62 protein-coding genes and 1 pseudogene (1 of these 63 running past the window's edge) are annotated in these 54,920 nt (G+C 69.8%); 45 read left to right on the top strand and 18 right to left on the bottom strand.

The window, feature by feature from the left end; all coding sequences use genetic code 11:
* Positions 1-490, top strand: the 3' portion of a protein-coding gene (locus ACWD4U_RS01945; RefSeq protein ID WP_363449475.1) for a carbohydrate ABC transporter permease. Its footprint begins 398 nt before the window's first position; 490 of the gene's 888 nt are visible here — the last part of the coding sequence; the start codon falls outside the window, past its left edge; the stop codon is at positions 488-490.
* 98 nt (positions 491-588) lie between these two features.
* Positions 589-1,977, top strand: coding sequence for an ABC transporter substrate-binding protein (locus ACWD4U_RS01940; protein ID WP_363449473.1), 1,389 nt, complete (start codon positions 589-591; stop codon positions 1,975-1,977).
* Positions 1,978-2,178: 201 nt separating this feature from the next.
* Here the strand turns inward: ACWD4U_RS01940 and ACWD4U_RS01935 are convergent, their stop codons facing one another.
* A complete protein-coding gene (locus ACWD4U_RS01935; protein ID WP_363449471.1) occupies positions 2,179-3,432 on the bottom strand; it encodes a tyrosine-type recombinase/integrase in 1,254 nt (417 codons plus the stop codon).
* A gap of 168 nt (positions 3,433-3,600) precedes the next feature.
* On the bottom strand, positions 3,601-3,882 hold the full coding sequence (locus ACWD4U_RS01930; RefSeq protein WP_363449469.1) for a helix-turn-helix transcriptional regulator: 282 nt from the start codon (positions 3,880-3,882) through the stop codon (positions 3,601-3,603).
* 263 nt (positions 3,883-4,145) lie between these two features.
* Here ACWD4U_RS01930 and ACWD4U_RS01925 point away from each other — a divergent pair, with 263 nt between their 5' ends.
* The gene (locus ACWD4U_RS01925; protein ID WP_363449467.1) at positions 4,146-5,072 is read left to right on the top strand and encodes a DUF5655 domain-containing protein; all 927 of its coding nucleotides are present in this window, start codon (positions 4,146-4,148) and stop codon (positions 5,070-5,072) included.
* 91 nt (positions 5,073-5,163) lie between these two features.
* Here ACWD4U_RS01925 and ACWD4U_RS01920 read toward each other — a convergent pair whose 3' ends face one another.
* Positions 5,164-5,910: a DNA-methyltransferase gene (locus ACWD4U_RS01920; RefSeq protein WP_363449465.1), complete on the bottom strand. Its 747-nt coding sequence runs from the start codon at positions 5,908-5,910 to the stop codon at positions 5,164-5,166.
* A 583-nt stretch (positions 5,911-6,493) separates the two neighbouring features.
* On the opposite strand from ACWD4U_RS01920, the gene ACWD4U_RS01915 reads away from it, so the two are divergent.
* The 30 genes and pseudogenes from ACWD4U_RS01915 (at position 6,494) to ACWD4U_RS01770 (ending at position 32,651) form a co-directional block, all read left to right on the top strand.
* Positions 6,494-7,636 (top strand): C40 family peptidase, encoded by a 1,143-nt coding sequence (locus ACWD4U_RS01915; RefSeq protein WP_363449463.1) that lies wholly within the window; start codon positions 6,494-6,496, stop codon positions 7,634-7,636.
* Between the two features lie 98 nt (positions 7,637-7,734).
* Positions 7,735-8,043 carry a DUF6112 family protein gene (locus ACWD4U_RS01910; protein WP_153463742.1) on the top strand — a complete coding sequence of 103 codons (309 nt, stop codon included), beginning with the start codon at positions 7,735-7,737 and terminating at the stop codon, positions 8,041-8,043.
* On the top strand, positions 8,043-8,753 hold the full coding sequence (locus ACWD4U_RS01905; RefSeq protein WP_363449460.1) for a hypothetical protein: 711 nt from the start codon (positions 8,043-8,045) through the stop codon (positions 8,751-8,753). The genes ACWD4U_RS01910 and ACWD4U_RS01905 overlap by 1 nt, the downstream gene beginning before the upstream one ends.
* Positions 8,754-8,780: 27 nt before the next feature.
* On the top strand, positions 8,781-10,202 hold the full coding sequence (locus ACWD4U_RS01900) for an SCO6881 family protein (RefSeq protein WP_363449458.1): 1,422 nt from the start codon (positions 8,781-8,783) through the stop codon (positions 10,200-10,202).
* 141 nt (positions 10,203-10,343) lie between these two features.
* On the top strand, positions 10,344-11,801 hold the full coding sequence (locus ACWD4U_RS01895; protein WP_363449456.1) for an SCO6880 family protein: 1,458 nt from the start codon (positions 10,344-10,346) through the stop codon (positions 11,799-11,801).
* 35 nt (positions 11,802-11,836) lie between these two features.
* Positions 11,837-12,289 carry a DUF6238 family protein gene (locus ACWD4U_RS01890; RefSeq protein ID WP_363449453.1) on the top strand — a complete coding sequence of 151 codons (453 nt, stop codon included), beginning with the start codon at positions 11,837-11,839 and terminating at the stop codon, positions 12,287-12,289.
* Positions 12,290-12,321: 32 nt separating this feature from the next.
* Entirely contained in the window at positions 12,322-13,821 is a 1,500-nt protein-coding gene (locus tag ACWD4U_RS01885) for an ATP-binding protein (protein ID WP_363449451.1), read from the top strand.
* A gap of 194 nt (positions 13,822-14,015) precedes the next feature.
* A complete protein-coding gene (locus ACWD4U_RS01880) occupies positions 14,016-15,125 on the top strand; it encodes a hypothetical protein (RefSeq protein ID WP_363449449.1) in 1,110 nt (369 codons plus the stop codon).
* Between the two features lie 98 nt (positions 15,126-15,223).
* Complete coding sequence (locus ACWD4U_RS01875) at positions 15,224-15,637, top strand: hypothetical protein (protein ID WP_363449447.1); 414 nt, start codon at positions 15,224-15,226, stop codon at positions 15,635-15,637.
* A gap of 17 nt (positions 15,638-15,654) precedes the next feature.
* Entirely contained in the window at positions 15,655-16,059 is a 405-nt protein-coding gene (locus ACWD4U_RS01870) for a hypothetical protein (protein WP_363449445.1), read from the top strand.
* 27 nt (positions 16,060-16,086) lie between these two features.
* Positions 16,087-16,584 (top strand): hypothetical protein, encoded by a 498-nt coding sequence (locus ACWD4U_RS01865; protein ID WP_363449443.1) that lies wholly within the window; start codon positions 16,087-16,089, stop codon positions 16,582-16,584.
* A gap of 375 nt (positions 16,585-16,959) precedes the next feature.
* Complete coding sequence (locus ACWD4U_RS01860; protein ID WP_363449817.1) at positions 16,960-18,747, top strand: type IV secretory system conjugative DNA transfer family protein; 1,788 nt, start codon at positions 16,960-16,962, stop codon at positions 18,745-18,747.
* Entirely contained in the window at positions 18,744-19,667 is a 924-nt protein-coding gene (locus ACWD4U_RS01855) for a hypothetical protein (protein WP_363449441.1), read from the top strand. Before ACWD4U_RS01860 ends, ACWD4U_RS01855 begins: the two co-directional genes overlap by 4 nt.
* Positions 19,668-19,704: 37 nt before the next feature.
* On the top strand, positions 19,705-19,941 hold the full coding sequence (locus tag ACWD4U_RS01850) for a hypothetical protein (RefSeq protein WP_363449438.1): 237 nt from the start codon (positions 19,705-19,707) through the stop codon (positions 19,939-19,941).
* Positions 19,938-21,101, top strand: coding sequence for a DnaB-like helicase N-terminal domain-containing protein (locus ACWD4U_RS01845; RefSeq protein ID WP_363449436.1), 1,164 nt, complete (start codon positions 19,938-19,940; stop codon positions 21,099-21,101). The genes ACWD4U_RS01850 and ACWD4U_RS01845 overlap by 4 nt, the downstream gene beginning before the upstream one ends.
* A 325-nt stretch (positions 21,102-21,426) precedes the next feature.
* Positions 21,427-21,705 (top strand): hypothetical protein, encoded by a 279-nt coding sequence (locus ACWD4U_RS01840; protein ID WP_449787070.1) that lies wholly within the window; start codon positions 21,427-21,429, stop codon positions 21,703-21,705.
* 1 nt (position 21,706) lies between these two features.
* Positions 21,707-21,892: pseudogene (locus tag ACWD4U_RS01835) on the top strand (hypothetical protein); the annotation flags it as partial.
* A gap of 112 nt (positions 21,893-22,004) precedes the next feature.
* Positions 22,005-22,883 (top strand): DNA cytosine methyltransferase, encoded by an 879-nt coding sequence (locus ACWD4U_RS01830; protein WP_363449815.1) that lies wholly within the window; start codon positions 22,005-22,007, stop codon positions 22,881-22,883.
* Positions 22,884-22,971: 88 nt separating this feature from the next.
* Positions 22,972-24,177, top strand: a complete 1,206-nt coding sequence (locus ACWD4U_RS01825; RefSeq protein WP_363449432.1) for an MFS transporter — start codon at positions 22,972-22,974, stop codon at positions 24,175-24,177.
* 68 nt (positions 24,178-24,245) lie between these two features.
* The gene (locus ACWD4U_RS01820; RefSeq protein ID WP_363449430.1) at positions 24,246-24,908 is read left to right on the top strand and encodes an HAD family hydrolase; all 663 of its coding nucleotides are present in this window, start codon (positions 24,246-24,248) and stop codon (positions 24,906-24,908) included.
* Positions 24,909-25,041: 133 nt separating this feature from the next.
* Positions 25,042-25,632 carry a DUF4913 domain-containing protein gene (locus ACWD4U_RS01815; protein WP_363449428.1) on the top strand — a complete coding sequence of 197 codons (591 nt, stop codon included), beginning with the start codon at positions 25,042-25,044 and terminating at the stop codon, positions 25,630-25,632.
* On the top strand, positions 25,629-26,390 hold the full coding sequence (locus tag ACWD4U_RS01810) for a glycosyl hydrolase (RefSeq protein WP_363449426.1): 762 nt from the start codon (positions 25,629-25,631) through the stop codon (positions 26,388-26,390). Before ACWD4U_RS01815 ends, ACWD4U_RS01810 begins: the two co-directional genes overlap by 4 nt.
* Complete coding sequence (locus ACWD4U_RS01805; RefSeq protein ID WP_363449424.1) at positions 26,387-26,854, top strand: hypothetical protein; 468 nt, start codon at positions 26,387-26,389, stop codon at positions 26,852-26,854. Before ACWD4U_RS01810 ends, ACWD4U_RS01805 begins: the two co-directional genes overlap by 4 nt.
* Positions 26,851-27,501 carry a hypothetical protein gene (locus ACWD4U_RS01800; protein WP_363449422.1) on the top strand — a complete coding sequence of 217 codons (651 nt, stop codon included), beginning with the start codon at positions 26,851-26,853 and terminating at the stop codon, positions 27,499-27,501. The genes ACWD4U_RS01805 and ACWD4U_RS01800 overlap by 4 nt, the downstream gene beginning before the upstream one ends.
* Positions 27,498-28,328, top strand: a complete 831-nt coding sequence (locus ACWD4U_RS01795; RefSeq protein WP_363449420.1) for a hypothetical protein — start codon at positions 27,498-27,500, stop codon at positions 28,326-28,328. Before ACWD4U_RS01800 ends, ACWD4U_RS01795 begins: the two co-directional genes overlap by 4 nt.
* Before the next feature lie 22 nt (positions 28,329-28,350).
* Positions 28,351-28,908 (top strand): hypothetical protein, encoded by a 558-nt coding sequence (locus ACWD4U_RS01790; protein ID WP_363449418.1) that lies wholly within the window; start codon positions 28,351-28,353, stop codon positions 28,906-28,908.
* Between the two features lie 37 nt (positions 28,909-28,945).
* Positions 28,946-29,770 (top strand): winged helix-turn-helix transcriptional regulator, encoded by an 825-nt coding sequence (locus ACWD4U_RS01785; RefSeq protein ID WP_363449416.1) that lies wholly within the window; start codon positions 28,946-28,948, stop codon positions 29,768-29,770.
* Between the two features lie 95 nt (positions 29,771-29,865).
* On the top strand, positions 29,866-31,584 hold the full coding sequence (locus ACWD4U_RS01780; protein ID WP_363449414.1) for a DUF317 domain-containing protein: 1,719 nt from the start codon (positions 29,866-29,868) through the stop codon (positions 31,582-31,584).
* Positions 31,585-31,608: 24 nt separating this feature from the next.
* Positions 31,609-32,133: a hypothetical protein gene (locus ACWD4U_RS01775; protein WP_363449412.1), complete on the top strand. Its 525-nt coding sequence runs from the start codon at positions 31,609-31,611 to the stop codon at positions 32,131-32,133.
* Positions 32,134-32,156: 23 nt separating this feature from the next.
* The gene (locus ACWD4U_RS01770) at positions 32,157-32,651 is read left to right on the top strand and encodes a DNA ligase-like domain-containing protein (RefSeq protein ID WP_363449410.1); all 495 of its coding nucleotides are present in this window, start codon (positions 32,157-32,159) and stop codon (positions 32,649-32,651) included.
* A gap of 4 nt (positions 32,652-32,655) precedes the next feature.
* Here the strand turns inward: ACWD4U_RS01770 and ACWD4U_RS01765 are convergent, their stop codons facing one another.
* Positions 32,656-32,922, bottom strand: a complete 267-nt coding sequence (locus tag ACWD4U_RS01765; RefSeq protein WP_363449408.1) for a hypothetical protein — start codon at positions 32,920-32,922, stop codon at positions 32,656-32,658.
* Between the two features lie 216 nt (positions 32,923-33,138).
* Here ACWD4U_RS01765 and ACWD4U_RS01760 point away from each other — a divergent pair, with 216 nt between their 5' ends.
* The 4 genes from ACWD4U_RS01760 to ACWD4U_RS01745 all read left to right on the top strand — a co-directional run bounded on the left by ACWD4U_RS01760 (position 33,139) and on the right by ACWD4U_RS01745 (position 35,053).
* On the top strand, positions 33,139-33,486 hold the full coding sequence (locus ACWD4U_RS01760; RefSeq protein WP_363449406.1) for a DUF317 domain-containing protein: 348 nt from the start codon (positions 33,139-33,141) through the stop codon (positions 33,484-33,486).
* A gap of 619 nt (positions 33,487-34,105) precedes the next feature.
* Positions 34,106-34,378: a hypothetical protein gene (locus ACWD4U_RS01755; RefSeq protein WP_363449404.1), complete on the top strand. Its 273-nt coding sequence runs from the start codon at positions 34,106-34,108 to the stop codon at positions 34,376-34,378.
* Positions 34,379-34,426: 48 nt separating this feature from the next.
* Entirely contained in the window at positions 34,427-34,639 is a 213-nt protein-coding gene (locus ACWD4U_RS01750; RefSeq protein ID WP_363449402.1) for a hypothetical protein, read from the top strand.
* Positions 34,640-34,723: 84 nt separating this feature from the next.
* On the top strand, positions 34,724-35,053 hold the full coding sequence (locus ACWD4U_RS01745) for an esterase (RefSeq protein WP_363449400.1): 330 nt from the start codon (positions 34,724-34,726) through the stop codon (positions 35,051-35,053).
* A 232-nt stretch (positions 35,054-35,285) separates the two neighbouring features.
* Here ACWD4U_RS01745 and ACWD4U_RS01740 read toward each other — a convergent pair whose 3' ends face one another.
* From ACWD4U_RS01740 to ACWD4U_RS01700, 9 genes are all read right to left on the bottom strand, one after another.
* A complete protein-coding gene (locus ACWD4U_RS01740; RefSeq protein ID WP_363449398.1) occupies positions 35,286-35,810 on the bottom strand; it encodes a hypothetical protein in 525 nt (174 codons plus the stop codon).
* Positions 35,811-35,923: 113 nt separating this feature from the next.
* On the bottom strand, positions 35,924-37,669 hold the full coding sequence (locus ACWD4U_RS01735; protein WP_363449396.1) for a relaxase/mobilization nuclease domain-containing protein: 1,746 nt from the start codon (positions 37,667-37,669) through the stop codon (positions 35,924-35,926).
* Entirely contained in the window at positions 37,666-38,088 is a 423-nt protein-coding gene (locus tag ACWD4U_RS01730) for a MobC family plasmid mobilization relaxosome protein (protein ID WP_363449394.1), read from the bottom strand. The genes ACWD4U_RS01735 and ACWD4U_RS01730 overlap by 4 nt, the downstream gene beginning before the upstream one ends.
* A 179-nt stretch (positions 38,089-38,267) precedes the next feature.
* Entirely contained in the window at positions 38,268-38,492 is a 225-nt protein-coding gene (locus ACWD4U_RS01725) for a hypothetical protein (protein ID WP_363449392.1), read from the bottom strand.
* Between the two features lie 104 nt (positions 38,493-38,596).
* Positions 38,597-39,682 carry a DUF2637 domain-containing protein gene (locus tag ACWD4U_RS01720; RefSeq protein ID WP_363449390.1) on the bottom strand — a complete coding sequence of 362 codons (1,086 nt, stop codon included), beginning with the start codon at positions 39,680-39,682 and terminating at the stop codon, positions 38,597-38,599.
* On the bottom strand, positions 39,679-40,245 hold the full coding sequence (locus ACWD4U_RS01715) for a WhiB family transcriptional regulator (protein ID WP_363449388.1): 567 nt from the start codon (positions 40,243-40,245) through the stop codon (positions 39,679-39,681). The genes ACWD4U_RS01720 and ACWD4U_RS01715 overlap by 4 nt, the downstream gene beginning before the upstream one ends.
* A gap of 115 nt (positions 40,246-40,360) precedes the next feature.
* A complete protein-coding gene (locus ACWD4U_RS01710) occupies positions 40,361-41,059 on the bottom strand; it encodes an ATP-binding protein (RefSeq protein WP_363449386.1) in 699 nt (232 codons plus the stop codon).
* Positions 41,059-42,075, bottom strand: a complete 1,017-nt coding sequence (locus ACWD4U_RS01705) for a hypothetical protein (protein ID WP_363449384.1) — start codon at positions 42,073-42,075, stop codon at positions 41,059-41,061. The genes ACWD4U_RS01710 and ACWD4U_RS01705 overlap by 1 nt, the downstream gene beginning before the upstream one ends.
* A gap of 1 nt (position 42,076) precedes the next feature.
* The gene (locus tag ACWD4U_RS01700) at positions 42,077-42,406 is read right to left on the bottom strand and encodes a transcriptional regulator (protein ID WP_363449382.1); all 330 of its coding nucleotides are present in this window, start codon (positions 42,404-42,406) and stop codon (positions 42,077-42,079) included.
* 428 nt (positions 42,407-42,834) lie between these two features.
* Between ACWD4U_RS01700 and ACWD4U_RS01695 the strand changes: the two genes are divergently transcribed.
* Entirely contained in the window at positions 42,835-43,281 is a 447-nt protein-coding gene (locus ACWD4U_RS01695; RefSeq protein WP_363449380.1) for a Secondary metabolite protein, read from the top strand.
* 85 nt (positions 43,282-43,366) lie between these two features.
* On the opposite strand, the gene ACWD4U_RS01690 is transcribed toward ACWD4U_RS01695, so the two are convergent.
* Positions 43,367-44,188, bottom strand: a complete 822-nt coding sequence (locus tag ACWD4U_RS01690; RefSeq protein WP_363449378.1) for a helix-turn-helix transcriptional regulator — start codon at positions 44,186-44,188, stop codon at positions 43,367-43,369.
* Between the two features lie 454 nt (positions 44,189-44,642).
* Between ACWD4U_RS01690 and ACWD4U_RS01685 the strand changes: the two genes are divergently transcribed.
* The 4 genes from ACWD4U_RS01685 to ACWD4U_RS01670 all read left to right on the top strand — a co-directional run bounded on the left by ACWD4U_RS01685 (position 44,643) and on the right by ACWD4U_RS01670 (position 48,501).
* Positions 44,643-45,353, top strand: a complete 711-nt coding sequence (locus ACWD4U_RS01685) for an SDR family oxidoreductase (protein ID WP_363449376.1) — start codon at positions 44,643-44,645, stop codon at positions 45,351-45,353.
* Between the two features lie 208 nt (positions 45,354-45,561).
* Positions 45,562-46,059 carry a regulator component gene (locus ACWD4U_RS01680; RefSeq protein ID WP_363449374.1) on the top strand — a complete coding sequence of 166 codons (498 nt, stop codon included), beginning with the start codon at positions 45,562-45,564 and terminating at the stop codon, positions 46,057-46,059.
* 16 nt (positions 46,060-46,075) lie between these two features.
* Positions 46,076-47,323: an MAB_1171c family putative transporter gene (locus tag ACWD4U_RS01675; RefSeq protein ID WP_363449372.1), complete on the top strand. Its 1,248-nt coding sequence runs from the start codon at positions 46,076-46,078 to the stop codon at positions 47,321-47,323.
* 2 nt (positions 47,324-47,325) lie between these two features.
* Positions 47,326-48,501, top strand: a complete 1,176-nt coding sequence (locus ACWD4U_RS01670; RefSeq protein WP_363449370.1) for a cytochrome P450 family protein — start codon at positions 47,326-47,328, stop codon at positions 48,499-48,501.
* A 74-nt stretch (positions 48,502-48,575) separates the two neighbouring features.
* Here ACWD4U_RS01670 and ACWD4U_RS01665 read toward each other — a convergent pair whose 3' ends face one another.
* From ACWD4U_RS01665 to ACWD4U_RS01650, 4 genes are all read right to left on the bottom strand, one after another.
* Positions 48,576-49,061, bottom strand: a complete 486-nt coding sequence (locus ACWD4U_RS01665; RefSeq protein WP_363449368.1) for an NUDIX hydrolase — start codon at positions 49,059-49,061, stop codon at positions 48,576-48,578.
* Between the two features lie 29 nt (positions 49,062-49,090).
* Positions 49,091-50,308: a helix-turn-helix domain-containing protein gene (locus ACWD4U_RS01660; protein WP_363449366.1), complete on the bottom strand. Its 1,218-nt coding sequence runs from the start codon at positions 50,306-50,308 to the stop codon at positions 49,091-49,093.
* Positions 50,309-50,668: 360 nt separating this feature from the next.
* Positions 50,669-51,778 carry a UDP-N-acetylmuramate dehydrogenase gene (locus ACWD4U_RS01655; RefSeq protein WP_363449364.1) on the bottom strand — a complete coding sequence of 370 codons (1,110 nt, stop codon included), beginning with the start codon at positions 51,776-51,778 and terminating at the stop codon, positions 50,669-50,671.
* Between the two features lie 30 nt (positions 51,779-51,808).
* Entirely contained in the window at positions 51,809-53,158 is a 1,350-nt protein-coding gene (locus ACWD4U_RS01650; protein WP_363449362.1) for a hypothetical protein, read from the bottom strand.
* A 315-nt stretch (positions 53,159-53,473) separates the two neighbouring features.
* Between ACWD4U_RS01650 and ACWD4U_RS01645 the strand changes: the two genes are divergently transcribed.
* The 3 genes from ACWD4U_RS01645 to ACWD4U_RS01635 form a co-directional block, all read left to right on the top strand.
* Positions 53,474-53,962: an ATP-binding protein gene (locus tag ACWD4U_RS01645; protein WP_363449360.1), complete on the top strand. Its 489-nt coding sequence runs from the start codon at positions 53,474-53,476 to the stop codon at positions 53,960-53,962.
* Positions 53,956-54,288, top strand: coding sequence for a hypothetical protein (locus ACWD4U_RS01640; protein WP_363449358.1), 333 nt, complete (start codon positions 53,956-53,958; stop codon positions 54,286-54,288). Before ACWD4U_RS01645 ends, ACWD4U_RS01640 begins: the two co-directional genes overlap by 7 nt.
* 335 nt (positions 54,289-54,623) lie before the next feature.
* The coding region (locus ACWD4U_RS01635; RefSeq protein WP_363449356.1) for a transposase at positions 54,624-54,920 on the top strand (297 nt) is incomplete at its 3' end.

Below are 54,920 nucleotides of genomic sequence, written 5' to 3'. Positions count from 1 at the left end.
CGCCACCCTGATGGTGCCGTGGGAAGCCATCATCATCCCCAACTACCTGACGCTGTCGGACTGGGGACTCGGCAACACCTACTTCGGACTGGTGCTGCCCTTCCTGGCGTCCGGTTTCGGCACCTTTCTGCTGCGGCAGTCCTTCCGCCAGTTCCCGGCCGAGCTGCGGGACGCCGCCCGGATCGACGGGGCGGGCCACTGGCGCTTCCTGTGGCGGATCCTCGTCCCGCTCAACAAGCCCGCCCTCGCCGCGCTCGCCATCTACGTGTTCCTGTCCGCGTGGAACCAGTACTTCTGGCCGCTGATCATCACCCGCACCTCAGAGATGCAGACCCTGCAGATCGGTCTCTCCTCGCTGCGCGACTCCGAGATGGCCGACCCCGGCCTGATCCTGGCGGGCGTGGTGCTCTCACTGCTGCCCACCCTCGTGCTGGTGGTGTTCGGCCAGCGCTTCATCGTCCGCGGACTCACCGCCGGGGCGGTCCGCTGACGGCGCCTCGGCTCCACCCGACCCGCCCCGCACGACCCGCCCCGCACGCCCGGCTCCGACTCGCCCGGTACCTCACCCTCGCAGAAGAGAGAAGAACCGTGAAGAAGAGTGCCCGCGCGCTCGCCGCCCTGCTGGTCTCCGGTCTCGCCCTGACCGGTTGTTCGTCCAGCAGCTCCGGCAACGCGTCGACCGACTCCGCCGCTCCCGGCGCCTCCGCCCTCGACCAGGCGTCGGGGGTGACCACCGTCGAGTTCTGGCACTCGATGACCGGCAAGAACGCCGATGCGCTGACCGCCCTGGTCAACCAGTTCAACGCCGCCCACCAGGGCAAGATCGAGGTCAAGCCGCTGTTCCAGGGCAGCTACGACGACCTGATCGCCAAGTACAAGGCCTCCGTGCAGCAGAAGGCCACGCCGGCGCTGGTGCAGGTGTACGACATCGGCACCCGGTTCATGATCGACTCCAAGCAGACCGTCGCGGCCCAGGCCTTCGCCGACAAGGACGGCTACTCGCTCGACGACCTGCAGCCGAACATCCGCAACTACTACTCGGTGGGCGGCAAGCTCCAGTCGATGCCGTTCAACTCCTCGATGCCGCTGCTCTACCTCAACGCCGACGCCTTCAAGGAGGCCGGCCTGGACCCGGCCAAGGCGCCCACCGACCTGGCCGAACTGGGCGACCTCGCCAAGAAGCTGACCAAGAAGGACGGCAGCGGGCAGACCGTCCGCTACGGCTTCGGCGCGGCGATCTACGGCTGGTTCGTCGAGCAGCTGCTCGCCGAGTCCGGCGCACTGTACTGCGACGGCGACAACGGCCGTACCGGCAAGGCCACCAAGGCCACCTTCGACACCGCGAAGGGTGCCGAGATCGTCCAGTGGTGGGCCGACCTGGTCAAGGGCGGCTACGCGGCCAACACCGGCCGGCAGACCGCGGACGCCCAGGCCGCGTTCAAGGCCGGCACGGTGGCGATGCACCTGGAGTCCACGGGTGTGCTGCGCGGCTACACCGAGGCCGCCAAGTTCACCGTCGGCACCGCGGCCTTCCCGAAGACCGCCGCCTCCGACCAGGGCGGCCCGGTGATCGGCGGCGCCTCGCTGTGGATCTCCGGCCCCGGCCACTCCACCGCCCAGCAGCGCGCGGCCTGGGAGTTCGAGAAGTTCGCCACCGCCCCCTCCCAGCAGGCCGCCTGGCACACCGGCACCGGCTACTTCCCGGTCAACACCAAGGCGCTCGACGTCGCCGCGGACAAGGAGTGGGTCGGCAAGTTCCCGCAGTTCCAGACCGCGATCGACCAGCTGAAGGCCACCAAGCCCACCCCGGCCACCGCCGGTTGCCTGCTCGGCGTCATGCCGCAGGCCCGCAAGGGCGTCGAGACCGCCATCGAGCAGACCATCAGCGGCTCCAAGACCGCCCAGCAGGCCCTCACCGACGCCGGCAAGGAACTCCAGCCCGCCATCGACAGCTACAACGCCTCGGTCACCGGTTGACCCGCCTGACTCCCCGTCAACCCGTCGAGGGCCCGACCGCACGATCGCGGTCGGGCCCTCGACGCAAACACCTGGCTGAGCAGCGGACGAGTCGGCCTATACGCCGGGTAAAGGCCAGCGTTGGCGATGATCATGCCCTGACCAGGCACGTTGGGCGATCCGCGGGCCTCGTCCGGCCCGTCAGGGACTTCTCAGGGACTTTCAGCCGAGATCCGCAAGCCGGCTGTCGACAGCAGCAAGACCGCGCGCTCCCGCCTCCGGCATGAAGTGAGTGTAGGTCCGAAGGGTGAAGGCCGGATCCGAGTGCCCGAGCCACTGCGCCAGCGAGACGATCGACTCGCCAGCTTCCAGCATGACCGAGGCGTACGTGTGTCGCAGGACATGGAACCCGTGCTCTCGGCTGGGCTCCCAGACCCTGGTCGGCTTCGCCCCCTCCGTCGGCTCAGGGAGCGGCGGAATCACACCGGCGACAGCGAGTGCCGGCTTCCAGTTGCGAGTGTTCCAGGTCGCCCGGTTGATTGCCGTGTCCTGCCTCGTCGTGGACAGCAGCGATACGGTCACCTTGCGGCACTCGTCCCGTGGCAGATCCGGCAGCTCAGGGTCAAGCCACGGCAAGGTGACCTCGATCGTGGGGAACCTCGTCCGGTACTCCTCCAGCCGCTTCCGGAGGGCGCGCGGCAACGGCACGTCGCGCTCCTTCCGCCCCTTCGGCGGGCCGAAGTACAGCTGCGACTTGTAGCGCAGGATCTGGCGGGAGACGTGGATGGACTCCCCGTTCACATCGTCCAGGCTGAACGCGAACGCCTCACCCTGGCGTAGCCCGCATCCAATGCCGAGATCAAACGTCGCGTGATACCGGTCGGGGAGCGCCGTTCGGACACCACTCACGCGCTCTTGTGCCCAGGCACGCGCTTTCCGCTCGGGCTTCCTCGGCGGCTTGATCGAGCTGTTCCCCTTGCAGGGGTTGCGGAACAGCCGCTTGTCCTCAACTGCGGCCTGCATGATCGCCTTCAGGTACACCCAGGTGACGTATGCCGTGCCGGAGCCGATCTTCCGCTGGATCTCGGCAGACCACGTCCGCAGCTCCGGGACGCCGATCTCGCGCAGCGCGAGATCCCCAAGGTAGGGAAGAATGTGGCCCCAGATGCGGTAGCGCATGCTCTCCAGCGTCTGCGCAGGGTGCGTCTGCGCCGGCCACCAGTGCTTCTCGACGTAGTCGCGCATCGAGATCTGTCCGTCCCGGGTGTCGACGAAGTCCCCGCGCCGCGTATCGGTCTGCGCTTCCGCCAGCCACGCCTTGGCGTCTGCAACGGTGTCGAACGAGCGGTCTCGGACGCCAGGTATTCCCTTGACGCGGTAGCGAGCGCCCTTTCCCCAAAGGTTGGTTCGTTCGCGCTTTCCCGTCTCCTTGTTGGGGCGCTTCTTGAGCCACCTGTCCTCTATGTACCCCGCCACTTGCGAACTCCTTCAGTTATTGCAATGCGCGCCGAGGGAACGTCCCTGCGGCATGTCCAACACACAGACGACCTCGGCGTGCACGAAATTCCTGATGCAGCCGAGAACTTCAAACGTCTAATCAGTGGTGCCGCAGGGGCGTATGGCCAGCTCAGGCAAGTACCGGCTTTATCGTCCGGACTTGCGCGAAGAGCGCCGCTGAGCTGACGCCTTCAGCGGGTCGAGTGCTGGGTTCGATCGCGAGTCCGCCTTCTCCTGCTCAGCCAACCAGGCATCGAGGAGCTCACGGCGGTACACCACTCGACCGCCAGGCCCCATACGAAAGCTCGGCGGCCCCTGCCGCCGGTGGCGCCAGATGTACAAGGTGTTGACCGATACCCCCATGTACTTCGCTGCGGCCTGAAGATTCAAGAACGCAGGCTCGACGGCGACCTCTGACTTATTTCGCATCTTCTCTCCGGAGTCAACGCCGCCTGAGCGCGGCCATGCGATTGCTCGGCCCGCCGCACGACGGAGTCGCGCGAACCACAGCTGGCGGGCAGGGCCATAATCCGGAGAATCGCCAATTTGGTCCGGCCGCCACATTGTGGTAGTTGACCCAGCCGCCCCTTTCACGCAGGTCTGGCGCGACCTGGCCGGAAACCCGACCCATCGGGAATACGACCTTCCATTCTTCGCTTGGTGTTCCTGTACTGGGCACGGAGGGGACACGGATGACCGACCTAAAGCTGTTCCGGCTCGACGCCGACGGCCGCGATGCCGAGGTGCAAGGTTCGACGGTGGCGCTGGAGGTGGACCTACAGCGCCGGGTCGAAGCGAGCACGGAGGCGATGCTCGGGATCCGCTTCGTGGCGTCGGAGTACCCCACCGGGCCGTGGCATCGGGGGCGGATCGACTCGCTCGGGCTCGACGAGAACGGCACCCCGGTGATCATCGAGTACAAGAAGGGCAGCGACCACGGGGTGGTAACGCAGGCGGTCTCGTACCTGTCCTGGCTCAAGAGCAGCCGCCACGAGTTCCAGGGTCTCGTGCAGGAGAAGCTGGGCGCCGAGGCAGCCGAGAGCATCGACTGGCGCAACCCGCGGGTGGTCTGCATCGCCGCCGACTTCTTCCGGCACGACCGGACCGCGATCCACCTCATGGGTCAGCGCATTGACCTGGTGCGATACCGGGTCTTCGAGGGTGGCCTGCTGAGCCTGCTCCTGGTGGAGTCGGCCCCGGGCAACGCCGCGCCGGCTGCACCACGGACGGCGGTCGACCGTGCTGGCGAAGGTCCGGCGGGGGCCCCGAACTCGACGGAGACGATCATGGCTGAGCCGCCGACGCCGCTGCGTGCTCTCTACGAGGAGTTGAGCGAGGCTCTGACCCGGTCGGGAGATGTCGAGGTGGAGGCGAAGCTCCATTACATCGCGTTCCGGCGGATGAGGAACCTGGCGTGTGTGCTGTTCCGCCCGTCCAGCCAGACGATCATGGTCTATCTGCGTGTCGACCCGGGGACCGTCGCACTGGAGGAGGGCTTCACGCGCGACGTACGCGGGATCGGTCACTTGGGGACGGGTGACCTGGAGGTGCGGATCAGATCGGCGGCCGACTTGGAGCGGGCGACGCCGCTGATCCAGCAGGCGTTCGACGCGGCATGACCAACGGCGAAGGGCGACTGCCGCATCGGTAACTCGATGCGACAGCCGCCCTTTCGTGTCTGCTCTCTGTCGGCCCCGGCCGCCCTTGTTCTCACGCCTCGGGCCCGGCCAGGACGAAGTCGTCCTGGGTTAGTTCGGCTCGCAGCCGCTGTTCGGCGACCTCGGCGTAATGCGGGGAGAGTTCGACGCCGACGAACTTCCTGCCTTCCTTGAGCGCGGCGACGCCGGTCGAGCCGGAGCCGGTGAACGGGTCGAGGATGGTTCCGCCTTCGGGGCAGATCTGGACGAGCTGCTGCATGACCTCCACCGGCTTCTGGGTGATGTGGACTCGGTCCTTGCGCGGCTGCGAGGCGATGAAGTGGCCCGGGAGGTAGATCTCCCTGTTCTTGTTGAGGCTTCCCTTGACGCCCCAGGTGATGAACTCGGCGGACTGCTTGAATCCGCCCTTGCGCGGGCGGCTGGCGGGCTTGATCCACGGGATCGTGCCAGCCCAGGTCCACCCGGCCATCTGCAGGGCGTCCGAGGTGGTGGGTTCCTGCCTCCAGTCGGAGAAGACCATCGCGACGGAGTGCTCCTTCGAGGCTCGGTACGCCTCGGTCAGCAGGGCGGTCAGCCAGGCGCGGTACGAGCGCTGGTCGCGGTTCTCGCCGGGGAAGGTCTGAAGGTCGTGAGCGGAACCGCTCGTGACGTACTTGGCGCGAGCGTCGCGGGCGGTGCGCTCGGAGCTGGTGCGTCCACCGGAGTTGTACGGCGGATCGGTGATCACCGCGTCAACGCTCTCGTCGGGCAGGGACGTCAGCACGGTGAGGGCGTCGCCTCGGTGCAGGGTGTAGCTCATGTGCGGGGCCTCTTTCAGGGCGTGACAGGACTGGGCCCACTTCGAACGACGCCGAGGGGGCAGCCGCTCGGAGTGGGGATGCGCCGGAGGTTAGCCGTGATGTCCGGCCGCACCTAATGAGGCATCCGCCCGCTTCCTGGGCCTGTTCCGGGGGCGTTTGGTGCGGCCGGAATCCGCGTCTAATGTCTGGCCATGTCGCCGAGGCGGAGCCCAGCTCCACCCCTGCTGGCCTGTGCTGATTCATGTCGTTCCGTCCAATTTCGGTGCACCCTCGGCACATTCGACACCCGATTCCGCGATCCGAGGAGAACCCCCGTGCACCGCCTGAGATTACGAGCGCGGCTGGCTGCCGCGCACGACCCGAGACCGGCGTCCGGAGCTACCAACTCCCCTGACCCGGGCCCGCCTCCGAGAGGCGGATTCACAACAGCGTGGTGCCGGCGGCTTTGCACGAGAAGCCGGCACCGCGCTCCTACCACCAGCGAGGAGCCGCTGCGATGCAGCATGCCCTGATACACCCGCCGCCGTGCCCGACCCTTCGTCCGGTCAAGGCCGTTCACGCCGGCGACTGTTGGCGGCGGCGATGAAGAAGACCGCCGGAGCCATTGTCGGTCTTGCCGCTGCCGGCCCGCTGCTGCTGGCCGTTCCGATCCTCGTCGCGGCAGCCGGATCCGCCGCCGCCGCCACGTCCTGCTCCAATAGCGGTGCACAGGCTGTGGATACCTCGGCGGTGGCCGCCCAGGTGAAGGCGATTCTGGACGGCAGCGACAAGACCACCGTTGCCGTGCCGGGGCTGGACAACCCGGCCGAGCAGGTGCCCAACGCCAAGACGATCCAGGCCACCGGCGTCGCGATGCACATTCCGGTCCGGGGGCAGATCGTGGCGCTGGCGACCACGATGCAGGAGAGCGGCCTGCGGAACCTCACCTACGGGGACCGCGACAGTCTGGGCTTGTTCCAGCAGCGGCCTTCCCAGGGCTGGGGCACCGCGGAGCAGATCCTCGACCCGGTGCACGCGAGCACCGAGTTCTACTCGGCACTCCAGCAGGTGTCGGGCTGGGAGTCGATGACGGTTACCCAGGCCGCCCAGGCGGTGCAGGGTTCGGGCTATCCGGACGCCTACGCCAAGTGGGAGCCGCTGGCCACCGCCCTGCAGAAGTCGATCGAGCCGCTGCTCGCCAAGACCGGCGCCACGCCGAGTCCCAGTCCCGGCGGTGGAGGTAGTCCGCCGCTGGCCCCAAGCGGCGGCGGCTGTACGAGCGGTGGGGACGGTTCCGGCTTCGGCGCCATCCCACCGGGCACCCTGCCGGCCGGGTACGCCATCCCGGCCGATGCCCCGCCGCAGGTGCGCACCGCGATCCGCTGGGCGCTCGGCCAGCTGGGGACGCCGTATCAGTGGGGCGGTGACTGCAACGATCCGCACGGGCCCGACCCGATGGGGCGGTGCGACTGCTCCTCGTTGATGCAGGCGTCGTACAAGGCCGCCGGGGTCACGCTGACCCGGACGACGTACACGCAGGTCACCGAGGGTCAGCCGGTGTCGGTCGACTCCCTCAAGCCCGGCGACTTGCTGTTCATCGAGGGCACCGCCGAACACCCCGAGCACGTGGGCATGTTCATCGGCTCGGGCCTTGTGGTTCAGGCCCCGCACACGGGCGACGTGGTCAAGATCTCGACCCTCGCCGATTGGAAGCCGCAGGTTCTCGCGGCCCGCCGAGTCGTCTGACCGGCGCTTTTCTCCCCTCCCCCCTTTCTCGCTCCGCCGCACTGTCCCCTTCCCCGATTCCGGGCTGCTGCGCGCAATGAATCGAACTGGAGTTCGCAATGTTCCTCGCCGACAAGGCCATCCAGCTCGCCTACGACCCGGGCATCCAGCCGAACGAGGGCGGCCTCCCCGGTCTCGCGGTCCTCAAGCAGGTGATGGGCTCGATCAACCTGTTCGGCATCATCGCCGTCGTGGGCGCGCTCGCGGTGAGCGCCGGCGTCTGGGCCTGGGGCCACCACTCGGGCGGTCACCAGGCCGAGGCCAACGGCAAGAAGGGCGTCCTCGTCAGTGCCGGCGCGGCCCTGCTGCTCGGCGCCGCGAACGGCGTCGTGGCCTTCTTCTCGACGCTCGGTGGCCAGGTCCACTGATGCAGAAGCGTTCCTTTGCCGCTGACCGTAGCGGCAACCCCGGCGGCGCATCTCGCGTGCGCCGCCGGGCGCTGCTCGGCACCGCTGCACTGGCGGCGCTCGTCGCCCTCGCTGGCCTGCTCGCCTACCTCACCCGAGACGGAAGGACCCCCGCCAAGGTTCCGCCCAGTTCGGTGAGTTCCGCGCCCGCTTCCTCATCGGCCCAGCCGTCCGCCCCGGCGGCTTCGTCCTCGCCCGGTGGCCGCGCGGCCCTGCCGGTTCCGCCCGCCACCCACGATCCGATCGCCTTCGGCAAGGCGGCGGCTTCGGCGCTGTGGTCGTACGAAACCCGCTCCTACTCTCAGCCCGAGCTGCTGGCCGCGCTGCACAAGTGGATGTCGCCAGAGGCCAAGTACGCGGACACCGCATCAGTGGACGCCCTGGTCCCCTCACCCGTGCTATGGGGCCGGATGGCCGACAACGGCCAGTACGCGACCGCAACCGCGAACGAGGCGCACTTCCCGGCCTCCTTCACCCAGGTCCTGCAGTCCGACCCGGGGGCGATCACGCAGGCGTACGTCTACGCCGTCACCGTCTCGGGTCGGCAGTCGATCGGCTGGAACGGCTCGCCCGCAGGCGGCGCCGAGGCCCGCTCGACCACGCTCGCCGTGCAGTGCCGCCCGTCCCAGAACTGCGCTCTCGCCGGCGTCTTCCCGACCGTCGCCCCCTGACCACCGCTCCCGAAAGGAGGTACCCCCATGGGTGTCTGTGACATCCCCCTGATGAGCCAGGTCTGCGACGTGGTCGACGGCATCAACTTCGTCTCCGACCCCGGCAAGTCGATCACCGACGGCATCGGCGCGTGGATCGCCAAGTCCGCGGGTGAGCTTGCCTCCAGCGCGGCCGACCTCGCCGCCGAGGCCGTCAACGCCACCACCGGCATCGACCTCAATGCCCCCTGGTTCCGCGACAACTACGCTCTGCTGCTGCCCATCGGGCTGTCGATCATCGTCGGTACGTTCTGCATCCAGCTGATGTTCGCCGCCTGGCGCCGGGACGAGCGCGCCCTCGCCCAGGCCGCCATCGGGACCATGACCGGCGTCCTGTTCTCGTTCTGCGCGATCTCGTTCACCAGCGTGGCGATCACCGTAGTGGATGCCCTGAGCGACGGCCTGTTCCAAGCAGCCAACACGTCCGTGGACGACGCGATCCGCCGCGTCGTCAAGGTGAACGAACTCGGCGCGATGTACGGACTCGGCTGGGGTGTACCGGCGTTGGTCGCCCTGGGCTGTGCGATCGGCGCCTTCCTCTACTGGTGCACGATGGTGGCCCGCAAGGTCGGCGTCCTGATCCTGGTCGCCCTCGCAGTCTTCGCGGGAAGCGGCGGCGGCTGGGAGGTCGCCAAGCGCTGGCGGCGCGGCTGGATCGAGGCCACCGCCACGCTGGTGGTCAGCAAGCTGCTGATGACGGTGGTGTTCCTGATCGGCGTCTCCGCGATGGGCAAGTCGGATGCCAAGGACGGCATGTCGGCCCTCTCGGACGCGATGGCGGGCATCGTCGTGATGGTCCTCGTCCTCCTCTGCCCGTACGCGACGTACAAGTTCGTGCATTGGGCGACGGACAACGGCGGACACGACGACCTGCACCGCTCCGGCGTCGCCGGGATGGCGGTCGCCGCAGGCGCAGCCAAGACCGCGGCGAGCCTGGTGATGCAGGTGGGCACCGGCACGCCTGCACCGCAGGGCCCTGCCCAGGTTGCTGGCATGGGCCAGGATGGTGTCGCCTCCGGGATCGACCCATCTGGGCGGTTCAGCAAGGAAGGCATCGATGCCGGGCCGCCGAGCATGCCCACCAAGTTCCGCTTCGGCGAGGACCCGTCAGCCCCTGGCGACCGGGGCCGTGCACTCGTCCAGCGTCCGGGCATCCCCGCACTCATCACCCGGGCACCCGCCGCTGGTGGCGATGCCGGCTCGGAATCGGGTGAGGCCACGGCATCAGGCGGCTCCGCCGGCCAGAGCGCACCGGTCAGCCGGCGTTCGGATGCCACCGCCCGCGTTCCGGGCTCCTCAGGTTCCGCACCGAGCGGACCTGCGGTTCCGCCGGTCGGCGGGCCGTCGCCGCAGGGCTCGCCGGCCCCGCAGCGCTGGGTTTTCCCCCAGCAGCCGCCCTCCGGGTCCTGACCGCCCACCTCCTCGGGGCGGGCTGCTGACCGCACGGCCACAGCCCGCCCCTCCTACCCCGAACTGGAGTTCCGCCATGGCTTCCAGAAGAGCGCCGCGCCCGCCGCCCCCATCCGCCCGCTCGCACCTCCTGGATCCCCGATGTCTGATACCTCCCCGGCCACCGTGAAGTTCCCGCACCGCTCCAAGCGCGGCGTCCTGCTCGGCCTGACCGCCGCTCAGCTGATCGTCGCCTCCCTCGCCGGTCTTCTCCTGCTCGTTGTCGTCCTCACGCGCGGCGTGGTCGGCGCACTCGAACTCATCCCGTTCTGGGCCGCCGTCGCCCTGTTCGTCCTCGTTCGCCACCGTGGCCGCTCCCTGGCCGACTGGGCGCCCATCGTCACCCGTTACGCGCTGCGACGGATGCGCGGCCAGCTGATCTGGCTCGCCCGACCCTCCCGGCGGCCCGTGCGCGAGGGCCTGCTGCACCTGCCCGGCACCGCCGCCAGCCTTCGGGTCGTCACCGCACCCGACCGCCGGTACGGCGCGGTCCACGACCCGCGCGCCGGAACTCTGACCGCAATCGTCAAGGTCAGCAGCCGCGCCTACGCACTTCTCGACCCCGCCGCGCAGAACGCCAACGTCAGCGGGTGGGGCCGGGCACTGGCGGCGCTCGCCCGCACCGGGCACATCGCCCGTATCCAGGTGATCGAGCGCACGATGCCGGCCTCGGGCGATGCGCTTCGGCGCTACTGGGAGAAGACGGGCAACCCCGACGCGCCGGTCGCGGGTGAGATCTACGGCGACCTAGTCAAGAACGCCGGACCGGCCGCCGCACCGCACGAGGCATACGTCGCCATCTCGCTGGACTTCAAGGCAGCCCGGCGGCTGATCAACCAGGCCGGCGGCGGCCTGGCCGGGGGATTCTCGGTGCTGGCCCAGCTGACCGCCACCTTCGACCAGGCCGCCCGCACCGCTGGTCTCAATCCGGCAGGCTGGCTGTCCGCCACCGAGATCGCCGCCGTGGTGCGGACCGCGTACGACCCCAAGTCCCTGACCGGGCTGGATCGCTGGTCCTCCTCCGGCCACCCGGAGGCCGCCCCTGCCGCCGCCGGCCCCGTGGTTGTGATCGAGAAGGCCGGCCACATCGCCACCGACTCCGCCGTCCACGCCACCTACTGGGTCGAGAACTGGCCCCGCACCGAAACCAGCCCCGGGTTCCTGCACCAGCTGCTCTTCAGCGGCGGGGTCCAGCGCACCCTGTCCCTGGCGTACGAGCCCAAGGGCCTGGACGCGGCGATGCGCGACGTCCAGCGCAAGAAGGCCAGCATCATCGCGGACTCGGCCGAGCGCGCCCGCCGGGGCCAGGTCGACAGCGAAGCCGACACGGTCGAGTACCAGGACGTCAAGCAGCGCGAACGCCAGCTCATCGCCGGCCACGCCGATGTCGCCCTGACCGGCCTGCTGACGGTGAGCGCCGATACCGAGGACGAACTGCGCTCGGCCTGCGCCGTCGTGGAGACCGCCGCCGTCGCCGCCCAGCTCGACCTGCGCCCGCTCACCTGGCAGCAGGCCGAGGCGTTCACCGCCGCCGCGCTCCCCCTCGCGCTCGCCGCCTGAACCACCACCCCTACCCCCTTGGAAAGAGCACCGCCATGCCCCGCACCACCACTCCCCTCGCGGAGGACTTCCTTCCCTTCGCGACCGCGGCGGTCGACTTCCACCGCACGCTCAATATCCCCGCAGGCCCCCTCGTCACCTCACGCACCGAGCTGGACAGCCTGCACGCCCACCTCGTCTCCCTCCACGCCCTGCTCGACGCCCACGCCAGCCGCACCGGAGCGCTCGTGTCGATCGAGGGCGAGCAGCTGCGGGCCGCCCGCACCCGGATCTGGCAGGCGGCCGACCACGTGCACGCCGCCTACCACGCCTCCCCCCGGCCCGGCACCGGCGAGGTGCCCGACCGCGAGGCGTGCCAGGTCGGCCTTCCCGAAGGCGCGCCCGAGCTGACGATCTGCCAGCGCCACCAGCGCACCGCGCACCTCGTGCGTCGGCAGACCACCCCGGCCGACCTGCACGCCCCGTTCACCGGCCTCGTCCGCCGCTAACCCTCTCCCGCCACCCACCGGAGCCCATCGCCATGTCCAAGACCCGCGCCAGTGCCAGCCCCTTGTTCGTTCCCCGCAAGTCCTCCCGTACCGAACTTCGTTCCGCCCGCCGCGACTTCGACCGGGCCCGCCGCAAGGCCCGCCTCGCCGAGGCTCCGCCCGAGCGGGGGGAGGAGGGGCTCGATCCGGAGCTTCGGGCGACCTATCCGCCGTCAGGACGACCGGGCCCTGCCTCCGCCCGCGGCGGGAAGGTCCGCCTGCCCGCCCACCGGATGACCACCGCCGTGGCGAGCGGGGCCTATCCGTTCCTGGCGGAGGGAGGCCTGGGCTCGGAGGGGATCTTCATCGGCCGGGACGTCCATTCGGAAGGCTCGTTCTGCTACGACCCGTTCAGCCTTTACAACAGTGGCAAGGTCGAGGGCTTCACGAACCCCAACGCCGTGCTGGCCGGGATCATCGGCATGGGCAAGTCCGCGTTGGCCAAGTCCATAGCGACCCGGGCCATCGCGCACAACTACCGCGTGTACGTGCCATCCGACCCGAAGGGTGAGTGGACCGCGGTCGCCCAGGCCCTCGGCGGGCAGACCATCGCGCTGGGGCCCGGGTTGAAGGGCAGGCTCAACCCGCTCGACGCCCCGGCGCGGCCGGACGGCATGAACGAGGAGGACTGGGCGGGCGAGGTCCGCAAGCGCCGCCTCATGCTGCTGGCCGGCCTCGCCCGCACGGTTCTGGGGCGCGACTTGCTGCCGATGGAGCACACCGCCCTGGACCTCTCGCTGGACCTGGTGGTCGCCGACGCCCAGGCGCGCGGCACGGTGCCGCTGCTCGGCGAGGTCGCGCACACCCTCGGGTCACCCGAGCGCCTCGATGCCGCGCTCGGCGAGCAGGGCGGGCGGATGGGCCCGGCAGCCGAGGACCTCGCCCACGCCCTGCGGCGCCTGGTCCACGGTGACCTGTCCGGGATGTTCGACGCCCCGAGCACCTTCGTCTTCGACGCGAGCGTCCCGATGCTGACGATCGACCTCTCACGCCTAGGCGGCAGCGGCGACGACGCCGCGCTCGTCCTCGCGATGACGTGCGCGAGTGCCTGGATGGAGTCCGCGCTGGCCGACCCACAGGGCGGTCGGAGGTGGGTGATCTACGACGAGGCATGGCGGGTTATGCGCCATGTCGGCCTGCTGGAGCGGATGCAGAGCCAGTGGAAACTCTCGCGCGGGCTGGGCATCGCCAACCTCATGGTGATCCACCGGCTGTCCGACCTGCTGTCCGCCGGTGATGCCGGCTCGCGCGGCCGGGTGCTGGCCGAGGGCCTGCTCGCCGACTGCAGCACGCGCATCATCTACCGCCAGGAGAGCGACCAACTCGCCACCGCCGCCTCCCTACTGGGGCTGACCGGCGTCGAGACCCAAGCCGTCGCCGCGCTCACGCGGGGACGCGGCCTATGGAAGGTCGCCGGGCGGAGCTTCATCACCCAGCACATCCTCCATCCCGCCGAGAAGGCGCTCTTCGATACCGACGCCCGCATGCACTGAAACCCCCGTGAGTTCACGAAAGCTGAAGGGCCCGGCTGTCCGTCAGATTCGCCGCCTCCCGGCGCGCCGCACTCTGACCAGCCCCTCTACCACCAGCCCCCGGCCGCGCCAAGCCGCCAACTGCCCGCATCCTCGAACCGCCCTGGCCGCCCGGGGCTCGCTGGCACCGGCCCACTCGCTCCAGGAGAAGAACCATGCAACCCGACCAGGTGACCGTCGTGTTCACCGACACCAGCACGGGCGTCAGCGCCCAAATCCTCGGGCCCACCGCACCCGAGCGCGACACCTCTGCTCCCGCACGGCGCTACGCGCACATCACCGGCCCGCTCGCCCAGCGCGGGCTCGACACCGGGGTCGATTTCGGGGCGTACGACTACATCGTCGTCGCGGAGCTGCCCGACGAGACCTGGCTGACGATCTCGCCCCCGCCGGAGAGCGGCTCCGCGCACGCTCCCGGATTCCCGGACGAGTGGCTGGTGACCCGCACCCACCCGGACGACCCCGAGCTCTTCGAACTCGTCTACGACAGCAGGCCGGACGGGCCGCACGCCCGCAACAGGGGAAGTGTCCCCGCGCTACTGACCGCCATCGACGAGCACCTGGACCGCCTCGGCGTACCGTCCCGCCAGCAGGTCCAGGCTCTCCACGCAGGGGCCGAGTCCGCCCTCCACCGCGCCGGGTTCGTCCCCGTCGTCCGCGTGCACGAGACCTACCACCGGCTGCCCGCCGCCGTGGTCGAGCCCACGGAGCGCCGGGCCGCCGTGACGCGGGCCGTCGACTTCCTACAAGCCGACGGGTACGGCTTCGCCGGCCCAGCGGACCTGCTCGACCCCGGTCTCCCGCTGGCACTGCCCCCGTCGCGGTCGCTGGCCCAGGTCACCGAGGCCATCTCCCAGGCCAGCCACACCCGCGAGGTCGTCGACGCGCTGAGCGAGCTGACCGCACCGGGCGACGGCGTCCTCGACCAGGCCGTCAGTGCCCTCCACGAGACGGCCTCCTGGTGGGAGGGCCTGGGCGGCGCGGCCGATCCGCACTACGCCGCGCGCCTGCGCTACATCGCGACCATGGCCGATGGCTACGTGCGGGAGGTCCGGGCAATGCGCGGCGACCTCGCCGACCGCCACACAGCCCACCCCGGCCGCGCCCGGCCCGCTCCGCAGCTCGCGGCAAGCAGCGTCGATGCCCGGGTCGTCGCCGCGCTCGCGACCTCGCCCACCTCCGGCCGTACCCTCACCGGCCACCCGGCCGAAGCCGTTCTCGCCGCACCGGCCGCAGCCGTCCGCCCGGCCGGCCTGCGCCGCTGAACCACCGTCCAGGAAGGACCCCGCCATGCCCCGGCCGAACAGATTGCACCCCGCCCACCGCATTCCCGCCCGTTCGTGCCCCGAAGCGGAGTTCCACCGTGTCTGTCCCCGATCCCACTCAGCTGCCCGAGGTCGCCATCGGGCACCACCCCGACCACGGCATCGTCGCCGCTCTCCCCACCCAGTCGCCCGCTGCCCAGTGGATGCTGGAGCGCCTCGACTTCCAGCGCGTCCCCGGCCACCCGAGCCTGTACGCGCTCACCGACCAGCAGCGCGAGGCCTTCGAGCGCACTGCCTGGGCCATCAAGCTCCTCACCGGCGCCGGCTACCGGGTCGACACCGATATGTCCCTGGCCCCCGAGAGCCCGAGCGAGCAGGCACAGGCGCATCCGCGACTGGACGCCGCCGGTCCGAGCCTCCAAGCCGCGGAGCCGGATCCCGATCCAGGCGTGCAGCCCCAACACGCCGACCCGGATTTCGCGTTCGCCGAGCACCCAGGCTCGGCGTCGTAGCCGCCACCGCCTCCACCGTGAACGCGGTGGAGCGCGGCGGGCCGATCCTCGAAACGCACGGTTGGCGATTCGACTACGACCTGGACGTCTACACCCTGCCCGCCGCCACCAGCCGCAGTGAGGCCCTCGGCAAGCTCGCCCGAGCCACAGCGGCGATGCACAGGAAGGGTGACCTGCAGGTAGCCGTCCAGCCCCCGCTCGCCGTGGCCGCCATTCGGAGCGCGCCAGCTCCGGCAGCAGCAGTCCGCCACGAGAGCGGCCGGGGCTTCACCACCCACCGGTTCCCGCTCACCGCCGCCGCGCTCGCCGCGAGCCCTGCCCGCACCGGTCTGCCTGGGAAGGGGCCGGTCGCCGAGCCCAGCTCCCCCGCGTCCGCCTCGCGTCCCGTAGACCCGCGCATCGCTTTCTCCCGCAACCGTTGACCCCAACTCCCGTAAGGAGCAGTTCCCATGGCCGTGAAGAAGATCTGGACGATCACCCACTCCTGCGGGCACGAAGCCGAACGCGACCTCTCTGCCCGACCGGCCGACCGCCGCGCCGGTTACGCCGCGTGGCTCGCCAAGCAGGAGTGCACCGACTGTTGGCGGGCCGCCAAGGAAGGCGACGAGCAATACAAGGCCGCCTGGCTGGAGGCCAAGCGTGCGGAAGAGCAGGCCGCGTCCGAAGCCTGGTCCGAGCAGTACCGCATGCCGCCGCTGGACGGCACCGAGCGTGCCGTCGCCTGGGGCGTGCGCTGCCGGCACCAGATCCTGTCCGCCGCCTACGCCGCACTCGTCCTCGAAGGCGAAACGAGCGAGGCCGAGTGGGAGGGGATCGAGGACTCTGCCCGCACCATCACCCGCGCCGGCTGGTGGATCGACCAGCGCGCCTCCGAGCCCGGCGACCTGACCGAGCTGCTGGACGCGGCAACCGAGCGGGACCGACCCGTCGAGAACCCCCACTTCTGACCGATCTGGTGCCCCGCCCCGGCGGGGCACCAGCCCCTGCCACCAGCTGAGACGACCGAAGCGGAAGCGCCCTGACCGCCGACGGCTTCAACAACGAGCAGGCCGCTCGCCAGCGCGCCGCCCGCTCACTCTCGCCTCGCACAGGCGCCCAGGCCACCGGTGCCACCACCAGCTCTCAGCCTCCGCCCAGCGCCGCACCCGGCCGCCCCCTCGGACCCGCTGACGCCTCTGCTGCCGCCCGGCGAACGGACCGGCGCCATCAGGCTGGTAGGCCCAACTCACCTCACGCACAAGCAAAGGATCTTCCGCATGACCTCCAGAAGAGCACCGCGCGCCCCGCCTCCCTTCCCGTCCTCTCACCTCCCTGGACCTTCCATGCCTGCCCCTCGTTCCAGCGCGCCCTCGACCACAACCGGGACCGACGCGCTCCTCTACCTCCTCTTCGGCCTCGTCGGCGCCGCCCTCGCCTTCGGATCGCTCGCCTACCTGACGGGCAACCTCACCAACGCCCTCGTCGGAAGCGGCCCGTGGTCGGCGTTCAAGCCGACCGACGCGCTGCTGCACCCGCAGGCGCTGTGGCCACACCTGAGTCCCACCGCTGTGCCGATCGGTGCGCGGATCGTGCCCGGCGTGCTCACCGTGGCCCTGCTGACGGCCAGCCTGATCGTCTGGATGCGGATTCGCGGCGGTGCGAAGAACGGGCTTGCCCGCAAGGCCGACCTCGCTCCGCTGCTGGACAAGGAGATCACCGCCAAGGCGAAGAGTCTGCGGCCGAGCCTGTCCGACCTGAAGCCGAAGGAGATCGCGCCGGCCGAGCGGGGCATCCTCGTCGGCACCCTCTCGCCCGGTCGCGCGGAAGTCCGCGGCTCCTGGGAGGACGTGTTCGTCGCGATCATGGCCCCGCGAAGCGGCAAGACGTCGGGGCTCGCGATTCCCGCGATTCTCTCTGCCCCCGGGCCCGTGCTGCTGACGAGTAACAAGGCGGCCAACGACGCCTTCACCGCGACGGTCGACGCTCGTGCGAAGGTCGGCACGATCTGGACGCTCGATCCGCAGCAGATCGCCCACCGCCCGCGCGAGATGTGGTGGGACATTCTGGCCGATGCCCGCGATCTCGCCGGTGCCAAGCGGCTGGCCGGGCACTTCGTCGCCGCGAGCGTGGACGAGTCCAACGGCGGTGACTTCTGGAGCACTGCCGCGAGCAACACCCTCGGCGCGCTTTTCCTGGCCGCCGCCTCGTCTCGGCGCCCGATCACCGACGTGCTCGCCTGGCTGGCCTCCCCGGCGGACCGGACCCCGGTGGACCTGCTGACCGATGCCGGCCACCACGCGGTCGCCGCCCAGCTCCAGGGCACCGTGTCCGGCGCGACGGAAACCCGTGACGGCATCTACGAGACCGCGCGGCAGTACGCGAGTTGCTTGCTGGATCCGGAGATCGCCGCCTGGGTCACGCCCACCCAGGGCCTGCCCGAGTTCAAGCCCGCCGACTTCGCGACCTCCCGCGACACCCTGTACCTGCTCAGCAAGGACGGCGGAGGAAACGCCGGGGCGATCATCGCGGCTGCGGCCGACGCGGTGATGCGTGCGGCGGTGATCGTGGCCGAGTGCTCCGGCGGGCGGCTCGACCCGCCCGCGCTGTGCGTCCTCGACGAGGCCGCCAACGTCTGCCGGATCAGCGATCTCCCTGACCTGTACTCGCACTTGGGAAGTCGGGGTGTCATCCCGATGACGATCCTGCAGTCCTACCGGCAGGGCCAGAAGTGCTGGGGCGAGGCCGGCATGGACTCGCTGTGGAGCGCCGCGACCGTCAAGATCATCGGCAGTGGTATCGACGACAGCGACTTCGCGGACCGTCTGTCCCGCCTGATCGGCGACCACGACGTGCAGACCACCTCCGTCTCCACCAGCGATGGCGGCAAGTCCACCTCCGTGTCGATGCGCACCGAGCGGATCCTGCCCCCGGACGCCATCCGCGCGCTACCCAAGGGCAAGGCGCTCCTGTTCGCCACCGGCATCCGAGCGGCGATGCTCGAGCTTCGGCCCTGGTACAAGGAGCCCTCTGCGAAGGAGATCGGCCCGGCTTCCGCTCGCGCAACGAAGGCGATCACCGAGCGAGCCATCGCCAAGACCGTCAGCCGCGACGACTTCGGGCTGTCGGCATGAGCGCCCCGCAGCTTCGCTCGCTGTCGCTCGGCGCGGGGGTTCAGTCGACCTGTCTTCTGCTGCTGGCCGCCGAAGGCCATCTCCCCGGCCTGGATGTGGCGATCTTCGCAGACACGGGCTGGGAGCCTCGCTCCGTCTATGCCCACCTGGACCGGATCGAGCGGGAGATCGCCGAGCCCGCCGGCATCCCGGTCCTGCGGGTGTCCTCCGGCAACATCCGCGACGACGCCCTCGACCCGTCCAAGCGGTTCGCGTCGATGCCGCTGCACATCCTCAACCCCCAAGGGACCGAAGGGATGTCACGTAGGCAGTGCACGGGTCAGTACAAAATCCGCCCGATTAAGGAGCGGGTCCGCCAGTTGCTCGGCTACCCGTACCCGCAGCGGATTCCGGCCGGGATGTTCGCCGAGCAGTGGATCGGCATCTCGGTGGATGAGGTCCACCGGGCCAAGGACGCGGACGTCGCCTACATGAAGAACCGGTTCCCCCTTCTTGAGCTGGGCTTCTCCCGCGCCGACTGCCTGCGGCTCCTGCGCTCGCGGGGCTTCGGCGAGACCCCGAAGAGTGCATGTCTCGGGTGCCCGTACCACGGCAACTCCCAGTGGCAGCAGCTGCGCGACGGCTCGCCCGAGGAGTGGCGCGACGTCGTCGAGTTCAACTCCGCGATCAGGTCGGGCAACGCCAGGGCGACCGCCGAGGGCACTCCGCTGCTCGGCCAGGCGTACCTGCACCGCTCGCGCCGCCCGCTCGACCAGGCGCCGATCGACCGGGTCACGGCCCATGAGTGGTCCGGCCGTCAAGGCGACATCTTCGATGCCATCGCGGACGCCGAGCTGGAGAACGGTGACGCGGACGGCTGCTCGCCCTGGTCGTGCCGGTCCGGCGCCCCGGTGACCGCCTGTTTCGATCTCACGGCGTGAACCCCCCCTCCCGTTCCTCTTCCTTCAGGAGCCTTCTGTGTCCCCGAACACCCCGTCCTCGTCAGCTCCCCGTTCCGAGCGCCTCGCCGCCTCGCCCGTCGTCCGTCGTGGCGGCCAGTGGTGGCTGGTCGTCGGCAGCGGTTCCATCCTTTCCACGGACCCGACCTTCACCGGCGAGCTGGACCGGTTCGCCGCCGCGATGGCCGCCGCCGACCAGGCCGTTGCCGAACTGCGCGCCCAGAGCCGCGAATCCGGCCACCGGGGCGGGCGGTGAAGCCCCTCCTGCGGGCCGAGCAGGCAGTTCTCGGCGCCGTCCTCCTGGACCCGGGCCAGCTCACCGCGCTCTCCTGGCTCGCCCCGGACCACTTTTGCCGTCCAGTGCACCGAGCGCTGTTCGCCGCGATGTGCAAGCTCCACGCCGAGGGTCGCCCCACGCCTACGGACAAGGGGGAGGTGCCGCTGGAGTGGGTCACCGACACCATCGCCGAGGCCAGCCTCAACGTCCGTGGGCTCAGTGCGAGTTACGCCCACACGCTGATCGCGGGCTGCCCGCGACCCGGACACGCCCCGGTGTACGGGCGGATGGTTCTGGAGGGCGCGATCCACCGCACCGTGACCCAGCACGCCGTCCGCCTGCACCAGGCAGCCCGCGCGGACTCACTTCAGGGCGAGGTCGACAGCGCGCTGCACCAGGCCGAGGTCCTGGCCGACGTCTTGGCCGATCTTGCCCTCCGCTGGGGAACCGAGCCGCGCCCTGTCGCGCCCGCCCAGTCGCGGACGGCAATGGCCGAACCTCCACCGGCCGCCACGGAAGAGGCGCTTCAGGACGAGCAGATCCTGCTTTCCGTGCTGGTAAACCAGCCAGCCGCGATGGACGAGGTGGTTCGCTGGCTGCGGCCCGGCGACTTCGCCGAGCCCGGCGACGGCCAGCTCTACCGGTGCCTGGGCGCGCTGCACCACCGCGGCGAGCCGATCGACGAGCTCACCCTGCTGTGGGAGGCCCAACGGCGCGGCCTGCTCACGGACGGCGTCCTCACCGACGAGCAGATAGGCGGCATCTGCGAAGGGTACGGCGTCGGCTCGGCCGAGTTCCTCGGCGAGCAGATCATGCGCTTCTCACTGACACGGACAGCCGCCACCTCCGCTGACGCGATCAGGGCCCTGGCCGAGGACGAGGCCTTGGCACCCGGTCGGCTCATCAGCCACGCCCTGCACGCCCTCGGCTCCCTCGACGAGGTCAGGGCCCGCTGGCAGAGCGCCACTGCCGAGCCCGCCGCCACGACCATCCCTGCTTCGGCAGATCCTCCGCCCCCGGCGCGGATCGACGCTGCCCTGGCCCGAAGCCAACCGCGGCGCCGGACCCGACCCGACCCCGCAACGCAAACCGCCCACGCCCGTCCCGCTGGCCGCGCCCCCACCCGCACCCACTCCTGACCGCCGGCGCACAGCACCGGCGCCGCCTGCCCCCACCCCCACCTACCGAACTTGGAGTCCCCATGGAAACCTTCATCGCCGGGCAGCGAGAGCAGCTGCAGGAGCTGGCCGACCAACTCACCGACTTCGCCCGCAGGCTCTCCGTCTCAGCCCGCGCACCGGCCTGCCCAAGCTGACGGCCCTGTCTGACACCCTCGCCGGACTCACGGCCCTGCAGCAGCGAACGCTGGGCTGCGCCGGAGAGATCGAGGAGATAGTCGACCTGTCCGCCGAGGCGACCCTCGCGTACCAGCGAGCCGCCCTGTCCGACGCCTACGTCGCTCCCATGATCGGCATGGCGGTCGTGTTCGGTTCCGCCGTCCTGCTCACTGCCGCCCAGGCGGCTACCCCGATTGCGAAGGGCTCCGGGCCCGACGAGAGCGCGCTCGCCTACCTCAACCTCCTCGAAGCGCAGAACCTGCTGATCAGCGCAGCGGGGGGCCTACGAGAGCTGGCCAGGCACCTCACGTGCGAGGAGTCCACTGCTCTTGACGAGCTTGACGCCGCCCTGGGCACGTTCTCGCGCCTTCGTGAATGGGCGATTCCCGTCGCGCAGGAGCGGTGACATGGGGACCAGCACCTCGCCCTTTCCGCTGATCGGCAGTTTGTGGTCGGGGTACGGCGGTCTCGACCTGGGCGTTCAGGCTGCCCTCGGTGGCCGCGTGGCCTGGCACTCGGAGGTGAACCCCGACGCCTCGCGCATCCTGACCCGGCACTGGCCCGGAGTCCCGAACCTGGGCGACATCACCGCCATCAACTGGGCCGATGTGCCGAGGGTTTGCGTCTTGACGGCGGGCTTCCCCTGTCAAGGACGTCTCGGTTGCAGGCCGCCGCGCCGGACTCAACGAGCACACCCGTTCCGGGCTGTGGCTGCACGTCGCGCGTGCGGTCGAGGCCCTCTGCCCCTGCCTCCTGGTGGTCGAGAATGTCCGAGGTCTCCTCACCTCCCCCGCCGGTTCCCCTGGCGACGTGGAACCCTGCCCGTGGTGTCTGGGAGACCAGCCAACCCAACCTCCTCTGCGAGCACTTGGTGCCGTTCTGGGCAGCCTGGCCGACCTCCGGTACGACGCTCGGTGGCTCGTGCTTCGCGCTTCCGACGTCGGAGCGCCACACCGAAGGGAGCGGGCATTCCTCGCCGCCTGGCCCGCCGAACACCCTGCTCAAGACCCCAACCAGCAACATCGGCAAGAACAGCGGCAGCCAGCACCCGGCGAAGAGGAAGAGCGACGGCCATGGCCCGTCCCTGGTCGACGAGGTGAAGTGGCTGCTGCCGACCCCGCGGGCCAGCGACACGGGCACACCTGGGCGGCGGCCGGGCAAGGGCTGGCGCCCGCCGCTGTCGGCGGTGGTCCTGCCGCTGTGGTCGGAGCCGGGCCCAGCGGCCGAGGAACCGACGGACGGTGGGGACCGTATGCCTCCGCCGTCGCCCGATGGGAGACGCTCACCCGCCCAGCGCCGCCGCCTACTGACGCGGGCGGGCGGCTCCGCGCGGAGTTCGTCGAGTGGATGCAAGGGCTCGCGCCGGGCTGGGTGACCGCCACTCCGGGGCTCGGGCACCCGGCCCAGCTCACCGCCCTCGGCAACGGCGTCGTGCCCCAGCAGGCCGAGCGAGCACTGGAGTTGCTCGCTCCTCCGTTCCCCCGGTGCCCGCGCTGCGCGGGTTCGCAAGGGGCTTCTACCGGGATATTCCGGCCGTACCAAATCGCGGATTCTCCGGACTCTTCTCTCCGGCAGCCGCACTGACCAAGGGGGCTGTCATGCCAGCGCACGTCCCGGACCAGCGGGCACCTGCCCGCGCGCCACCGGCTCTACCCGCACCGAGAGGTCCTCCTTGAGCACGTCCACCACCGTCACCGGCCCCGCCCAGGGCAGCGGCTACCGCGCTGTCCTGGGCAGGCGGCACGTCGCCCGCCTGCTGGGCGGCACGCTAATCGGCCGCCTGCCCACCGGCATGGCGCCGATCGCGATCCTGCTGCTCGTCCGGGCAGAGAACGGCTCGCTCGCCCTGGCCGGCCTTCTGTCCGCCCTGTTCGGCCTGGCCGCCGCTGCGGGCCAGCCACTGCTGGGCCGGATGGTGGACCGACAAGGCCAGACCCGGATCCTCGTCGGGTCCACCGGCGCCGCTACGGCCGCATTCCTCCTGTTGCCGTGCGTCAGCCCGCACCGCCACCCGGTGCTGGCCGCGCTCGCGGTGATCGTCGCCGGACTGAGCACACCGTCGCTGGAGGCCGGCCTTCGGGCGCTGTGGCCGGTGCTGGTGCCCGATCCCGACCAGCAGCGCGCCGCGCTCTCCCTGGACTCTGCCACGCAGGGCCTGGTGTTCGTCGCCGGCCCGGTGCTGGCCACCGCCTTCTCGGCCGGAGCCGGTCCGCATGCCGCCATCGCGGCGACCGCAGCGCTCGGCCTGCTCGGGGCCGGGCTGGTCGTCTCGGCCGAACCGTCCCGCAACTGGTCGCCGACCGACCGCCAGCAGCACTGGCTCGGCCCGCTGCGGGTGCCCGGACTTCGCGTTCTCTTCGCCACTCTCACCGGCATCGGTGTCGCGCTGGGAGCGGTCAACGTGCTGGCGCTGAGCGCGGCCGAGCGCCACCACGCGGGCTGGCTGGCCGGCCTCGTGCCCGCCGCTCTGTCCGTCGGCAGCACCGTCGGCGGCCTCGTCTACGGCCGCCGCACCTGGCCCGCCTCCGCCCTCGCGCACCTCGTGACCGCCACCGCTGGTTTCGCCATCGGGTGGCTGCCCCTGCTGCCTGACCCCGCTCCGGCCGTCGCCGTGGTCTGCGCGGTTCTGCCGGGCCTGTTCCTCGCTCCGCTGCTGACCGCGTCCTTCGTGACAGTGAACGCTCTCGCGCCGCGCGGCGAGACGACCGAGGCGTTCGCCTGGCTCATCGCCGTCGTCGGCACCGGCCAGGCCGCCGGAACCGTCCTGGCCTCCCTCGCCGCCACCGCCGGCCCCCTCGCCTGCGCGGCGGTCCCGCTCGCCGCAGCCACCACAGCCCTTGGACTGCTGCACCGCTCCCGCCACCAGCTCACCTTCTGACTCGCCCCCGCCAACCCGAATGCAGCACCACCGTGAACGCCATCGCCACCGCAACGCCCTCTTCCCGTATGCACGTTGTCTGGGACTGGAACGGAACGATCAAGGCCGACCTCGATGACCACGTCTCCGCGCTGAACGCGACATTGCCCGCGCTCGGCGGCGAGCCTGTCGACCGGGACACCTACCGCGCCAAGCACACCGTGCCGATCCCGAACTTCTACGCACGCCTCCTCGGCCGCACGATCACCGACACCGAATGGGCCTCCAGCGACGCGGCGTTCCTCACCCACCTGAAAGCTCAGCCCGTGAGGCTGCGCGCCGGAGCTGAGCAGCTGCTGGCCGCGCTGAGCGAGGCCGGACACACCCAGTCGCTCCTGTCGCTGTGCCCGCACGAGACCCTGCTGCGCGAGGTCGAACAGGTCGGCATCGGGCACTACTTCGCCCGGATCGACGGTCGCACTGGCCCATCCGGCGGTACGAAGGCCGGCGCGCTGGCCGACCACCTCGGCTCCTTGGGCCTGACCGGTCAGCCGGAGCGCGTGCTGCTGATCGGCGACGCGATCGACGACGCGGACGCCGCCCACTCCAATGGCGCCCACGCGGTGCTCCACACCGGAGGACTGCACCACCCCGCCAAGCTCGCCGCCTCCGGCCACCCGCTCGCCGACACCCTTGACGAGGCCGTCGCCCTCGGCCTTCGCCTGCCCGCCGACCTCACCCTCTCGCGGTGAGAGCGGATGTCCGCAGGGCCCAACGGCCGTGCCGCAGGGCGCTACTAGCGCGGATTCCCGGCCGCGCCAAATCGCCGATTCCCCGGATCCTCATCCCCATGCCGTCCTCCCACAGACACAGGAGCAACCCGCCATGTCCAACTCCAGCGAGGGCACCCCCGAAAAGTCCTTCCGCGTGCCCGACGACGACCTCGACGACCTCGCCAGCACCCTCGCCAAGACCATGGCCGAGGTTCGCCAACACGGCGTCCTCCTCGACCGCCTCAGCTCCGAGGGCGACGCCCTGCTCGCCACTCGCCACGCCGACCTTCCGACCGCCGACCCGGCTGGCGAGGAGTCGGAGGCGATGTCCGTGTTCATCCTCGCCCTGGGCGGCGCGGAGTACGACGCAGAGATAGCCGCGCTCCGCGACTGGGTGAACTACCTCTTCCTGCCCGTCTACGGCCGCGAGATCAGCACCACCCGCCCCTGGTGCGCCCAGTGGGAGCAGCACCCCGAAGCCGTCGCCCGCCTCCATGCCCTGTGGCTGGCGTGGCAGCAGTTGACTGATTTCGAGGCCGGGTTGTCGGGACCGAGTACGTGGCATCGCGACCACCTCGACCAGGCCCTCGTCCATCTGCGCGCACCCGATGGGCCGTTCGCCGCCTGCACCACCTCGGCGAACCGACCCAACCACCGGCTGCTGGCCACCCCAGCGCCCGAGCAGCTGGAGCTGGCCGCGTGATCACCGTCGACTTCCGCCTGGACGACATGTTGGAGGTCGCCGACGAAGCCTCCTGGGTTGCGTCGGATGCCTTCTTCGCTGGGGACTTGGCCCTTATCGCCGAGTACCACACCACCCCCAACGAGTCGCACAGCTACTTCCTCACCCACGACCGCTCGGCGATCTGGGGTGTGCCTGGTGAGCCGCAGCTCGCCGCTATCAAGATCACCCGCGACCTGGGCGAGCGGACGTTCACCTTCGAGGCCGCCCGCCACGCCGGGCTGGCATTCGCCCAGAACTGGCTGGCCGAGCGGGGCTGTCCGCCAGAGAAGATCATCCCCGGCGACGACTTCCTGAAGCCCGCCGACGACCTGACCGCCCGCGCCGAGCAGCAGGTGCGGGAATCCGGCGAGCGCTACCGGGTCATCGACACGTACACCCGCGACTCCGAGCCCTGCGAGACGTGGACCTTGGTCCACGACTCGCGCGCCGCCGAGCTCCCCATTCGGGTCTTCCTCGAAGAGGCCGACCTCGATGCCGGCACCTACACCGTGCGCGAAGGCGCGTTCGCCGACGAGTGGGCGGCCGTCGCCTGGCTCTCCGAGCGCCCAGGCCCCCTGCCCGAGCCGCCCGAGCACCGAGCCACAGCAGAACGACGTACCCGCGCGGCCCGGTCCCGCTCCACCGGCACCCCGCTGAGCCCGAAGGCCGGGGCGCAGGACAGCGCCGCCAAGCCCTCGCCCGCCAGCCAGCTGCCGACCCGAGGGAGGACGCTGTGACCACCGCTCGAATGGCTTTCGCCGCCCACCCCGACGCCATCGCCGACCTTCGCGCACTGCCCGACGGAATCCGCGACCAGGCCCTGCTGCACTTGCAGGACCTCGTCCACGGTGAGCGCGTCGCCACGCGCCTGGACGGCCGCCTCGAAGGTTTCCACAAGGTCGTTCTCGGCGTCGGCGGCACCTGGGCCACACACCGGCTGGTGGTGCAGTTCCGCGACGCGCCCGCCAACTCCAAGCACAAGCGCGAGGTGTTCCTCGTCGCCGCCGGGCCTCGCGCGGACTACGCCGTCTACCGCACCGCCCAGCAGCGGACGAACCGCGCGCCGCGTACCGCCGCCGACCTGCGCACCCGGGCGGCCCTGGCCCGCTCGCCGCTCAGCCAGGACAGCACGTCCCCGGCCCCGGCCGCCCCACCGCCCGCTCCGACGACCGTGCCGACCACCCGAAGGGCCCTGTCATGATCTCCGAGCACTCCCCCGCCTCGCGCGCCGAACTCGCCACCCTGCTCACCGAAACCGCGAAGAGCGTCTCGGCGATCCTCGACGCCGAGTACCCCACCCCCACCTCCCGCTCCTACCTGCATCCGGTCCTCGGCGCGCTATCCGCTGGGCCGGGCGTGATCACCGAGCTGAACGAGCGCTTCGAGACCCTGGTCTCGCGACCGCTACCGGCCACCCCCGCCGGCCTGTTCACCGTCGCGTCCGTCGCCGCGGCGCTCGGCTGGCTGACCGAGTCCCTCGCCGAACTGACCACCGCCGTAGACCAGATCTGCACCAAGGCCGGCATCTCCGACGCCCAGCCCGCCGACCCGCTCAGCGTCGGCACCGAGGAACTCGGCTTCCCCTTCAGCACAACGGAGTTGGCCGCCATCCGCACAGCCGCGCAGGAAGCAGGGCTCAGCGCCGGGCAGTACGTCGAGCTGCTGTCGCTGGCCCTGCTCGCCGACTCGCGCATCGCGGATGCCTGCACCGAGATCTGCGACGGCCTGCTGGATGACGCACGCTACGTCCGAGGCGAGGCGAGCGACCACCTGCGGACTACCGCGGGCTCCGACAGCCTGCCCACCCTGGTGCGCACCCTCCTGGCCCGGATGGAGGCGGGAGAGTGAACCCGCACGACGCCACCAAACGGCCCGACGCCCACCTGGTCTTCGAGGTCCTCGCAATCGAAGACCCCGAATCCCTGGTCACCCTTCACCCCTCTCGCAGTCCCCTCAGCATGTTGGCCACGCTGGTCGCCGACTCAAGCCGGGACACCGACCGGCTGCACTCCGCCCTGCTGGAGCGGGCCGAGACGGCGATCAAGACCCTCGAACGGCTCACCCGCGCCCCCGGCGGCGACCTGCGGGACTCGAGCGGCGTGCTGCGGTCCACCGGCGGCGAGATCGAAGTCCTCGCCGCCAGGCGCGGACAGGCGTTCGAGCACCTGACCCGCGCCGTCCACTCCTACGAGCGCTGCCGGCCCGGACCCGTCAACACGCCGACGGCCACCACACCCGAGCAGACACTGGTCCATCAGCAGGACGGCGCGCGGCAATCGAGCACCGCCTGGACGCCCCCAGAGGACCAGCAGTTGAAGGTCCTCCTGGCCACCGGGCAGGGCAGCCTGCGTCTGCATCAGAGCGCGCTGCACCCAGCAGACCGGTACTTCTCCGACGGCACCGGCGACTACGTGTTCATCTGGCCAGCGACCGTCGATTGGATGCAGGCCGAGGGCCTCATCAGCATCGACACCAGTACCACCGTGTACGAGGGGCAGTTGCTTTTCCTCACGCCTCGCGGCGCCGATGCGCTACACGCCAAGGCCGATGCCACCGCTCTGGTAGCCGCCGCGCTCAGCCGCAGTCGTCACGCACCGGCCCCGGCCGCCATGACCGCGCCGGCTGCCGTTCCTGCCCCAGCCGCCACTCCGGGCAAGCCCGCCCGCTCCCACTGAATCCCCCAGGAGAGGAATCACCGTGTCCACCGAGATCTATACCCGCAGGCTGGTCGAGCACCGGTACGGCCGCACCGTGGCTGAACTCCAGCTGAGTGCCACTCGACGCGCGCCGAGCGACCCTGTCCTTCCGATCGTCCTGCGGCGCCTGACCGCACTTGCCGTCACAGAGGAGCAGGAACGCGACGCCCGGCGTCGCCTCGACCTCGTGGGACAGTGCCCGGCGGGCGACGGCGAACTCCTGCTGCTCTACGCCACCGAGGCCCTGGACCTCGACCGGCAGAAGCAGGCAGAGGCCGAGGCCATCTGGGACCTCCTCGACATCCGGCTTCTACTTGACCAGCCCTCCGCCCGCAGTTCCACAGCAACGCCGCCGAGTCACGCGGTGCTCGACATCGAGCACCTGATGCCCGCCGCACGCGAGATCGCCGCCGGCCTGCGGCATCTCACCCGCGACAGCCTGCGCGAGGGCCTGCGCACTCTGGGAATCCAGGTCAGCAACAAGCGGCTCGGTGTGGTCCTGCGGCGACTGCGCGAGGAGCGCACCGCACCGGACGGCGTCGTACGTCACTGCCTCTGACTGTCAGAACCGACCACCCACTCAATGGAGTTCAGCCATGTTCACCTCCAACGCACCCAACTCCCAGGCCACCACTCTCGATGAGGTGCGCGTTGAGGAGGTGCTTCGGGTCATCGCACCGAAGTGGACCACCTGGGTGGTGCAGACCCTCGCTCACCACGGTCCGATGCGAGTCAGCGAGATCTCTGCCGGCCTGCCCTTCGTCCACAACACGCTCCTGTCCAAGCGCCTGGCCGAGATGGAATCCCGCGGACTCCTCACCCGCGCGAACGCGACGCGAGCACCCTACAAGCTGAGCGAAGCCGGTCGAGCCCTCGCCCCGATTCAGCGTTCCCTCGCCGACTGGTCCCAGACCCACCTTCCCCGCCTCGGGCAGCTCGCCGGAGCCGAGCGCGTCGAAGACGCGCTTCGGCGCCTCGCTCCCCGCAACACCACGGCCGTCATCCGGGCCCTCGAAGCCCACGGCCCCCTCCGGCTCACTCACGCAGCGGAGGCATCGGGCCTAGATTCCCCGTCGATCCAGTTCCGCCTGAACCGGCTTCAGCGCGACGAGTTGGTCACCCGCATCGGACCGCGCCACGGCGACCCGTACACGCTCACCGACGCCGGGCTGGCCACGCTTCCGATCCTCGAAACCGTCGAGCACTGGGGCCAGTCGCTGACTGTGGCACCCCCAGCAGCCGCCCTGGTGGCACCCCGCGCCCGCTCCGTCCCCAAGATCACTGTAGGAACCGCCCGCACGGCCACAGCCCTGCGCCGCACCGCCGCGTCATCGAGCGGTCTGTTCAGCCACGCCCCGGCTCCGCAGCCGAGGGTGCCGGCGGCTATCACCGCACGGTCAGCCCCAGGCCGAACGCGATGAACACCGGCAGACCCGCACCCGCCGCGCGCCCGCCCTCTCGCCTCCGCCATCGCCCGCTGGCGCGCGGCCCACCTGTCTCCAGGAGCACCTTCACCATGAACCTCGCACCGTCCGACCCGCAGATGCTGGTCAGCCCCGTCTACCTCGCCGGCCACGGCAACCCCGAGCTGATCACCGGCCCCCTCGACTCCGCCCCGGGCTGGGGCAAGGCCGTCACCAACACCGGTACCCACTACGTCAGTCCATGCCAGACCGTGCACATCGCGCACGTGCCGGGCAGCCGGTACGGCGGCCGGAAAGTCCTCGCCCACCGCGAGCCCCTCGGCCCGCCGATCTGGGCTGCCTCCTTCTCCCGAAACACCCCGGCCGAGATCACCTCCGCTTTCACCACCACCCTCGTCGACGGCCTGCGCAGCAACCACCGCGACTACCTCAATGGCGGACCCAAGTTCCAACCTCCGAGCCCTACCGGCGCTCTCGCCGACCGCGGCTGGATCACCGACAACGAGGCCCAGCAGTACCTGTACCAGCGCGCCCCCGAAGGCCACGCCGCCTTTCGGATGCGCAAGTTACACCTCGACGAGGAGGCCGAACTCCTGGAGCAGGGCCCACCGCAATGGACGATTCACGCCTGCGTGGAGCGCGAGAACGGCGAGCGCTGGCACGCCGACTTCACCGGCTGCACCCCGCTGTACCTGGTGCGCGAGGCCGTGGTGGCGTTCAGCAGCACCACCCCTGTCACCCGGGCGCTCTCGACCGTTCCCAAACGCAACCTCTCCTACGTCCAGATGCGGCGCGCGCCCCAGACATCCGCACCGCGCCAGTCGGCTGCCCTCGCCCGCACCACCGGGCCCCGCCTGCCGGGGCTTGGCACTGGCCGCCCCGCCGACGACGGCCGGCTCCGTCGCGACCGCAACCCAACATCGCTGACCCGTACCCCGATCGGAGGAGCTGTGCCGTACAACCCGAACGACGAGCGGTGGCGCGAGTACCACGTCAGCCCGCGCTACCTGGCCGGATCGACGTTCACCGGCGATCCCGCCCTTCGTCCCCTACTCAACGCGGGCTGGCACCTTAACCACGACGATCTGGGCAACGTCTATGTCAACTCACCAGACCAGAAGCTCCGCCTGGGCTACCTGCCAGAAGGCGAGGACGACGCCCTGTGGCAGATCACGGCGTACTCCAATGCCTTCGCAGCACCTCGGTGGCTGGTCACCTACCAGGACAGCGCTCCCACTGAGATCGTCGCCGGGTTCACCACAGCGCTCGCGCGGGCACACGCCGAGGGCCCCGACTCCTATCTCGCCGATCGCGGCCGCGACTTGGCGGAACTCAACGTGGGCACGCCTCTGGTAGCGGCAGGCTGGAGCCACCGCTACACCGCGGCCGACGTCATCTTCGAGTCTCCCGACGGCCTGGCCGAGGTCCACCTGCGCCGCAAGCACCTCGATAACGCTGCCGAGATGGCCGGCAACCAGGAGCGCTGGCTCACCCTGGCCGGGCCGCCTGGCCACCAGTGGTACGCCACCGCCTCCTCCCACACGCCGCCGGCGCTCGTGACGGCGATGAACTGGGCGCTCACCGACCCGGCCCCCGTCATCCGCTACGGCGACGATCTGCGCCTCCTGCCGCCACACGCCACGGCAACACCGGTCACACCGCCCGCACCAACGCCGCTCGATGTCCGCCGTGCCCATGCCGCCCGCGCCCGCTCCCCCATCACGCGCCCCGGTGCCGCGCGGCACACTGCTGCACCGACCCAGCGCCAGCACTCGCTGCCCAAGATCCCGGCCCAGCTCCGCAGCCGCTGATCCCGTCCTGTTCGGAGGAGAACCGTGAGCAACGCACCCAACCCCGCCCACAGCCAGCAGGCTGCCGCTCCACCAACCCTGGACTCGTCCTGGAACACCGACATAGACGTCATGGCCCGGCTCAGCACCGCGACGCTCACCCTGCTGGACGTCCTCGTCCACCGACTCGACGATGAGCTGGTGTTCTCCGAAGCCCTTTGCGGCGGCGGCGAGTTCATGTGCGAGCTGGAGGGCCTCGACGACTCCTTCGGACCGCTGATCGAGGCCGAGGCCGCCCGTGTAGTCGCAGAAGCGGCCGGGCTCCGGCCTGCCGGCCTGTTCTCCCCATGGATGCCGGCCTACCTCGCCGCCATCGACGCTCTCTCACGGCAGCGCCAGGCGAACCTCGTGCTCGAAGCCGCAGACCGCTATGCAGGGGCCACCTCGCCACCGAACCCGCGCATCGCCGCCTTCCACGCGCGTTCCACAGTCCGCCCCCACACCGTGACCGCCTCCGCGTCCGCCGCCCTCACTGCCGCTCCTCGGCCCTCGACCGCACCCCGACGCTGACCGCTACATTTCTAGGACGCACCGTGCCCGACACCGGTACCCCGCCCCTGGACCAGGCCGACGCGCTGATCGCCGCTGCCTGGGGACGCCCCATCGAGGAACTGGAATCCCTCGCACCCCGCCGTCCGGTGGACGACCCGCTCCTGCGCTCGGCGATGCACATCCGCTCTTCCCTGGTCGTGTGGAGCAACGCCATCGCGGTCCACCAGGACCGTCTGCACGCGCTCACCCGGCCAGGACACACCCCGGGCTTCTACGATCTGGAGCGGATCACCGACTCCGCGTCCGCTCTGCGGGTCGCACACTCCGAGAGCCGCGCCGCTCTGCAGGCCATCAGCCACGTGATCGATGCCCGCGAAGCCGCCATGGCCGCAGGACAGACGCCGGCGGTCCGCCTTGCGCAAGCCGCTGTCGCCCGGTCAGCGCACGCCCCGCGCCCCCTTGGCCAACCACCCGGCGAGCTGGCGCCGTCGGCTGCTGGCGGCCCCGCTGCGGCCGTGGCCGGTCCCAGGCGATAGCAGCTCAGTCCTCGTGCTGTCCGCGATCGGCACCTCGCCACGAGGAGCCGACCGCGCGGGCCAGCTCATCCAGCGTCAGCTCGATCAGACCGCCGTCTGCGGCACGCTCCCACACAATCGGGTCCTGCGCCGCCCGCTCCCCGCGCGTGCGCACCGCCCACTGCCCGTCGGCGACCATCGCGATGTCACCCACCGTCCAGGGCCGACCGGTCGACCGGATCTTGCGCTCGAGCGCCGCCCCGTCCTGGTGGCTGCTTCCCGGCTCGGTCACTGCGTCCCCCTTCGTCCTGCTCCGGCCTTTCACCGCAACCTAGTTACGACACCAGTGACGGCCGTTTTCATTCCCGTCCGCGTCTGCAGCGCCGTACCTCCGGCAGTTCGCCCACGGCAGACGCCCACTGCCGGGAAACGACTACGTACTTCGGCATGTCACATGCCAACGTACGGATGTCGGGAAACCGCAGGTCAACGAAGGGATCATCCTCCCGTGAACACCTCCACCACCCTCCTCCCCGCCGCTGTCCAGCCCACCGTGGAGGACCGCGACTGGCTCGCCAGCGACCACTGCGCGGGCCCCGTCCTCGCTCTGCTCGACGGACTCGGCTGGGCCATTGTCGACACCCCCGAGGCCAACGTGCACTGCACCAGCCCGGACGGTCGCGTCTACGTCGGCTGGCTCCCCGAGGACCGGGCGGCATGGACGCGCAGCATCGTCTGGCAGATCCGGGTCTCGCCCCGTAAGGGGGATCCCTGGGTGCAGGAGTCCGGCCTCTACACCCCTTCGGAGGCGGTCGCCGGGTTCCTCGCCGCGCTCATCACCGCCTCTGCCAACTGACAGCACCCCCGCATTGGCGGGGCTTTCCCTGCTCTCCAGTCCGATCGACACCAACCAGTGCGAGGAGCAACCACCGTGACATAGCTGCGAAGCATCGAGTCCGCGCTGACCGACGAGTTGGCCGACGGCGAGTCCCCGATCGCCGGACGCCTTCTCTACCACGCGCGACGCGCCAGCGATCTCGCCTTCGAGCCCATGCACACCTGCGGCGGCGACTTCGCCCTGCACCTGCCAGTCCCGTGCGGCGAGGTCCTGATCACGGACGACGACGCCCAGATCGCCCGCCCGCCGAGCACCACAGCGCCTGGCTCGCCTGTTTCTACGCCGCCGACGACGGCAGCAACGAGGCGCCACACGAGGTCTACTTCGGCCCAACGGTGGCCTCCACCACCCAGACGACACCCACGCGTATGTCTCGGCCGTCGCGGACTGGCTCATCTCTCACCGGCCGGCCCCCGGCTCACGAGAGCGGCACCGGTCTCGAACAGCGCGACGCCACGGCCGCCCGCTCGGCGAGCGACACCAACTCCATCCAGGCGTTCACTCTCGCTACCTGATCCCCGACCAACTCACGGTCCGTCCGCTTCACATAGCTGCCACCACCGCGAAAGGCATCCGCATGACCTACAAGGCCCCCTTGGTCAACCACCACGCAGACCACAGCATCTGCCCCAAGGAGCACAAGCACACCGTCACCGGCAAGCCTCTCCACCCCGCCTGCCCCGGCCGGGCCTACAGCAGCGCAACCTGCTCCTGCGGTGAGTGGGAGTTCGAGTGTTCCGGCAAGGGCTACGTCAACGAGGAGCGCAAGCGACACCTCGCCAGGCACTCGAAGCAGACGCCCGCCGGCCCCAAGGTCCTGCGCGACCGGCTCCGCCTCGACACCGCGTAACTGCCGATCCCCGCCATCGCCCCGATCTCGCCCACAAAGGAGGCTCCCATGCCCCAGCACGTGACCGTCGGCCACCTGCTCCGCCAGCTCCAGGATGTCGACCCCGGCCTGCCGATCCGTCTCGCCGTCAACCCGGACTGGCCCTTCGCGCACTACATCGGCGCCGACATCGTCGTACGGGACTGTGTCGCCTTCATCGCCGACGACGGCCAGGAGGGATACCTCCCGCCCACCGTCCGCGACGCCCTCACGTGGGGGTGACCCACCATCAGCGTCCGCCCCGCCAACCGCCAGGAGGCCACGATCACCCGCCACACCGCCCTTACCGATCTGGCCCTGCGGCCGATGCCGCCCGGTACGCGCGGCGCACTCGTCCACCGCGTCACCATCCGCCCCGACGGCCCGCTGGACGTCAGGTGGCTGGCCGCCGACTCCGCACCGCTCGGCCTCGGCCAGATCCTGCTCACCTGGGAGCCCGCCTCCCACAGTGGAATGGACGTCACCGCCCGTCTCGGGCTGGCCACCACCGAGGTGCTCCTGGCCACCTGGCCTGCTGCTCCCGACGACTGGCCGCACCTCGTGCGCCCCACCCTCGCGGAGGTCACCGGCCTGTGCGCCGCCCTCAAGGTGGCCACCGCTGCGATCGAGTACGCCAACCGCCTCGCGCACCCCTGATCACCGAGTCCACCAGGCCGCCCCGCGCCCGCTGGCAGGGGCGGCCTCGCCATGTACCTGGTCCACTCTCGGGGGACCAACGGTTGCGTCGACGTCGGAGACGGCCTCATTGGCTCTACGAGCTCGCCGACGCGGTTCGCCGCACGGACAACTCAACGGCGGCCCGATCTGGTCCGCGTCGCCGCCGCAGCAGCGGGCTTGTGTCGGCTGGTAAATGCCGAAAGCGCCTTCGCTACGCGGCGACGTCTTTAGCGATCGTTTCCAGCGCGCTGATGTCCTCGTCGGAGATCGATTCGCGCAGGCGGCCGACAAGCTTCCACTGCTTAGTCAGGTTGCCAAAGCGTCCGGCAACCATCGGGACGCCGATGCCGAGCCGCGCGGCGATGATAATCATCTCGCGATGGCTGGTCGCCCTGGCGATCGAGTCGCTGCTGTCGCCGGGGAACAGCATCTCAACCGCGAAATCGTTGTCGGCCCGGGTGATCTCCGGCTCGAGCCACTCGTTCGCGCAGCGGCAGCGGATGTAGACGTTACGGCCCTGGTTGATCAGCAGCCAGTCACGGCGGGCCTTGCATGCCGAGCAGATGACCGGGATGCCGCCGAGGGCGAGTTCGTCTGCATGGTCGAGGCAGCGGTTGACTCCTGGACCGCTCGGTGGCTCGGTCTCGTTCTGCAGTTGGAGCAGCGGATCGCTGGGCGCCGTGGCCGTCAGGGGCGTCGATGCTGGCATCGTGCGATGATTGGTGGTTCTGGTCACGAGCGTGTTCTCCCCGTCGAGTGCCTTCGGTTCATCCGTAACAGCTGGTGAAACTGGTTGTCCAGGGCTTTGCCCGGTCCGGCAGGCCAGTGGTCGGCCTGCCGGACCTGGGGTCAGCGGCGAGGTGCGCGGCCGCGCGGCTCGGTCGCGACGGGCGTGGCCGGGATGGTGGCGGCCCGGTTGGTTGCGGGCTTGGCGAGGCCGGTCCCGGCTGTGGGGTTGCGGGGCGCCTCCGGGTGGGCTGGGAGTTTGGCCAAGCGGCGCAGTCGCCACACGAGGACATCGTTGACGTCCTGGGCAGTGTTCAACTCCCTCTGTGCAATGGCCTCCTGGAGCAGGGTCTCCGGGTCGTAGCCCGCCTGTTCGGCCTGGGCGAGCGTGCCGGCCAGCGCGCCCCAGCGTTCTTCTCGGGGAGGCCGGCCATCAGTCGTGGGGAGAGCGGCGCGGATAGTGGCGTCGAGACGGCGGCGCTCGGGATCGGGCAGTGCTCGCCCTTGCTCACGCATGGCCTTCATCGGCGTGGTGGCGGCCTGCCGGTACGCGGTGCGCAGGTGTTCGGCGGCCTTGCGGGAGGCGGCGGCCTGCTGGGCATGTCCGCGGGCGGAGTGCCAGCGGGCTGTGGCCATCGCCACCAAGACCAAGGTGGACAGCAACATCGCTGTGGTGCCCCCGTCCTCGCCTCGGCCGAGCGCGCCGCCAGCATGGATGATGCCTCGGGCTGCTGAGCGCAGGGCACGGTTGTCGGCCCGCTCGGCACTGACGTGGCTTCGGGTGGCGCGCTCGTAGGCGCGGGCGGCAGCGCGCAGTTCGTCTCGGGTGGCGGCCGGTGCGGTCTGGACGACAGCGTCGAGGAGTTCACCGACGCCGACGAGCTGGGCGGCTCCGTCGTCTCCACCGGTGTCGAGGTCGACAGCGGCGCGCTCGGCGAGCTGGGTCGCGTGGCGGCGGGCCTTGGCCGGTGCTGACCAGCGGGTGTTCGTGCCGGTTTTGTCGGCTTCGGTTGCCAGGGCGGCCTGGTCGACGGGGCCGGAGGCCAGGCGCTGGCGGATCTTGGGTAGGGAGAGGTCGGGAGCAAGCGTGGAGCCGGAGAACCAGATGGGCTGGTCTTCGCGGTTGCGGTCGCCGGGCAGCGCGACCGAGTAGCCGAGGGTGTCGCCGGAGGGGGCGAGGCGGGGCTTGACGCGAAGGCCGGCCGAGCTCAGGCGGGCGAAGAACTCGGCTTCGGTGGCGGCTCCGGTGACGGCCTGGCGGACCGCGCCGCGCAGGGTCTCGCGCGGGGTCTCGGCGTGGCCGGTGCGCTCGGCCTTGAAGCGTTCCTGGCTGGTGGGGAGTTTGGCTGCGGTGCCGTCGCCGGGGTTGAGCTGTCGGAGGCCGTACTCCTTCTCCATAAGGCGGGCCTCGGCCTGAGCCTTGCGCTTGTCGAACTTGAGGTCGGCGTGGCGGCCGTCCTGGCGTACGAGGGTGGCGGCGATGTGGATGTGGTCGTCGGCGTGGCGCACGGCGACCCACCGGCAGGCGGCCGTGTCGCCTTCGGGGGCGATGCCGGTGGCGTGGACGATGCGGCAGGCGATCTTCGCCCAGTCGGCATCTTCGAGGTAGCGGTCGCCGGGGTCGGTGCGTACCGAGCAGTGCCAGATCGTGGTGGTGGGTGCCGTGTCGCCGAGGGCCTTGACCGGCTGGTCGAGTTGGGCGGCGAGTTGGGCGACGCTGTGGTGGGCGTTTCGTCCGGGGTCAGGCGCAAAGCTGTTCCAGGAAGCGACGAGGTGCTGGTCGGTGTGCTCGTCGCGTTTGCCGGGGCCGAAGAGGTAGCGCACCAGGCCGTAGGTGCCGCCCGTACCGGTGCGGATCTTGGGGATCATCGGCGGACCAGCCAGGCCACGGCCTCGTCCACCGTGCCGATGGCGTCTTCGACGCGGTGCAGGAGCTGGCGCAGGTCGGCTCCGGGCTGGCCGCCGGCGTTGACGTAGTGGGCCAGCTGGTTGAGGTTATTGCCGACTGCGCCGAGCTGCCGGTTGGACTCCATGAGTTCCTGGATGCCGCGCCGGTAGTCGGCGACGGCTGCGGTGGGGTTGGCGCTGGTTGCGGCGGCGAGGGTGGCCGCCGCTGCGAAGCCGCCGGGGGCGAGGTCTGCGGCGTCGGCGGCGTGTTGGACGGCGGTCCACTCGGCTTCGCTGAAGCGCAGGCTGGTGCACGTGCGGCGCTGTGCGCTGTGGCGCGGGCGGCGGCGGCGCGAGGCGGTGCGGGCTGCGACGGTCGGCTTCTTCCCCTTTGTCGGCACCCTTGGGCCGACCTCCCGTTCGGCAGCCGGCCCCCCTGGGTCGACTGCCGAACGGGATGCCTCCGTCCCCTTCGGGGCGGGGGTGGGGTAAGCATCGCTTACCCCACAACTTGCTCCGCCAGGAGCCTGATCAAGGTCACGTTCACCGCCGTGGGTGGTGCCCTCCGGAGTCCGGGCGGTCATCGCCCCGTCTCCGCGCTCTGCTGCTGGATGTCGCGCAGGATGTCCTCGATGAAGTCCATGGCCAGGACGGGGTGGTGGAGGGTCCAGGGGCGGCTGTGTCGGCGACGTTGCACGGTCCAGGTGCCGTCGGGGCCTGCTTCGGCCTGGTGCAGGTGGCCGTTCTCGTGCAGGACGGCGATCCAGGTGTCCACCTCGACGGTCGTGGCGGGGGTCGTGCGCATCGTGGTGCTCTCCGGTTCGGTGGAGGAGGTCGTGGGGTGGCTGACCTGGGGCGGGTGACCGGCTGGAGTGACCGGCCCGGTCACCCGCCCCAGGTGCTTCCCGGTCAGTTCCGGGTGGCGGTCGCCGACTGTGCGGTCTGCTCGCGCAGCTGGGCCATCAGGGCGGTGAGCGTGTCAGAGGACAGCGGGATCTGCTGACCGCGGATCGCCTGGGCGACCACCTTCCGGGTCAGCTTGTCCTCGTCCCTGACCGCCATCCGGGCGATCTCCAGCAGCCGCTCGGTGTCGGGGTCACCGCGCCGGTCACCGGTTGTCCGGTCGTCCCGGTGACTGACCGGCGGAGCGGTCACCGGCCGGTCAGTGACCGGCGGGGCGCTGACCGCCGACGCGGTCAGCGGCTCGGGGTTGACCGACCGGGTGCTGTCCGCCGGGGTGCTGACCGGCTGTCCGCCCAGGTCAGCGGCGCAGATCAGCGGGTCACCGTGACCGGTGTCGGCGGGGCGCCGGCCGGTGCTGACCGTCCGACCGCCGTCGCCGGTCACCGCGTGGCTGTCCGGTCGATGCTTGTCCAGGGACACCTTGGGCGCCTCGGTCAGTGCGGTGACCGGCTGCCCGGAGCTGACCTGACCGGGCTGCGGCTGGTGCTGTCCGAGGCGGGCGGTCGGGGTGACCGGGATGCGCTCGACCTGAGTGACCTGACCGGCCTGGCCGGAGAGACCGGGCTGTCCGAGGTCACCTCGGTCACTTCCGCTGACCGGCCGCCGGGCGATCAGGATGTAGAGGTGGACTGCTCCGGCCAGGGCGAGCGGGGCGAGGGTGGACAAGACCGCGACCACCGAGTCACCGAGCCGCAGGCCGGTGACCAAGGTGTCCTGCTCGTTCATCCTGATCGCGTGCAGGGCGTTGGCCCAGAGACTGGCACCGGTCGCCGTGCCGAACAGGGTCCAGACGTAGGCGCGGGCTCGCCACGGTGCATCCCGCAGGACCAGCAGGGCCCGGACGCCGTAAGCGATGAAGCCGTCGATGACCAGGGGGAAGAGGTAGGTGAGGAATCCGCGGACGTGGATGGCGACGGCCATCTGCTGGAGGGCGTCGTACGACAGGGCGCATCCCGCGCCGCCGAGGGCGATGATGACCGCACGGTCCCAGGCGGTGACGAGCGCCGTGGTCGGTGCTGCTGCCGTGGTCACGCCGCCGTCCCGAAGTCGTCGCGGCCGAGGCGCTCGCCGGTCGGCCTGGGTGGCTGAGTGGTCTTCGTGCTCTGCTCCAGGTCTCGGTTCCGGATGGCACGGCGGGTCTCGCGGTACAGCTTCTGGGCGTGCTCCTCGGTGATCTTCAGAAGCCGGGCGAGGCGCTCAACGCTGACGCCATGTCGGTATCCGGCGATGACCACCGCACGGCGCTCGGTCTTGGTGAGGTGGATGTCGCGCCCGGCCAGGGTGGCGTTGACCCGGGAGTAGTCGAGGCGGGAGGCGATCTTCTCGTGGAGCGGCTCGCGCTCCTCCTCGGTCGTCGCGCCCCGGATGCCGTGGGTGTCGTTGGCCTCCAGCGCGGCGTCCAGGCAGGCGCGGCGGACCGGGCACTGGCTGCACAGCGCCTTGGCGGCGGCAATCTTGTCGGTCTCGTCGGGCTCGGGGAAGAAGATCTCGGGGTCGACCGGGTTGTACTCGGTCGGCTGGCAGACGGCCTGGTCCTGCCAGGTGTGGTCGCCGAGTGAGCGGTGGCGGGCAGGGCTGATCGTCGTGGTGCTCATGCGGGGTTGCTCCGATCGCTCTCCGCGCGCGGTGGGCGTCGGCGGAGGGGTGCGCTGGGTCGGGAGGTGCATCGGGCGGTGCTCGGGCGCGGCCCGGCGGCGGCCTGGTGTCGGTTCAGGCGGCGCGCTGGAGTCGTCTGCGGTCGACCGGCTCGAACTGGACCCGGGTGGTCATCTGCGCGAGTCGGGAGGTGACGCGGTCCCCGAGGTAGGCGCGCAGGTCGCCGATCGCGAGGTTGGTGGTGATCAGCGTCGGGAGCAGGTGGTTGTACCGGCGGTTGATCAGCCGGTACGTGACCTCCTCGGTCCACTCGGTGGCCTTCGCCGCGCCGAGGTCGTCGATGATCAGCAGCGGTACCCGGCTGACGGCGGCCAGCTCCCTCTCGCTGTCCACCCCCTGGCGGGGCCGCAGGTCGGCATACAGGTCTGCGGCGGTGGTCGCGCGCCAGCGCACGCCGATGCCGGCCTGCACCAGCGCGGTGACCGCGCCGTACGACTCGTGCGTCTTGCCTGCCCCGACCACCCCGGCCATCAGCAGGCTCGGGCCGGTCGCGACCTGCCGCCGAGCCCCGATGCTCGGGGCGACAGCCTGCCGAGCGACCTCGCGGACCCACGCCAGGACCTGCGGGTGCTCGGCCGCCGCGCCCCGGTAGCGGGGCGGCATCCCGGCGGACAGGGCCTCCGTCGCCGAGTACGGCGCTGGCTCATCGCTCAGTGCGGCGACGGCAGCCGGGTCGATGCGGCGGGCGGCCAGGATCCGGGCCACCCGGTCGAGGGTTCCCTCGCCGAGGGTCTGAGGTTCGCGGGTGCGCATCACAGCTCCTCGGCGTAGGCGGCCACAGCGTCGACCGGGTTGGTCCACGGCTGGTGAGCGGGCACGTTAGGCCGGAATCCCGGCCGCGCCAAACCGGAGCCTCGTGAGTTCATGGAGTCGTTCACCAGGCTCGGCAGGCGACTCGGGTGGCCCTGGATCTCGGCGAACCGCTGGAGCCCGGCGCGGATGTGCTCCACCGCGATGCCCTCGTCCAGGAGCTTCTTGGTGATCCGGCCCAGGTGCCCGAGCACGTCGCCCGGTGGGCGCTCGGCGCAGGCGGTGACGTACTCGGCGAGGAGGTCCTTGGCCGAGGCGGTGGCGTCGGGCGCTGTGCGCCCCGTAGGGAAAGAAGATCCAGGATCCAAGATCCTAGATCCAGGCGCCGAGCCCTCGCCGAGGCTTCGGGGAGTCTTCGGGGGATCCTCGGCGAAGGCCCCCTGACCTGCGATTCTCTGTGCGGCATTGGCGGGCGCGTCCTCGAGGCCGAGGAGGGCGTCCTGCATCGAGGCGGATCCGTCGTCGGTGAGCGCGGGAGGGTTCGGTACGGGCTGCGCGGGCAGGTCGAGGGCTCGGGGCGAGGCCAGCGAAGCCTCGTCGAACTCTCGGGGAGGCTTCGGCGAAGCCTCGGGCCGGTGAGCGCAGGGACCCTTGCAGAGTCCGCATCGCTCGGGTGCGTGGTGAGGGCACGCGGGCAGCCTGGACAGACTCGGCTTGTCGATCTTCTGGTGCCTGTCCCAGGTCACGTAGTGGAGGTAGCGCTTGCCGTCGCACCCGACGTACCGGCAGATCAGGCCGGACCTCTCCATCTGCAGGAGGTGGTTCTCAACGTCCACCGGGCTCTGGTCGCCGCGCACGACCCACAGCTTTCCGTAGATGATCGCCGCGTTGTCCTTGTGGCGCCCTCGGTCGTCGCACTCGGTCGTGAGGCCGAAGAAGGTGCGCTCGGCGGCGAGAGTCAGCTCGGCGAGCGTCTCGGAGACGAACGCCTCCGGCTTGACCGGTCGGATCCGCGACATGTCAACGGCCCCGACCTGCGAGCATGCGGTCGCTGCTGCCAGCGAGCGTTGCGGTGCCGAGGTGAAGCGTGTGGGTCAGACTCCAGTCCGCCTGCGGCCAGACCCGGAGGATCCAGCGCGCTGCGGTCCTGGACGTGGTCCGGCTCAGCTCGATCGGCCTACCGGCCGCGTCCTTGGCGATGGCGTGCGGATGAGGCCACTGCCTCGTCGGGTCGGTGAGGCTGACGCGGATGGTGACTGCGCCGGGGATCATGTCGGTGAGCTGTGCGGCGAGGCGCTGCGGACGGTCGGCGTCCGGACATGCCAAGGTTCCGCTCACGGTCGTGAGCATGCGATACTCCGTTGCTTGTAGGAGCGCAGGTGGCGGTTCTCGTGCAAAAGCCCCGCCGCCTGCGTGGTTGTGAATCGGTGCCCTTCGGGGTGCCAGCCCCGGCGTCCAGGAGTTGGTAGCTCCCGGGCGCCGGTCTCGTTTTTCACCCCGGCTCACCGGTCACGGTGGTCCGCGCATCAACTGTCCTCTCCCCTTCGCTGGCCCCGTCCTGAGCGGCGGGAGCAGCACCATACGAGGCACGTTCGCGATCAGTCCAGGGTGGTTTCCACCCGGCCTCACCAGCGCGTATCAACTGCTGAGCGATCTCTGGTGGGATCAACGTACACTGCAGTTGCGTCATTTCGTCAACTGCAGTGTTGCGCGGAGGGCCCTGGGTTCTGGTCGACACACTGCAGTGGCTAGACTCGCCAGGACGACAGGAGGTGGACATGACCGAGAGAGCAGGGCGGACCTTCGCCGAGCGGCTGGACCACTTGTTCAAGGAGGTCCACCCCGACGACCGCGGCCCGTATACGTACGCCGAGGTGGCCCAGGCCATCAAGGAAGCGGGCGAGGGCGCGATCACGGCGAGCGGGATCCAGCAGCTCCGCACCGGCGCGCGCGGAAACCCGAAGATGGAGACGATCAAGGCACTCGCGGCCTTCTTCGGAGTTCCCGCCGGCTACTTCTTCGACGATGACGTCGCCCAGCACACAGAGGCCGAGATCAAGCTGGTGGCGGCGATGAGAGATCAGAAGATCGCCCAGGTAGCGCTTCGATCCGCTGGCCTGTCGACAGCGAGCCTCAAGATGGTGCACACGGTCATCGAGCAGGCCCGAAACCTGGAAGGACTCCCATCAGGGGACGACTTCGCGGGCCTCGACCTGAACGAATAATCCAAGCGCGTCATTCAATAAACGACAGCGGGCCCATTCGAGCCATTTAGCTCGAATGGGCCCGCTGACGCTTTGCTGGGGCACCTTACGACTTCATCAAGACGATAAATCGCGTAGCAGTGCTCCGGAGTGGCGCCAGGGCCATGATGTGCACCGCGATCTCCTGGTCGCCGTGATACGGCAGCCTCAATCGACGCTCATGCCCGTCGGGATGTACAACCACCTCGTGCTTTTCCCAGATCTCACGCGCCTCGGCATTTCCCGCCAGAACATCTCGCTTGAGCTGCTGGAGAGGCTTGCTCTCGGGATGATGAAGGCAAGCGAATCGGATCTGGGCCAGGAACGGACTGGCCCAGTCCTCTCGCCAGTTGACCAGCTGCTCGCGGGCTTCGGGGTAGAGGAAGGCCCACCGCATAAGGTTGGGCTCGTAGGGTATCCAGGGGAACCAGTCGGCCTGCGGCTGGTTGTGCCCGAAGATGTTCCAGGCTTCGTCGGAGAGGTAGGCCGGATTGGGGAGCTGGCTATCCAGGAACCGCTGCATCGGGGCATCCAGCGCCTGGATCGCCTTTGCGTCGGCGCCGCCTCGGGGTGCGGGCTCCCGGCCAGTCGCACGCAGGTAGAGACCGCGGCGCTCAGCGTCGGACAGTCGGAGTGTGAACGCCAACCGATCCAGGAAGTCGTCGGAGAAGTTGGCCTGTCGCCCCAGTTCCAGTTCGCGGTACCACCGATCGGTGACGCCGGTGAGGCGAGCCACTTCCTTCTGCGACAGCCCTGGGCTGCGCCGGCCCTCGCGGACCAAACCGGGGATGCGGTGAGGATCGAGGCGGCCCCGCCAGTACCGGAGAAGGTCGCCGAGGGACTCACTGTGGTCCTCCGCACCGCCTGCCGCCTCGATCATCGTGCTCATAACGGGTGATTTTACGGTGGTCGTGGGCGATCTTCTTTATTTGATCTTGTGGCTCATATCACGCCAAAAGCTACACCGCGTCAGAAAATCTTGAACTCAAGATCCGCGTCACGGAGCGTATACCTGTCGCTGCCCATCAATCGAGACAGGCGGGAGATCGCATTCAGGTTCCGGCGCCGCTCTCGCTCCGGATTTCCTTTCCGTGTCGGCCCGGGACGCGCACCCGCCCCCATCGAATCCGCGCCACCACAGCTATTTACGATTCAACCAACGACCCAGATTGGCCACACTCCGTAAGCGGAACTGCCGCTTCCCGGAAGTGCGACTTCCGCTCAGCCCAAGGCATGGTGAGGATGCGCCGGTTCCCGGAAGCAGTAGTTCCGCAACGTCACCGTCGCCGAGCTGCTTCCTGCGCGGCCTGCGGTTTCTGGCTTGTGCAAGAGGGAGTAGGGGAATGCCTGGTCGTTCGGTTCTGGTGGTTGGTGGGAGTCGGGGAATCGGGTTGGAGGTGGCTCGGCAGATGGCCGAGGGCGGTGACCGCGTTGCTGTGACTTACCGCTCCGGCGAGCCGCCCCTCGGTCTCTTCGCGGTGCAGTGCGACGTGACCGTCGCCGACGATGTCGAGCGCGCCTTCACCGCAGTCGAAGCCGAGCATGGGCCTGCGGACGTCGTGATCATCAACGCTGGTGTGACGAGGGACTGCCTGCTTCTGCGGATGGCAGAGGAGGACTGGGCGGCAACGATCGACACCAACCTCACTGGCGCATACCGCTGTGCGAAGCGGGCTGTGCGCGCGATGATCCGCGCGCGCCGAGGGGGCCGACTGGTCTTCATCTCGTCCGCCGTCGCTCTGGCAGGCGAGGCCGGCCAGTCCAACTACGCGGCTAGCAAGGCCGGTCTCGTCGGCTTCGCTCGCTCTCTGGCTCGCGAGTACGGCAGCAGGGGTATCACCTCGAACGTGGTGGCCCCCGGCCTCACCAAGACGGACATGACCGCAGTTCTCGGCCAGGAACGCATGGACGAGATCGTCGCCCAGGTCCCGCTCGGTCGGATTGCCCAACCGCGGGAGATCGCCTCGGCGGTGCGCTTCGTGGCGAGTGAGGATGCGGGCTACATCACGGGAGCAGTCATTCCCGTCGATGGCGGCGTCGCCATGGGGCACTGACGCTTCGGCAGTGAGAAGGCGCGTCGCCGTTGCCGTGTCCGATCTCCGGCACCACCGACCAGGGCAGGTCGGCGGCCGGGCGGACCGCGACGCTCGTCGTGATGCCCAGCTCGCTGTCGATCTCCCACCCGCGCTGTACGCGAAACCCTCTGCTCGGCCGCATTCCGACCGACACGTCCCAGCGACCGTGTCCCTGTAAGGGGAGATCATGGCTAAGAGCCACCTTCGGGCTGCCTGCGAGGAACGCCTCGCGCGCCTCGAACTGCCCCACCGCTTCGGTACCCAGCAGCTCCGTGAGGCCGTCGCCGCCCTACGGGGAAAGCCGATCGTCCTCCAGGCCCTCGACCCGAACAGCACTGCCGACACTCCATGCGGCATCCGCGTCGAAACGCCCACCGCCGACTTCCTGTTCGTCGAGCAGGGGACCTCGACTGCTCACCAGATGCACATCCTGGCGCACGAGATAAGCCACATCCTCTGTGACCACCCAGGATCGCTCTCACTCGGCGACGACGTCACGGCCGCCATCGGGCTGAACCCGACCCTCATTCAGCGCATGTCCGGCCGTACGGCCTACACCACAGCGGACGAGCGCGAGGCCGAGTACATGGCCACGCTCATCCGCCAACGCGTGTACCGCGAACGCCTGCTCCCACCCCGTCGGCCCGTAGCGGCCGACGAGCGCTGGGACGCGATCTTCGCCTGACCCGAAAGAACGACCAATGATCAGCGCCATCTTCGGCGGCATGCCCCTCCTGCTACTGGCCGCATCGCTCTACTGGGCATTCAGACGCCGCCCCGGCCAGCGTCCCGCCGGCACCCTGAGCCTCTCCGCCTTCCTCGGGTGCTTCGCGATCGCCTTCAGCGCCTACCAACCGGCGATCCGAACCCTGGAGGACTCCATCACGCCAGACTTCTCACGGCTGGTGAGCAACACCGCGACCCTGTCCGCAGCGGCCAGCGTCTCCTCGGTACTCCTCTTCCTCAACCACGATGCGAGCGAGGCTCGGCGCCGGCTTCGATGGCGGCTCCGGCTCCTGGGCCTGGCCGTCGCCACGATGGCCGTCGCGTTTATGGTCACCTCGCGCAGCCTTATGTGGAGTGCGGCCGAGCTCCGGGGCAAGCTCGATGAGGCTCCTGCCTCCTTGCACATCTACTCCGCCGCGTACATCGCGTTCCTCGGATACGCCGTCTACGACTGCCTCACCCAGACGTGGGCCCGATCGCGCACCGCCACCCGAAAGAGCCAGCGCATCGGCCTTCGCACCACGGCCCTCGGTTGCGTCTTCGCTCTTCTCTACGCCGCCTACAAGACCATCAATGCCGTTGCGGCCCTGTTCGGTTGGGATGCCATCCCCGGCGGGCAACGCTGCACCAGCCTGATTTCTCCGGTCTCCTGCGCCTTCGGCGTCACGGCTCCGGCCGTCGGCGTGCTCCTCATCACCGCTGGCCTGACCCTGCCGGCCGCACTCTGGCCGCTCACGCAGTTCCTCCGCCGCCGCTGGGAGCGTAAGTCGATCGCCGACCTCGATCCCCTGTGGCAGGACTTCACTGCGGCCCTGCCCGAGATCGTCCTCGACGACGACACCATCGGCGAGAACGACGCCGACTTCCTGCTCCACCGTCGGGTCGTCGAGATCAACGACGGCATCCTTACCCTGCGCCCTTACCGATCGCTCACGGTCCAGCAGGCGGCCACCCGGGAAGTTGAGCGCCGAAACCTGGCCGGCACCGCCGATGGCGACGCAGCGGTCGAGGCAGCCATCCTGGCAGCGGCCATCCGGGCGATGCGCGCCGGTGCCGAGCCGGAATTCGCTCGGGCACCGCAGGCACCCGGAACCGCCGCCCGCGCGGGAGATCTCCGCGCCGAGACCATCTGGCTACGCTCGGTGGCGCGGGCGTATGCCGCAAGCGACATCGTCCGAACGGCCTCGCGCGAGGCACCGATGCTCGAAACGGCACAGGGATGAGCATGAGCAACCCACTTCAGGACCCAGGCTTCTTCCAGAACCCGTACCCCACCTTCGCGGCGCTCCGAAGCGCTTCGCCGGTCCAGAAGATGCCTAGTGGAGGAGGGCGATCGAGCTACCTCGTCACCGGCTACGCCGAAGCCAGGGAGGCGTTCACCAACCCGCGGCTGTCCAAGGACACGGCGGCCTTCTTCGGTGGCAAGGACACCGGACGTAACCTGCACCCCGCCGTGTCCCAGAGCATGCTGGCCACCGATCCGCCCCAGCACACACGACTGCGAAGCCTGGTGACGAAGGCGTTCACGCCGGGTGCCGTCGCGCGCCTTCACCCGTACATCGCCAGCGTGACGGACGAACTGCTCGACGCCTGGGTGCCCGGCGTGCAGACCGACGCCATCGCGACCCTCGCCATCCCGCTGCCCGTCACTGTCATCTGCCAACTGCTGGGGGTTCCCGCAGCCGACCGCGCGGCGGTGCGCGCTTGGTCGAACGAACTCTTCGCGGCCGGACAGCCCGAACGAATCGACTCCGCCTCACATGCCGTCGCCGGCTACATGGCTGACCTCATCGCGTCCAAGCGCCGCAGCCCCGACGACAGCCTGCTCAATGACTTGATCCGCGCCCGCGACGGCGAGGACCGGCTAAGCGAGGACGAACTCGTCTCCCTCGCGGTGCTCCTCCTGGTGGCCGGGCACGAGACCACCACCAACCTGATCGGCAACGGTCTGCTGGCGCTGCTCCAGGCTCCGGAATCGCTTCACCGCCTACGCGAAGAGCCCGGTCTAGTCGAGACAGCCGTCGACGAGCTGCTTCGGCTCGACTCCCCCGTCAGCGTGGCCACGTTCCGGTTCACGACCGAAAGCATCAGGCTGGGTGACACGGAGATTCCCGCAGGGGCACCCGTGCTCATCGCGCCGGGCGCCGCGAACCGCGACCCTGCCCGCTTCCCCGAGCCGGACCGGCTCGACTTTGACCGCGAGACCGGAGGGCACCTCGCCTTCGGACACGGCGTCCACCGATGCCTCGGGGCTCCACTGGCACGGGCCGAAGGCGGGATTGCGCTCCGTGCCCTCGTCACGCGTTTCCCCCAGCTACGCCTCGCTGTGCCCACCGAGGAGTTGGAGTGGCGGCACACAAGGTTGATGCGTGGCCTGGTTTCCTTGCCGATTCTGCTGTGACTAGACCTGCCACACCAGCTCAGCCGTCCCCGCCCCGATTTGAGATCAGCAGGGCACCGTCGTCCTGGGGACCACTACATGTCGTCGCCACCCCGACGCGCGCCGTGCTCCAAATACGCAGTCTCCGCACGTGATCGGGCCTCCAGGGCAACGTGGACGCGGCGGGCGAGGCGCGGGATGAGAAGGCTGTCGATCTGATCCGAGTCGTGGAAGGCGTACTCGCCGATTTCCACCCCGTCGAGGATGATCTGGGCGCGGTCCTCGGCTTGGAGGATGCCCCCGTCGAAGACGAAGAGCAGCTTGTCCCCCTCGGTCGGGTGGGGTGCCCAGTCCGCGACGAGGAGTCGACCAACGGGTGGGGTAATGCCGAGCTCCTCCTTGACCTCCCGAGCCGCACCTTGGCTCGGTGTCTCGCCCGGATGCAGGTAGCCACCGGGGATCTCCCAGCCGGGCTTGTAGGTGGGCTTGACCAGGAGCACATGCCCGGCTTCGTCGAAGAACAGTACGCCAGCGGCGGTGCGAGGCTGGGATACGGCCTCGTTGAGTTCGGAGTCGCTCATGGCGACGACTGTAGTCGTCCGGCGGCATCTCATCCGATGATGCGGAGCCGTTGGGCCACGCCCGCGAGAATGTGAGTCGGCTTCCCGCGCTGCTGACGGACCCACGTAGTCACCAGCTGCCGGGGGATGAAGTGGTAGCGCACCTGTTCGGGGCCCAGCTCCTCGGCGTCAAGAACGAGGGCGAGGGCTTCGTCCATACGATTTTGCGCGCTGTAGGCACGGGCGACTTCGAGCGTGTGGCGTACGCGGCGTTCGAGCGGCAGGGTGGAGGAATCCACACGTGGTCCCAGGTCGGCGGCGATCTGGACGTCGCCCAGCTCCATGGCCGTTGAGACACGGTGGATTGCGACATTGGTCGGTCCGAATGCCGTCCACATGTGGTTGGCGTCGTGGCCCAGGCGCTGGGCCGCCCGATCGGCTTCGGCGAGAAACTCACGGGCAGCGGCGCGGTCGTCGATGCGGGCCGCGGCCATCGCCCCGACGAGAAGCAGTGTGCCGTAGACCGATAGATGCGTCGGTGAAGCGTCTACGAGACCGCCTTCCATGTAGCCAGCCGCGTCCGTGACCAGGTCCCGCGCGGCGGCAAGGCGCCCATTGGCGAGGAGGCAGTGGGAGACGGATCTGAACAGCGAGCCGACGATGATGGGGTTGCCAGCCTCCTGGGCAGCGGCAAGGCCTCGGTCTGCGGCGATCCAGGCCAGATCCGACTCGCCTATCTTCGTCAGCACCATGGCTGCACCCTGGTAGGCCATTGCAAGCAGCGCCTGGGCTTGTAACTGCTGGTCACCCTCGTATGCACGGACCGCCCGCTGGGCTTCCACGAGGATGCCGGGGATGAGACGGGTAGCGCGGGCATATCTGGCGTCCTGGTAGGAAGACCAGGCGGTTCCGACCTCGGCGCGCAGGATCTCCAAGTCGGGTGGAGGGCCTGCCGGCTCGGGCGCCAGCAGCGGAGACATGCTCCTGTAGTCCATGAGGGCTTCGCGCAGCCTCGGCACGGTGCCACCCCGGGCGTCGGTCGTCCAGTCCAGGAGGGACGGTTCGGCGAGCAGGTCACCGAGCTGGACGTCGAGAGCATCAGCCAGGGCTTTGATCACAGACAGCCGGTCCAGTTCGATGCGACCGTTCTCCGCCTTGCTCAGCCAGTCAGCCGTTCGGCCGACGAGACCGGCGAGCACCTCCTGCGACATGCCTCGCCGTCGGCGGTACCAGGCGACGCGCTCGCCGACGCTCAGCATTTCGGTCATCCCACGCATACCCCCCAGCTTTGCGGTGCCCGGCGTCCTGCCCCCGGAAGAATTTTCCGGGTTCGCAACCAACCATGCTCTTAGCGTTCTGACTTGACATCAATCACTGCTGGTGAAGCGACGGTCCGGAGGAAGGGAGGTGCAAGGGCGATGACGACGCAGTCCGTGATGAGTGCCACCGCCGCATCTTCACCATCCCCGATTGCGCCGGCCGAGACCGTCGACCTGGACGGTCAAGTAGCCGACGCCGCTTCCCCACGGATGCTCCCCCCGTACGGGCTGATTGACGGAACGTATTTGGTCCGCATCGGTTCGGAGGATCTGGCCTGCTGGGCCCGGACGCGAACACTCGCGTGGGCCTCAGTCCGCCGCGGGCACCAGGGTGCTGGACGGCCGCTGCACCTGCACGGCTTCGACGAGTCGCGTGTACACGGGCTCGTGGCCGAAGAGGTCGGGTTCTGGTGTGAGCCGCACCCCGGTCACCTTCAGAACGTCCAGGGCCAGCCGTTCAGCACCGGCCGCGAAGGCTGCGGACGTGGCACCGCTCTCCGTGACCAGTGTGTAGTGCCTGTTGGACAGCCTGACACCATCAGCAACCATCTGGCCGAGGGAGAAGCCGGCCTCCTTGATGAGCCAACTCGCGCTCACCCGGGTGGAACCGTCAGGGAAGTCATTGACCGGGGCCTGCCGGACGCGCAGGCGCTTCGCGAGGTCCGCGTTGATCGCAGGGCTGAGGAAGACACTGCCTGCCGAGCGGTCGTCGGGATCCCCGGGAGTCAGGACCATGCCTTTGCTCCGTCGTACCGCGAGGACCGCCGCGGCGGCGTCGGCGAGCGGGACGCGCTGGCCCTTTGCGATGCCCAGCCGTTCGGCGACCATGCCGTAGGTGATCGGGGTACTCAGCTGCGACCGGTGAAGTCGGAACAGCACCCGCAGCAGAGTCCAGCGGGTGGACCGCTTGAAGATGCTGGTCCGGTGCCCGAGGCCGCAGTCTGCGGCGGAAATCCGGACCGGGCGGTTGGTCTCCCAGTCCCAGGCCTCGACGCTGACGAGCGTGTCAGCGACTTCCTGCCCGTACGCGCCGACGTTCTGTACCGGCGTGGCCCCGACCGTGCCGGGAATGCCGATGAGCGTCTCCATGCCGGTGAGGCCCTCCGCAATGGTCAGCTCCACCAGGTCCTGGAGTGGGTGCCCCGCCTCCACGGTGGCGAGCACACTCTGGCCGTCAGGCTGCGGCTGGAGGGCAACCCCACGAGTTGCCATGCGCAGAACCACCCCGGAGCACCCGGTGTCCGCCGCAAGGACGTTGCTACCGCTGCCCAGAACCAGGGGGCGGATCCCGAGCCCACGGAGGTAGTCGATGGCTGCGGGGACGTGGTCCGACTCCGTCACCTCGATGAGGGACTCGGCGGCCCCGCCGATCCCGAGGGTCGTCAGCGGGGCCAGGGGGACCTGGGAGCGGACGTGCACGCGGTCTCCTTCTTACGGATCGAGCTGAGCCTACGCGGACAGGATGTCCTCCACCCTGCCGCATACCTCGCGAGCCACCGAGGTGTCCCTGGCTCCGAAGCCCGTGTGCAGGACGCGAAGCCGGGCACGGGCGCGTTGCGAGTCCAGGTGTGCGCTCAGATCCATCGCGCTGTGCGCCGCGGCGGCGGCCCCCTCGACGTCCTCCCGGGCCAGCCGGGCCTCGGCGAGCGAGGCGTTGTGCAGCAGGCGGTTGCGGGGCTGGTCCTGACCGAACATCTCCAGCCCACGCACGAGATATTCTTCCGCTCGGGCTGGTCTGCCGAGCTCGAGCCAGGCGCGGCCCGCGTCAGCGGCCAGCACCGCCGGCGTTACCCAGTAGGACCAGCGCGGGTCCGTTGCTCCGTCGATGGCCGATCCGAAGGCGGCGGCCTCCTCCAGTGCTCGCCCGCATCCCCCCACGTCGCCGAGCTTCGCGTGCGCCCTGGCCTGACGGGTGGCGAGCAGGGCTTGGACAGCTCCACTCTCGTTGCCGGCGGCTCCCTTTCGGGCCACCTTGACCAGCCGCAAGGCATCATCGTCGGCACCGTGCCACGCCGCTTGGTAACTCAGGCAGGAGACGATGTTCGCGCCGAGCAGGCGGTCGCCCGCAGTGTGCGCGGCTCGCAACCCGGTGAGGAAGTAGCGCTGGGCGAGAGCGACACGATCGAGGTCGGTTGCCACCCAACCCGCAAGTTGCGCGAGTTCGGCGAGCGCTTCGTGGAGGCGCACGCCGGTTTGGTTGTCGTAGGCGCCGCCGCGAACCAGGGTTGCAGCCCAGTGAAGGTCCTGGGCGACCCAGTCGAGGACGAGCGGGCCTCCTTGGAGATCATCGAGTCGGCGAAGTTGGGTGATGCGGTCGATCAGGATGTCCACGGCGGCGGGGCCGACCTCCGCACCGATCGAACGCGCTTGCAGTTGCTCATCGGGGGCCGTCAGCCAGTCGACTGCGGGCCCGATCAGCGAGTGCCCGGCTACCGGGAGCAGCGCGGGGACGCTCTGCTCGGCCGCTCCTCCGCCGGTCAGCAGGGTGGAGCATTGCCGCGTCCCGTTCTGGGTCCACGGCAGATCCAGGCCGTCGTCGGCAGACAGCAGGACCCCGCCGGCCCTGAGTCTGGAGGGCCACAAGGCCTCCGCGCGCACTGGTTCGTTGAGTCGGCTGGACAGGATCTCTGCGACCACCTGGGGCAGCCGCCCTCTCGGGCAGGATCCTCGCAGCCACCCGTAGGGCGCCTTGCTGCTGATGGTGCCGGGCCCGCACAGCCGGTTGATCTCCCGGGCGAGGCGTTCCGGCGACCAGTCCAGTCGTTCCAGGCACCCGCCGAGCAACGACGCCTCAGCCATCGCTGTCTGCCACCCGCCTTCCCCTGCCCGGACCGCTCCTCGGCCTCGTGCTGTCTCGTCAGCGTGGCACGGGTACAACACCGGATTCGGCTGGATCCGGGAAAGCTGACCATTCTTACCTTCTCGCAGACCACCCCGACCGTCACCTGGTCTTCTCTCAGGGCGTTTCCCGCAGTGAAGTTGATGCGTCGCCAGGCGATCGTGGGCCACTTCTCGTCGCCTCCGGCACCAAGATCAGCCTGCGTACGACCAGCCATCCGGCCCGCCGGACAGTTCGCTGCTCAAACCAGCCATCGACACTCACAGGAGGGCACTGTGCGCACGACGACCAGCAAGCCGGCCGAAACCGCCGATGCGCTCTCCTGGCAGGAGAGCTTCCCCGCCCTGCGGGACTCCGTCCCCACCCTCCGCGCACGAGTCCGTGGCGAGTTGCTCAAGTGGGGCTACTCGGAGGTTGTCATTGATGACGCCGAGGTGGTCGTGGCCGAACTGGCCAGCAATGCAGTCATCCACGGGAGCAGTGGACCTGACGGTGACTTCGAGGTCTTCCTGGCCGCCGGCGCGGCCGGGCTGGAGGTCGCGGTCGGCGATGCGAGTTCGAAGCTGCCAGCCCGCATCGAGGCTGCTGAGGACAACGATCACGGACGAGGGCTCGTCCTGGTTCAGGCGCTGAGCCTTGAGTGGAAGAGCATTCTCAGTCCCGGTGGCGGAAAGCGAATCTGGGCACTGATCGCCGCAGAGTCGTTGCCAGGAGCTCGACAGTCCCAGCACGCCGGTCAGGGCAGCGAGGTGATCGTGTGCTGATCAGCGCCTTGGATTCACGGGTTGTCGTCATGCAGAGCGCGAGCTTCTGGTGCAGCAGCGTGGCCACGGGGGTGTGGGACTTCCCGCTGGGCGATGCCATTGTCGAGTCGGCGTACGACGCGATCTCTTGGATCCGCAGACGACTCGACGAGATCGCCGTCCAGCTGGATCCGCCCGCCACCCGGATCGTGGGCGCCTGGCTGAGCGACCACCGGCGGTACGGCGAGGCCCTCGCCCTTCTCTCACAGGGATCCGGCTTCGCCATGGAACTGCGACAGGATGGCGTGACGTACAGCGTCGGCGCTGATCCGTCCGTGCCTCCCTAGGCCGCCCGACCGAGCGCACCCGGCCGCGACTTCCCCGCCGCACACCTGATGTCGATCACGAGTTCTTGCGCGCCAACCAGAAGATCTGACACCCCATCAGGCCGCTTAGACTCACTGGCTCCCGGAGCTCCAGGACGGTCTGAACCTGAACCGGGATGTTGGCCGTACAGCCCGAGTCGGTGTTCGGCCACAGATGGCGTCCCGTGGAGTGGTGTAGCAGGGATCTTGGCGTAACCCCTGGTCATGAAGGAGCCATCGCGTAACTCTCCGAGTAGGAAGGCTCGTTGAGCGAGAGGTGCGCGATGGCCTTGTCCCAGTCTGACCTACTCCGCCTCATGGAGTCACTGCGTTCGGCGGACGGAATCGAGTTGATCAGGGTCCTCGCGCAGCGGATGCTGCAGGAGCTGATCGAGGCCGAAGCGACCGCCCGGATCGGCGCCGAGCCGGGCGAGCGCACCGAGGCCCGCACCACCTGGCGCAACGGCCACCGCGACAAGACCCTGACCACGCAGGCGGGCGATCTGGAGCTGGCCATCCCCAAGGTCCGCACCGGCAGCTTCTTCCCCAGCCTCCTGGAGCGCCGGCGCCGCATCGACCGGGCGCTCTACGCGGTCATCATGGAGGCCTACGTC

The organism is Kitasatospora sp. NPDC002522 (assembly GCF_053595195.1).
Note: the sequence above shows the minus strand (reverse complement) of the source record. Positions and strands in the feature narration are given on the sequence as shown.

What these genes read in the sequence shown, in the direction of transcription:
- ACWD4U_RS01715 (WP_363449388.1), bottom strand. Translation starts at nt 40,245, where the DNA reads ATGAGCACCACGACGATCAGCCCTGCCCGCCACCGCTCACTCGGCGAC.
- ACWD4U_RS01785 (WP_363449416.1), top strand. Translation starts at nt 28,946, where the DNA reads ATGTTCACCTCCAACGCACCCAACTCCCAGGCCACCACTCTCGATGAG.
- ACWD4U_RS01685 (WP_363449376.1), top strand. Translation starts at nt 44,643, where the DNA reads ATGCCTGGTCGTTCGGTTCTGGTGGTTGGTGGGAGTCGGGGAATCGGG.
- ACWD4U_RS01855 (WP_363449441.1), top strand. Translation starts at nt 18,744, where the DNA reads ATGAGCGCCCCGCAGCTTCGCTCGCTGTCGCTCGGCGCGGGGGTTCAG.
- ACWD4U_RS01725 (WP_363449392.1), bottom strand. Translation starts at nt 38,492, where the DNA reads ATGCGCACGACCCCCGCCACGACCGTCGAGGTGGACACCTGGATCGCC.
- ACWD4U_RS01800 (WP_363449422.1), top strand. Translation starts at nt 26,851, where the DNA reads ATGATCTCCGAGCACTCCCCCGCCTCGCGCGCCGAACTCGCCACCCTG.
- ACWD4U_RS01700 (WP_363449382.1), bottom strand. Translation starts at nt 42,406, where the DNA reads ATGCTCACGACCGTGAGCGGAACCTTGGCATGTCCGGACGCCGACCGT.
- ACWD4U_RS01745 (WP_363449400.1), top strand. Translation starts at nt 34,724, where the DNA reads ATGCCGCCCGGTACGCGCGGCGCACTCGTCCACCGCGTCACCATCCGC.
- ACWD4U_RS01820 (WP_363449430.1), top strand. Translation starts at nt 24,246, where the DNA reads ATGCACGTTGTCTGGGACTGGAACGGAACGATCAAGGCCGACCTCGAT.
- ACWD4U_RS01920 (WP_363449465.1), bottom strand. Translation starts at nt 5,910, where the DNA reads ATGAGCTACACCCTGCACCGAGGCGACGCCCTCACCGTGCTGACGTCC.
- ACWD4U_RS01925 (WP_363449467.1), top strand. Translation starts at nt 4,146, where the DNA reads ATGACCGACCTAAAGCTGTTCCGGCTCGACGCCGACGGCCGCGATGCC.
- ACWD4U_RS01755 (WP_363449404.1), top strand. Translation starts at nt 34,106, where the DNA reads ATGACCTACAAGGCCCCCTTGGTCAACCACCACGCAGACCACAGCATC.
- ACWD4U_RS01905 (WP_363449460.1), top strand. Translation starts at nt 8,043, where the DNA reads ATGCAGAAGCGTTCCTTTGCCGCTGACCGTAGCGGCAACCCCGGCGGC.
- ACWD4U_RS01780 (WP_363449414.1), top strand. Translation starts at nt 29,866, where the DNA reads ATGAACCTCGCACCGTCCGACCCGCAGATGCTGGTCAGCCCCGTCTAC.
- ACWD4U_RS01665 (WP_363449368.1), bottom strand. Translation starts at nt 49,061, where the DNA reads ATGAGCGACTCCGAACTCAACGAGGCCGTATCCCAGCCTCGCACCGCC.
- ACWD4U_RS01660 (WP_363449366.1), bottom strand. Translation starts at nt 50,308, where the DNA reads ATGACCGAAATGCTGAGCGTCGGCGAGCGCGTCGCCTGGTACCGCCGA.
- ACWD4U_RS01840 (WP_449787070.1), top strand. Translation starts at nt 21,427, where the DNA reads ATGATCGGCATGGCGGTCGTGTTCGGTTCCGCCGTCCTGCTCACTGCC.
- ACWD4U_RS01900 (WP_363449458.1), top strand. Translation starts at nt 8,781, where the DNA reads ATGGGTGTCTGTGACATCCCCCTGATGAGCCAGGTCTGCGACGTGGTC.
- ACWD4U_RS01675 (WP_363449372.1), top strand. Translation starts at nt 46,076, where the DNA reads ATGATCAGCGCCATCTTCGGCGGCATGCCCCTCCTGCTACTGGCCGCA.
- ACWD4U_RS01670 (WP_363449370.1), top strand. Translation starts at nt 47,326, where the DNA reads ATGAGCAACCCACTTCAGGACCCAGGCTTCTTCCAGAACCCGTACCCC.
- ACWD4U_RS01865 (WP_363449443.1), top strand. Translation starts at nt 16,087, where the DNA reads ATGGCCGTGAAGAAGATCTGGACGATCACCCACTCCTGCGGGCACGAA.
- ACWD4U_RS01690 (WP_363449378.1), bottom strand. Translation starts at nt 44,188, where the DNA reads ATGAGCACGATGATCGAGGCGGCAGGCGGTGCGGAGGACCACAGTGAG.
- ACWD4U_RS01695 (WP_363449380.1), top strand. Translation starts at nt 42,835, where the DNA reads ATGACCGAGAGAGCAGGGCGGACCTTCGCCGAGCGGCTGGACCACTTG.
- ACWD4U_RS01650 (WP_363449362.1), bottom strand. Translation starts at nt 53,158, where the DNA reads ATGGCTGAGGCGTCGTTGCTCGGCGGGTGCCTGGAACGACTGGACTGG.
- ACWD4U_RS01710 (WP_363449386.1), bottom strand. Translation starts at nt 41,059, where the DNA reads ATGCGCACCCGCGAACCTCAGACCCTCGGCGAGGGAACCCTCGACCGG.
- ACWD4U_RS01735 (WP_363449396.1), bottom strand. Translation starts at nt 37,669, where the DNA reads ATGATCCCCAAGATCCGCACCGGTACGGGCGGCACCTACGGCCTGGTG.
- ACWD4U_RS01885 (WP_363449451.1), top strand. Translation starts at nt 12,322, where the DNA reads ATGTCCAAGACCCGCGCCAGTGCCAGCCCCTTGTTCGTTCCCCGCAAG.
- ACWD4U_RS01915 (WP_363449463.1), top strand. Translation starts at nt 6,494, where the DNA reads ATGAAGAAGACCGCCGGAGCCATTGTCGGTCTTGCCGCTGCCGGCCCG.
- ACWD4U_RS01890 (WP_363449453.1), top strand. Translation starts at nt 11,837, where the DNA reads ATGCCCCGCACCACCACTCCCCTCGCGGAGGACTTCCTTCCCTTCGCG.
- ACWD4U_RS01705 (WP_363449384.1), bottom strand. Translation starts at nt 42,075, where the DNA reads ATGTCGCGGATCCGACCGGTCAAGCCGGAGGCGTTCGTCTCCGAGACG.
- ACWD4U_RS01815 (WP_363449428.1), top strand. Translation starts at nt 25,042, where the DNA reads ATGTCCAACTCCAGCGAGGGCACCCCCGAAAAGTCCTTCCGCGTGCCC.
- ACWD4U_RS01880 (WP_363449449.1), top strand. Translation starts at nt 14,016, where the DNA reads ATGCAACCCGACCAGGTGACCGTCGTGTTCACCGACACCAGCACGGGC.
- ACWD4U_RS01930 (WP_363449469.1), bottom strand. Translation starts at nt 3,882, where the DNA reads ATGCGAAATAAGTCAGAGGTCGCCGTCGAGCCTGCGTTCTTGAATCTT.
- ACWD4U_RS01860 (WP_363449817.1), top strand. Translation starts at nt 16,960, where the DNA reads ATGCCTGCCCCTCGTTCCAGCGCGCCCTCGACCACAACCGGGACCGAC.
- ACWD4U_RS01910 (WP_153463742.1), top strand. Translation starts at nt 7,735, where the DNA reads ATGTTCCTCGCCGACAAGGCCATCCAGCTCGCCTACGACCCGGGCATC.
- ACWD4U_RS01680 (WP_363449374.1), top strand. Translation starts at nt 45,562, where the DNA reads ATGGCTAAGAGCCACCTTCGGGCTGCCTGCGAGGAACGCCTCGCGCGC.
- ACWD4U_RS01750 (WP_363449402.1), top strand. Translation starts at nt 34,427, where the DNA reads ATGCCCCAGCACGTGACCGTCGGCCACCTGCTCCGCCAGCTCCAGGAT.
- ACWD4U_RS01895 (WP_363449456.1), top strand. Translation starts at nt 10,344, where the DNA reads ATGTCTGATACCTCCCCGGCCACCGTGAAGTTCCCGCACCGCTCCAAG.